We start from the raw sequence: 57,671 nt of genomic DNA on the forward strand, positions 1-57,671 counted from the left end.
GAGCAGGACGACGCCGATGCGCAATTCAACCTGGGCATCATGCTGGCCACGGGCCGGGGCGTGGACCAGGACGAGGCCCGGGCCTGCTCCTGGTATGAGCGGGCGGCCGACGCTGGCCATGCGCTGGCGCAGTACAACCTGGGCGGCATGTATGCCCATGGACGGGGCGTGGAGCGGGACCAGGCGCGGGCGCTGGCGTGGTACCAGCGCGCGGCCGAGCAGGGCACGGCCAATGCCCAGTTCAATGTGGGCGTGATCTACGCCAACGGACATGGCGTGCCCAAGGACGAGGAGAAGGCCGTGGTCTGGTATCGCACGGCGGCCGAACAAGGCGACGCCAGCGCCCAGAACAACCTGGGCGTCATGTATGCCAATGGCCACGGGGTGGCGCAGGATGACGTGCAAGCCGTGCTGTGGTATCGCAAGGCGGCCGACCAGGGCCATCCCCTGGCGCAGTACAACCTGGGCGGCATGTACAACGGTGGCAGGGGTGTGCCGCGCGACGTGGTGCGCGCCCACATGTGGGTGTCGCTGTCGGCCGAGCATGGCGACGAGACGGCGGACCAGCAGCGTCGGCAGATCGCGCGCGCCATGTCACCCGCCGAGTTGGTGTCGTCCCAGGAACTGCGGCGCCGCTGGCGGGCCGAACACCGCGCCTGACGCGCGCGCGGCGCGGGCCCGGGGGCGCCGGCGCCGGCGCCGCCCGCTGCTACCCCGTTAGCGGGGCGGCTGTTGCCGGCGGTCCAGGAACAGGCTGTTGCCGTGGATCTTCTTGGCCTGTTTTTTTGCCTCGGCCGCTGCCGTGGCGATCTGGTGATGCGAATAGAACTGGTGCGCTTCGATCTTGATGACACCCAGCGACAAGCTCATCAGCGAATAAAACACTTTCTTGCCCTGGCGGTCCTCGCTCAGGTAGCCGCCCCGGTCCCAGTCCTCCAGGCTGTAATAATCGCGCGCGCTGTGTTCGAACCCGGCCAGGATGGCCTGGCAGCGCGTTTCCCAGTCTTCGCTCTGGAACAGGATCATGAAATCGTCGCCGCCGATGTGGCCCACGAAATCGCGGTCGGGGTCGCAATGGTCGGTGAGGATCTTGGCCGTGCGCTGGATCACGTCGTCGCCACGCCGGTAGCCGTACACGTCGTTGAACGGCTTGAAGTGGTCCAGGTCGCAATAGCAGACCCAGAACCGGGTGCCGCTCTCCAGCAGCCGGTCGATGTGTTCGTTGATCGGCACGTTGCCGGGCAATTGGGTGAGCGGATTGGCGTAGCGCGCGGCCGTGATCTGCATTTGCGTGATTTCGCGCATCAGGTCGTGGCCCGTGCCCATGCCCAGGTAGTTGCCGTCCTCGGTGATGATGAAGCCGTTGAACAGGTGATGGGCATCGGCCTGCACCATCGTGAAACTCAAGTCTTGCAGGCTGGTATCCTTGTCGGCGATCAGCGGCTTGCTATCCATGAAGATGCGGCACGACTTCTTGCCATACAGCTCGCGCTGGTAGGGACGGGCGAAGTGGTCGATCATGTCGAAGCGGCTGATCAGGCCCAGCGGCTGGCCATCCTCGACCACGGGAATGATCAGCAGCTTGGGTTCGCGCATGAAGATTTCATACACATCGTTGTTGCTCATGGACGGTGGCACGGCCGCCACCTTGTGCAACAGCTTGAGGATGCTGGCGCTGTTCTTGTCGTTGCCGCGCTGGGGGTAGACGGCCACCCCGTTGCGGGCCAGGGCCTTGGCCACTTCGGCCGGCACGGCCTTGGCCGGCTGGCTGTGGGGGCGGCCCAGGTGGTAGCCCTGGCCGAACGCCACGCCCAGGTCGCGCAGCACCAGCAGTTCGGCCTGCGTCTCGATGCCTTCCGCGATCACCAGGGTGTCGGACTTGTCGGCGATCTCCTGGATGGAACGGACAAATTGCAGCTTGACGGGGTCGTTGTTGATGCCCTGGATGAAGTGCATGTCGATCTTGACGAACTCCGGGCGCAGTTCGGACCACAGGCGCAGGCTGGAAAAGCCTTCGCCCAGGTCGTCGATGGCGATCTGGAAGCCCATGTCGCGGTAATGCAGCACCGCCTCGCGCATCAGTTCATAGTCATAGGTGGGCTGGTTTTCCGTCAGTTCGATGATGACGCGGCCGGGATCGATGCCGGCCTGCTGGATGTATTCCAGCGTTTCGCCGTGCGGCGCGTCGCGCTGGAGCAGGCATTCGGGACTGACGTTGAGGAACAGCTTGCCGGGCAAATTGAGTTCCGCGAAGCGCTCCAGCACCACCTTGCGGCACAGGTGTTCCACTTGCACCGTCAAATTGTTGGCGCGCGCCACCTTGAACAGATTCATGGGGGCATGGAGCGGGCTGTCCGATGGCCCCCGGATCAAGCCTTCGTAGGCTATGATCTCGCCCGTTTGCATCTGGACGATGGGCTGGAACAGGGCACTCAGTTGGCGCTGGGCGATGATGTCATTCAAATGGACGCGCAACATTTCATCCTCCTCCACGGCAGCCGGCGGCGCGGCCGGCTTCAGGTAAGTGACGGTGGCGGAGGTTGGGGCGGGGCGGCTGCCGGGCAGCGCCAGGGGTAGGGGATTCACGATGCTTGCCATGGACGGTAGATTGCTGGCCATGCTAACGGGGAAATGTGACAACGGTATGAAATGAGCGAAACAATATGTGCAGCGTTTATTTCCCAGAAGAAGCGATTTTTTGCGGAAAACGTTGGCGGGAACATTTTGGCTGGCGCTACAATGGCAGTTTCGTGTACTCGTCAGGCTCCCCGATGTCCCTGAAATTCGCCGTCTGTTCGGCCGTACTGGCCATGTCCTGTTGTGGCGCCTGCCAGGCCGCCGCCTTGACGGTCCAGGTGTCCGACGCCGGTGGCGCCGCCTTGGCCGACACCGTCATCTACGCCGAGCCCGAAGGCGGCCAGGCGCCCAGGACGATGGCCCCGGGCGAAATCGCCCAGAAAGGCTTGAAATTCATCCCGCTGGTGACGGTGGTGCAAACGGGCAGCAAGATCTTTTTTCCGAACCGCGACAAGGTCAGGCACCACGTCTATTCGTTCTCGCCAGCCCACAAATTCGACCAGAAGCTGTATTCCGGCGAGCAAGCGCCACCGCAGTTGTTCGACAAGGCCGGCACGGTCGTGCTTGGGTGTAACATCCATGACAAGATGCTGGCTTTTGTGAAAGTGGTTGATACACCGTACTTCGCCAAGTCCGATGCCGGCGGCGCCGCCCATCTCGATCTGCCGGCCGGCAAATACACGGTCAAGGCCTGGCACTACAACGCTGCCGGTGGCCTGGTCCCGGAGCTGCCGGTGCAGCTCAAGGCCGGCGAGACGCCGGCGCCGCTGGCATTCCGGCTGACCCTGAAGCCGGGCGTGATCGATCCCGACGCCGCCAGCCGCCCTTATCCCTGACCGGAGGCCCGCGCCATGCACTTTCGCAGCCTGGAAAGCCGTATCGTCACCCTGTTCCTTGCGCTGATTGTGGCGGTGCAGGTGATCGGCCTGCTGGTGATCCAGCGCGGCATCGACAGCAACGCCCGCCAGTCCATCAGCAGTGAGCTCAACAACGGCACCAAGGTGTTCCGCCGCTTGCTAGACCAGAACGCCCAAAGCCTGCGTTTCGGCGCGCGGCTGCTGGCGCGCGACACGGCCTTCGTGGCCGCCATCGGCAACAACGACGAGAGTGACCGCGCCACCATCGAGTCGGCCCTGGTCAACAGCGGGCGCCGCATCAAGGCCACCATGACCATGCTGGTGAGCGCCGAGCGCCAGGTCAGCGTATCGACCAACAATGCCCAGGCGGCGGCACTGGCGCCGCTGGTGCTGAACATGCTCGACACGGCCGAGCAGGGCGACGGCGCCAACGGCATCGCCATCGTCGAGCGGCGCCCGTACCAGATCGTCGTCATGCCCGTCAAAGCGCCCATCACCATCGGCTGGATCGTGATGACTTTCCCCATCGACCGCCAGCTGGCCACTGACATGCGCGAGGTGTCGTCGCTGCACACGACCATCCTCACCCATGACCCCAAAGGCGGCTGGCTGGCCGTCGGCTCGACGTTCCTGGCGCCGTCCGTGAGCGCGGCCGTCGAGCAGTTGCAAGCCTTGCCCCGGATGCCGACCGGCCCGTTCGACCTCACGGTGGAGGCGAACCAGTACAGCGCCCGCCTGCTGTCGATAGGCCAGGATGGCCAGCAAAGCGCCAGCGTGATGCTGGCCCGGTCCATCGATGAGGCCACGGAAGACTATCAGCGGCTCGAGCGCTGGCTGATCGGCCTGACCCTGGCCGGCATCGCCGTCTCCGCCATCGCCAGCGTGTTGACGGCCAAGCGCATCGCCCAGCCCCTGAGCGCGCTGGCCGTCACGGCCAAGCGGCTGGAGCAGGGCGACTACCAGGGGCAGATCGACGTCACCCGGCAAGATGAAATCGGGGCGCTGGCCCATGCGTTCGACAGCATGCGCGACGGGATCGCGCGCCGCGAGCAGGAGATTTCCCGGCTGGCCTACCGCGACACGCTGACCAACCTGCCCAACCGGGCCCAGTTCCTGCGCCTGCTGAACGAAGCCCTGGGCGAGGCGCGCAAGCACGATGGCGGCGTGTTCGTGCTGATGATGGATCTGGACCGTTTCAAGCACGTCAACGACGTCATGGGCCAGAGCTTTGGCGACGCGCTGCTGCGCCAGGTGGCCGACCGCCTGCAAAAGCTGCTGGCCGGCCAGCCCCACATGTCGCCGCAGGTGGCGCGCCTGGGCGGCGACGAATTCGCCGTGCTGTTGCCGGAGGCGACGCTGGAACAGGCCCGCAGCCTGGCGGCCGACATCGCGCAAACGCTGGAGACGCCGCTGTCGCTGGAAGACCAGATGGTCGACATCGGTGCCGGCATCGGCATCGCCGGCTATCCGGCGCACGGCGCCGATGCGGAAGCGCTGCTCAGCATGGCCGAGGTGGCGATGTACGCGGCCAAGCTGCGCAACGATGGCGCCGTGGTCTACGACAGCTCGATCGACAAGGGCAGCGAGCAAAGCCTGTCGCTGCTGACCGAGCTGCGCACGGCCATCGAGCGCGATGAGTTCCGCTTGTTCGTGCAGCCCAAGATCCATTTCGACACCGGCAAGGTGGTGGGCGCGGAGGCGCTGGTGCGCTGGGTCCATCCCGAGCGCGGCAACGTGTTCCCCGACGAATTCATCCCGTTTGCGGAGCAGACCGGCTTTATCCGCAAGCTCACGCGCTGGGTGCTGGAGCAGTCCGCGGCCCTGTGCCAGAACCTGGAGGCGGCCGGCATCCATTTGAAAGTGTCGGTCAACCTGTCCACGCGTGACCTGATGGACCAGGACCTGCCGGCAAAATTCCGCGACATGCTGGAGCGGCGCCGCCTGTCGGCCGCCTCGTTCTGCCTGGAGATCACGGAAAGCGCCATCATGGACGACCCCGTGCGCGCCGAACAGACGCTGGCGCGATTGCATGCGATGGGCCTGGAACTGTCGATCGACGACTTCGGCACCGGCTACTCGTCGCTCGCTTATCTGAAGCGCCTGCCCGTCAACGAGCTGAAGATCGACAAGTCGTTCGTGCTCAACATGGAAAGCGACGCGGGCGACGTGATGATCGTGCGTTCCACCATCCAGTTGGGCCACAACCTCGGCCTGCGCGTGGTGGCCGAGGGCGTGGAGAGCGAGGCCGTGTGGCACCAGCTCAAGAGCATGAACTGCGACCAGGGGCAGGGCTATTACATGAGCCGTCCCATCCCGGCCGACCAGCTGCTGCTGTGGATGCAGCAGTGGCGCGCGCCGGAGCCGGTCAGCTTGCCCTCGCCGGGCGTCGCCAGCCTCACCCGCGCCAAATAAAAGACGACTTGCCAAGTTTTCTAACGTTTCAAATTTGCATCGAAGCACGCTATCATCGGCGGGCGCGCGGGCCATGGTGCCTGCGCCGCCACGTTCAACGATGACACGGAACCCTTCATGCAAATACGACGCGCATCCCTGATTTTCACCCTGATCGCCGGCCTCTGCGGCGGCGCGGCGGCGCAGGACTGCCCCGCCAGCGGCCACGGCCTGCAATACCCGCCCACCCGCACGGTGGACCAGCAGGACAACTACCACGGCACCACCATCGCCGATCCGTACCGCTGGCTGGAGGACGCCAACAGCGCCGACACCCACGCCTGGGTGGAAGCGCAGAACCGCCTGACGCAGGGTTACCTGGCGCAGATTCCCGCGCGCGACGCGATCCGTGCGCGCCTGACGAAACTGTGGAATTTCGAGCGTTTCAGCGTGCCGTTCAAGGAAGGTGGCCGTTACTTCTACAGCCGCAACGACGGCCTGCAGAACCAGTCCGTGCTCTACACGATGAAGACGCTGGCCGAGACGCCGCGCCTGCTGCTGGACCCGAACACGCTGGCCGCCGACGGCACCGTGGCGCTGGCCGGCCTGGCCGTGAGCCCGAACGGCAAATACCTGGCCTACAGCACGGCCGCATCGGGCTCGGACTGGAACGAGATCCGCGTGCGCGACATCGACACGGGCAAGGACACGGCCGACCACATCCAGTGGGTCAAGTTCTCGAACACGGCCTGGCTGCGCGACGGCTCCGGCTTCTTCTACAGCCGCTACGACGCGCCCAATGAGGCGACCAAGCTGGCCGACGTCAACTACTTCCAGAAGCTGTACTTCCACAAGCTCGGCACCCCGCAAAGCAGCGACACGCTGGTCTATGATCGTCCCGACCACAAGGATTGGGGCTTCAGCGGCGACGTCACCAACGATGGCCGCTACCTGATCATCACGGCCTCGCAAGGCACGGAGCGCAAGAACCGGCTGTACTACAAGGACTTGAGCGCGAAGGACGGCAAGGTGGTGCCGCTGCTGGAGGACTTCGACGCGGCCTACAACTTCATCGACAACGACGGCCCCGTGTTCTGGTTCCGCACCGACCTGAAGGCGCCACGCGCGCGCATCATCACGATCGACACGCGCAAACCTGAGCGCGCCAACTGGAAGGAAATCGTGCCCGAGAGCGCACGCACGCTGGTGTCGGCCAATATCGTCAACCAACAGCTGGTGGTCGATTACCTCAGTGACGCGCATAGCCAGGTCACCGTGTATGACCTGAACGGCAAGCGCCTGCATGACGTGGAATTGCCCGGCATCGGCTCCGTGGCCGGCTTTGGCGGCAAGCGCGCCGACACCGAGACCTTCTATTCCTACACCAGCTTCACCACGCCATCGACCATCTACCGCTATGACCTCAAGAGCGGCAAGAGCAGCGTGTACCGCCAGCCCAAGGTGGACTTCGACCCGTCGGCCTACGAGACGCGCCAGCAGTTCTACACCAGCCGCGATGGTACCCGCGTGCCCATGTTCATCGTCGCGAAGAAGGGCATGAAGCTCGATGGCAGCAACCCCACTTACCTGTACGGCTATGGCGGCTTCAACATCTCGCTGACGCCATCGTTCTCCGTTGCCAACCTGGCGTGGGTGGAAATGGGTGGCGTGTACGTGATGGCCAACCTGCGCGGTGGCGGCGAGTACGGCGAGGAATGGCATGCGGCCGGCACCAAGCTGCGCAAGCAGAATGTGTTCGATGACTTCATCGGCGCGGCCGAATGGCTGGTGCAGAACAAGGTCACGTCACCATCGCGGCTAGCCATCGGCGGCGGCAGCAACGGTGGCCTGCTGGTGGGCGCCACCATGACGCAGCGTCCCGACCTGTTCGCGGCCGCCATCCCGCAAGTGGGCGTGCTGGACATGCTGCGCTTCCACAAGTTCACTATCGGCTGGGCATGGACGTCGGACTACGGTTCGTCCGACAACGCGGACGAATTCAACGCCCTGGTCAAGTATTCGCCGCTGCACAACCTGAAGAAAGGCGTGTGCTACCCGGCCACGATGATCACCACGGCAGACCATGACGACCGCGTTGTTCCGGCCCATAGCTTCAAGTTCGCAGCCACGGCGCAGGCCGACCAGGGCGGCGCCGCGCCCATCCTGATCCGCATCGACACCAAGGCGGGCCACGGCGCGGGCAAGCCCACGGCCAAGCAGATCGACGAGGTGACGGACCGTTGGGGCTTCCTGACCCGCGCGCTGCACATGGATCAGCCGACACAAGTCGCCGGCAAATAAGGGCCGCGCGCTGCATCGCGCACCGTCAAGTCGCATGGCCACCAGGCGATGCCGCTTGACGCACCATTTTGATCCACTTGAAGCGACCCCCGGCGTGGCGCCGGAAGGCACCCGTTGCCGCCTTCGTGCGCCAATTCGATACGCCACGCACAATCGTAGTGCCGAACTTCCTGCCGTCTTGCCTGTGTACGCATCTTTTTGGTGCGTGTTGTTGTGTTCCAAACAAGCGAATTTACAAACACCCATGAAATCAATTACTTAGAAATTTGCACCAAAATGGTACGGTTATTGCTTAAGAGAATACATCGACATTTTTTGATGCATTCTTTTGGGGAGTAGTTTGATGGGTGGATTTAAAGAAGGCGCCGACGCACTGTTTATCTTGCTCGGTGCAATCATGATTCTGGCGATGCATGCAGGGTTCGCCTTCCTGGAGTTGGGCACGGTCAGAAAGAAGAGCCAGGTCAACGCCCTGGTCAAGATCCTGGTGGATTTCGCGATTTCGACCATCGCCTATTTCTTCGTTGGCTACAGCATTGCTTACGGCATCAACTTCTTCGCCGCCGCCGACGTGCTGGCCGCGAAGAACGGCTATGAGCTGGTCAAGTTCTTCTTCCTGCTGACCTTCGCTGCCGCCATTCCCGCCATTATCTCGGGCGGTATCGCGGAACGTGCGCGCTTCCATCCGCAACTGATCGCCACCGCCTTGCTGGTGGGGCTGGTCTATCCCTTCTTCGAGGGCATGGTCTGGAACCACCGCTTCGGCCTGCAGGAATGGCTGGCGCAGGCGTTCGGCGCCGAGTTCCATGACTTCGCCGGTTCGGTCGTCGTGCACGCCGTCGGTGGCTGGGTCGCGCTGCCGGCCGTGCTGCTGCTGGGTGCGCGCCGTGGCCGCTATCACAAGAATGGCGCCATCGCCTCGCACCCGCCTTCGTCCATCCCCTTCCTGGCGCTGGGCGCCTGGATCCTGACGGTGGGCTGGTTTGGCTTTAACGTGATGAGCGCACAGGCGCTGGACAAGATGAACGGCCTGGTCGCCGTCAACTCCTTGATGGCCATGGTGGGCGGCACGCTGGTGGCGCTCCTGATGGGCAAGAACGACCCCGGCTTCGTGTACAACGGCCCGCTGGCCGGCCTGGTGGCCGTGTGCGCCGGTTCGGACCTGATGCACCCGATGGGCGCGCTGGTGACGGGCGCCATCGCCGGCGCCATCTTCGTGACCATGTTCACGCTGGCCCAGAACAAGTGGAAGATCGACGACGTGCTGGGCGTGTGGCCGCTGCACGGCCTGTGCGGCGCCTTTGGTGGCGTGGCGGCAGGTATCTTTGGCCAGAAGGCGCTCGGCGGTGTGGGTGGCGTGTCGTTCCGCGCGCAATGCGTGGGCACCGCGGTTGGCGTGGCGATCGCGCTGGCCGGCGGCGCTGCCATCTACGGCATGTTGAAGGCCACGCTGGGCCTGCGCCTGGATCCCGAGGATGAATTCCAGGGCGCCGACCTGTCGATCCACCGGATTTCGTCCACGCCGGAGCGCGAGTCGAACTGGTAACGAACAGCTGATTCAGCGGCCGCCACGCATCGGGTCATGCAAATCCCGATTCGTCGCGGCCATTTTTAATGGTGGATCAGCGGTGGATCACCACCAGCAAGGCCTTCGCTTCCGTCTTGCCCGCGTTGCGGATCGCATGCGGCACGTCGGCCGCGTAGCGGGCCGTGCCACCCAGTTTTACCTTCTTCTTGTGGGCGCCAGCTTCCACTTCCACCGAACCGTGCAACAAGGTCAGGTGCTCGCTCGCGCCCGGATCATGCGGCTGCGATACCAGCTCGCCGCCCGGCGCCAGCGTCAGTTCATACCATTCATATTTCCCCGCCAGTTCCATCGGGCCCAGGATGCGCAGCACGTAGCCGGCATGCTGGCCGGGCAGGGTGGGCGTTTCATGCGCGTCCACCACGCGGATCGCATCCGTTTCCTTGCTGTCCACGCTGGCCAGCAGTTCGCCGATCTGCACGCCCAGCGCATTGGCCAGCCGCCAGGTGATGGCGATAGTGGGGTTGGCTTTCTCGCGCTCGATTTGCGACAGCATCGACTTCGACACGCCGGCGATGCGGGACAAATCTTCCAGGGTCAGGCCGCGGGCCAGGCGCAGGCGCTGCAATGCCGCGCCGACCTCGGGTGGTGCGTTCGTTGAGACAGGTGTTTTCATGTTTTTATTCGGCCGAAGGGGTAAAAGCTGCGTAAATCTATCGGAAAAGGACGGCAAGAACCGCACGTGTGCGTCTTGCGGAGTTCACTGGCCTTCGGTAAGATTCAATATATTGAATTTCAGTTCGAGATAGCGAATTTCGATGGCGATCTGGAAAACAGGAGTAGACTTTCTTCCAGCGACGCCCTGCGAAACACGGTACAACATAGCGCATGGACAGGTCAAGCGACCGCCCGCGCCACCCACACGAGGATCATCATGAGCGAGCAAGCAACAAGCGCCTTCTTCAACGGCCTGCGGCAGAACCTGGACCAGTTGCGCGAGCAGGGACTGTACAAGCCGGAGCGCGTGCTGTCCTCGCGCCAGGGGCCGGAAGTGATGAGCCAGGACGGCCGCAAGCTGATCAACATGTGCGCCAACAATTACCTGGGCCTGTCGGGTGAGGAATGGGTGGCCCAGGTGTCCATCGCCGCGACGGAAAAGTATGGCTACGGCCTGTCGTCGGTGCGCTTCATCTGCGGCACGCAGACGGTGCACAAGCAGCTGGAGCAGGCCATCTCGAAGTTCCTCGGCACCGAGGACACCATCCTGTACGCGGCCGCCTTCGACGCCAACGGCGGCGTGTTCGAGCCGCTGTTCGACGAGAACGACGCTATCATCTCGGACGCGCTGAACCACGCCTCCATCATCGACGGCATCCGCCTGTGCAAGGCGGCCCGTTTCCGCTATGCCCACAACGACATGGCCGACCTGGAAGCACAACTGCAGGCCGCCGCCGGCAAGCGCCACAAGCTGATCGTCACCGACGGTGTGTTTTCGATGGACGGCACCATCGCCCAGCTCGACAAGATCTGCGACCTGGCCGACAAGTACGGCGCGCTGGTCATGATCGACGAGTGCCATGCGTCCGGCTTCATGGGCGCCACCGGCCGCGGCACGCACGAGCACCACAACGTGATGGGCCGCATCGACATCATCACGGGCACGCTGGGCAAAGCCCTGGGCGGCGCCATGGGCGGCTTCACGTCCGCGCGCAAGGAAGTGATCGACATGCTGCGCCAGAAATCGCGCCCCTACCTGTTCTCGAACACGCTGGCGCCTTCCATCGCCGGCGCCTCGCTGGCCGTGCTGGAACGGCTGTCCGCCTCGACCGAGCTGCGCGACCGCCTGCACGAGAACACCGCCTACTTCCGCAAGGAGATCGAGCGCCTCGGATTCACCATCAAGCCGGGCACTCACCCGGTGGTGCCGGTGATGCTGTTCGATGCGCCGGTCGCGCAAAAGTTCGCGGCCCGCATGTATGAGCTGGGCGTGCTGCTGAGCGGCTTCTTCTACCCGGTGGTGCCGATGGGGCAGGCGCGCGTGCGCGTGCAGCTGTCCGCCGCGCATACCCGCGAGCAGCTCGACACCGTCCTCAAGGCGTTCGAACAGGCCGGCCGCGAACTGGGCCTGCTGCCGAACCAGGCACAATGAAACTCGTCAGGGACAACAACATGGAACGCATACTCGTCATCGGCGCCAATGGCCAGATCGGTAGTGAACTGGTGGAAGCGCTGGCCGCCCAGCACGGCGCCAACAACGTGATCGCCAGCGATGTCAGCCCCACCAACGTGCACAAGGCTGAGCGCTACATCCAGCTCAACGTGCTCGACAAGGACACGCTGGCCAGCCTGGTGGCTGAATACGGCATCACCCAGGTTTACCAGCTGGCGGCCATGCTGTCGGCCACGGGCGAAGCGGCGCCGCTCAAGGCGTGGACGCTGAACATGGATGGCTTGCTCAACATCCTCGAAGTGGCGCGCGCGCGCAACGCCGTCGGCAAGCCGCTGCGCATCTTCTGGCCCTCGTCGATCGCCGCCTTCGGCCCGAACACGCCGGCTGACCATACCCCGCAACTGACGGTGATGGACCCGACCACGATCTACGGCATCAGCAAGCTGGCCGGCGAGCGCCTGTGCGAATACTACTTCCTCAAGTATGGCGTGGACGTGCGCAGCATCCGCTATCCGGGCATTATCAGCTACAAGTCGCCTCCGGGTGGCGGCACCACCGATTACGCGATCTCGATCTTCCATTCGGCCCTGCGCGGCGAGTGCTACGAATGCTTCCTCGGCCCGCAGTCCACGCTGCCGATGATCTACATGCCCGACGCGATCCGCGCCACCATCGAATTGATGGACGCGCCGGCTGAACAGATCAAGGTGCGCTCGGCCTACAACGTGGCCGGCGTGTCGTTCAATCCAGAGCAACTGGCGGCCGCCATCACGCGCAAGGTGCCCAACTTCCGCATCGCCTATAAACCGGACAGCCGCCAGGCCATCGCCGACACCTGGCCCCAGAGCCTGGACGACAGCGCCGCCACGGCCGACTGGGGCTGGAGCGCCCGCATCGGCATCGAGCAGATGGTCGACGACATGCTGGCCAATGTGGACGTGAACCTGGGCAAGGCCGCTTGAGTAGAGAAAGCGGCCGATAACGATACAAATCATATAAAACAAAGCGAGACAAAACGATGGACATGAGCGTATTTGACCTGTTTAAGATCGGCATCGGGCCATCGAGTTCCCACACCGTGGGGCCGATGGTGGCTGCGCGCCGCTTCCTGGTCGACTGCGGCCCGCTCGATGACGTGGTGTCCGTCGAAGCCTCGCTGTATGGTTCGCTGGCCCTGACCGGCGTGGGCCACGCCACCGACAAGGCGGTGATCCTGGGCCTGATGGGCGAAACGCCGCAAGGGGTGGACCCGACTCGGGTGGATGCCATGCTGGCGGCCGCCGAGGAAGCGGGCGAACTGGCGCTGCTGGGTCGCCACAAGGTGCCGTTCAAGATGGCCACCGGCCTGCTTTTCCACAAAACTGAATCGCTGCCCGAGCACCCGAACGGCATGTGCTTCACTGTCAAGCGGGCCAACGGTGGCACCGTCAGCAAGGTGTATTACTCGGTCGGCGGTGGCTTCATCCGCGAGCAGGGGGAAGGGCAGGAGCCGGCTGCGGACCGTCCGGCCAGCGCCATTCCCTACCGTTTCGATACCATGGCCCAGTTGCTTGAGCATGGCAAGGCCAGTGGCTTGAGCATCCCGCAGATGTTGCGCGCCAACGAGTGCGTCAAGATCAGCAACGAGGAACTCGATGCGGGCGTGGACCGTATCTGGCAGGTGATGCAGGACTGTATCGCCCATGGCCTCGACACCTCCGGCCAGTTGCCCGGTGGCCTGCACGTGAAGCGCCGCGCCGCCAACCTGTGGCGCCAGGCCAATGATCCCAAGGCCTTGAACAACCACGCCAACGACTTGCCGCACGACGCGCTGCACCAGGTGTCGCTGTACGCCATGGCCGTGAACGAGGAAAACGCGGCTGGCGGACGGGTGGTGACGGCGCCCACCAACGGCGCGGCCGGCATTATTCCGGCCGTGCTGCGCTACTACGCGGAAGACTGCAAGCCCAGCGATCCGGTGACGGGTGTGCGCAATTTCCTGCTCACGGCGGCCGCCATCGGCATGCTGTGCAAGCGTAACGCGTCGATCTCGGGCGCCGAAATCGGCTGCCAGGGTGAGGTCGGCGTGGCGTGCGCGATGGCGGCGGCCGGTCTGGTGGCGGCGCTGGGCGGCAGCAACCAGCAGATTGAGAACGCGGCCGAAATCGGCATCGAACACCACCTGGGCATGACCTGCGACCCGATCGGCGGTTTGGTGCAAATTCCCTGCATCGAGCGCAATGGCATGGGCGCCGTGAAAGCCATCACGGCCGCCTCGCTGGCCTTGAAGGGCGATGGCACCCATTTTGTGAGCCTCGATGAAGTGATCGAGACCATGCGCCAGACGGGCGCCGACATGCAGGCCAAGTACAAGGAAACGTCGCTGGGCGGGCTGGCCATCCACGTCATCACGGTCAACCACGCCGCATGTTGATGGATTTTTAATACCCGTAAAACAACGCGGATTTCACGGGAAAGGTCCGGCCGCACTATAATATGAGCCCATCGCATCGTTTTGCCACACGCTGTTCGCTCAACTGGACCTTTCTACTCTATGCAATACGTGTCTACCCGCGCCGCCGCATCGGCCGCTGCCTCGTCTTCCCAACAATTTTCCGACATCCTGCTGGGCGGCCTCGCGCCTGACGGCGGCCTGTATCTGCCGACCGAATATCCGCAAGTGACGGGCGCCGAACTGGATAAATGGCGCCAGCTGTCCTATGCCGACCTGGCCTACGAAATCCTGCGGAAGTTCGCGACCGACATTCCCGAAGCAGACCTGCGTGCGCTGACGGCCAAGACCTATACCAAGGAAGTCTATTGCAACGCCCGCAAAGGCGAGAAGGCCAGCCAGATTACGCCGCTGCGCGTGCTGGAAGAACGCGAGGACGGCGCGCGCCTGGTGCTGCAAGCACTGTCGAACGGCCCCACGCTGGCGTTCAAGGACATGGCCATGCAATTGCTGGGCAACCTGTTCGAATACACGCTGGCCAAGCATGACGCCCAGCTCAACATCTTCGGCGCCACCTCCGGCGACACGGGCAGCGCGGCCGAATACGCCATGCGCGGCAAGAAGGGCATCCGTGTGTTCATGCTCTCGCCGCACAAGAAAATGAGCGCGTTCCAGACCGCGCAGATGTTCAGCCTGCAGGACCCCAACATCTTCAACATCGCCGTCGAAGGCGTGTTTGATGACTGCCAGGACATGGTCAAGGCCGTATCCAACGACCTGCCGTTCAAGGCCAAACAGAAGATCGGCACCGTCAACTCGATCAACTGGGCCCGCGTGGTGGCGCAGGTGGTGTACTACTTCCGTGGCTACCTGTCGGCCACCACCAGCAACGACCAGAAAGTGTCGTTCACGGTCCCATCGGGTAACTTCGGCAATATCTGCGCCGGCCACATCGCCCGCATGATGGGCCTGCCGATCGACAAGCTGGTGGCCGCCACCAACGAGAACGACGTGCTGGACGAATTCTTCCGCACCGGCGTGTACCGCGTGCGCAAGTCGGCCGAGACCTACCACACCAGCAGCCCGTCGATGGACATTTCGAAGGCGTCCAACTTCGAGCGCTTCGTGTACGACCTGGTGGGCCGCGACGGCGACCGCACCCGCGCCCTGTTCCAGAAAGTGGAAACCCACGGCGGCTTCGACCTGTCGGGCAAGCCGGGCAGCGATGGCGACGAATTCAAGCTGGTGGCCAAGTACGGCTTCAAGTCCGGCAAGTCCACCCACCAGGACCGCCTGAACACGATCCGCGACGTGTCCGACGACTACGGCATCACCATCGACACCCACACGGCCGACGGCATCAAGGTCGCGCGCGAGAACATGGAAGCGGGCGTGACGATGATCGTGCTGGAAACGGCGCTGGCGGCCAAGTTCAACGAGACCATCCTCGACGCGCTGGGCGTGGACGCCGAACGTCCGGCCGGCTTCGAGAACATCGAAGCACTGCCGCAGAAGTTCGTCGTCATGCCGGCCGATGTCGAGAAGATGAAAGCCTACATCGCCGCCAACACCGGCCTGTAAGCGAGCGCGAAGGAGTACGCCAACCATGAGCGAATACAAGCCCAAACCGCTGCTGGCGGTGAGCGAGGCGCTGGCCTTCATGCTGTCGGCCGCGCGGCCCGTGGCCGAGGTCGAGGTCATTCCCACGCTGGAAGCCAATGGCCGCGTGCTGGCCAAGGCCCAGGTGTCGGAGATGAACGTGCCGGGGCAGGACAATACGCAAATGGACGGCTACGCCGTGCGCGCGGCCGACTGCGCCGATGGTGCGGCCACGCTGACGGTGTCGCAGCGCATCCCGGCTGGTCATGTCGGCCAGCCGCTGCTGCCTGGCACGGCGGCCCGCATTTTCACCGGCGCGCTGATCCCGGAAGGGGCGGACGCCGTCGTCATGCAGGAGCAGTGCGAGGCGACCGGCAACCTGGTGACGGTGCGCCACGCGCCCAAGCCGGGCGAGTGGATACGCCGCGCCGGCGAGGACATCACCAATGGCAGCATCATCCTGCCAGCAGGTACCCGGCTGCGCAGCCAGGAACTGGGGCTGGCCGCCTCGGTCGGCCTGGCGCAGCTGCCGGTGCGGCGCAAGCTCAAGGTGGCCGTGTTCTTCACCGGCGACGAGCTGACCATGCCGGGCGAACCGCTGGCGCCGGGCGCCATCTACAACTCCAACCGTTTCACGCTGCGGGCGCTGCTGGAAAACCTGGGCTGCGAGATCAGCGACTATGGCATCGTGCCTGATTCGCTGGACGCCACCCGTGCCGTGCTGCGCGACTGCGCGCAGCAGAATGACCTGATTATCACCTCCGGCGGCGTGTCCGTCGGCGAGGAAGACCACATCAAGCCCGCCGTGGAGGCGGAAGGCAAGCTCAATATGTGGCAGATCGCCGTCAAGCCGGGCAAGCCGCTGGCCTTCGGTGAGGTGCAGAAGGCGTTCTTCGTCGGCCTGCCGGGCAACCCCGTGTCGAGCTACATCACCTTCCTGATGTTCGTGCGGCCCTTCATCCTGCGCCTGCAAGGCGTGGAGGATCCCCGTGCACTGACGCCGCGCGCCTATCCGCTGCGCGCCGATTTCGACTGGACCAAGCCGGACCGACGCAACGAATTCCTGCGCGCCCGCTTCAATGACAAGGGCGGCCTCGACCTGTTCACCAACCAGAGTTCCGGCGTGCTCACTTCCACGGTCTGGGGCGATGGCGTGATCGACAACCCGCCCGGCCGCAGCATCATGGCCGGTGACACGGTACGATTTATACCGTTTAGCGAATTGCTGAATTAGTTCAATATTGAACCATTTTTAAAGATAGAAATGACGATGAATATTACGCTGCGATTCTTTGCCAGCGTGCGCGAAACCCTCGGCACCTCGACCGAAACGCTGGCGCTGCCCGCTGGCGCCGCCACCGTGGGCGACGTGCGTGCGCACCTGGTTGCGCGTGGCGGTAAATGGGCCGCCGCGCTCGGCGAAGGCCGCGCCTTGCGCATGGCCTGCAACCAGGTGATGTGCGCGGCCGACACCGCCTTGAGCGAAGGCTGCGAAGTGGCCTTCTTCCCGCCGGTGACGGGCGGCTGACCACCAGACATACCACACCGCCACCCGAACTGGAACTGCCGCATTCACTATCCGCCTTGGACTGACAGCCGCCACGCCAGTTTCGGGTCCGGCGTTCAACGACAGTTTTCGGATCGGCGCCATGCAGTCCAGCACCCCACAATTTCGCGTCGCCGTGATCGGCGGCGGCCCCGCCGGCCTGATGGCGGCCCAGACCCTGGCACAGGGCGGGGCGCAGGTCGACCTGTACGACGCCATGCCCTCCGTCGGACGCAAGTTCCTGCTGGCCGGGCGCGGCGGCATGAACATCACCCACGCCGAACCTTATTCCGACTTCGTCACCCGCTACGGCAAGGCCGCCGAAGCGCTGCGCCCCATGCTCGACGCGTTCGGGCCGCAGCACGTGCGCGACTGGGTCCATGGCCTGGGCGTGGACACCTTCGTCGGCACCTCCGGCCGCGTGTTCCCGACTGATATGAAAGCGGCGCCGCTGTTGCGCGCATGGCTGCACCGGCTGCGCGAGCAGGGCGTGCAGTTCCATATGCGCCATCGCTGGCTGGGCTGGCGCGACGGCGCGCTGCTGCTGGCCAGTCCGGAAGGCGAGCTGGCGGTGCGGGCCGATGCCGTCATTCTTGCGCTTGGCGGCGCCAGTTGGGCGCGGCTGGGATCGGATGGGGCGTGGTTGCCATTGCTGGCCGGGCGCGGCGTGGCACTGGCGCCACTGGTGCCGGCCAACTGCGGTTTCGACGTGGACTGGAGCGGGCATTTCAGCAGCCGCTATGCCGGCCATCCATTGACCACGGTCGCCATTCTGTCAACCGACGCGCACGGCCAACCGCTGCGCAAGCAGGGGCAATTCGTGGTGACGGCGGGCGGTGTCGAAGGCAGCCTGATTTACGCCTTGTCGGCCGCGCTGCGCGACCAGATCGCTGCCGAGGGCAGTACCACCATCTATCTGGACCTGCTGCCCGATCTGAGCCAGCAACGGGTGCTCGACGAGGTGAGCCGCCCGCGTGGCGCCCGCTCCATGTCCAGCCACCTGCAAAGCCGCCTGGGCATCAAGGGCGTGAAGGCGGGCTTGCTGCGCGAATGTGTCGGCGCCGAGGACTATGCCGATCCCGAACGGTTGGCGCGCGCCATCAAGGCGCTGCCGGTGCGCTTGCTGCGGCCGCGTCCCATCGACGAAGCAATCAGCAGTGCCGGCGGCGTGCGTTTCGATGCGCTGGATGGCACCATGTTGAAGGCGGTGCCGGGCGTGTTCGTGGCCGGCGAAATGGTGGACTGGGAAGCGCCAACGGGCGGCTATCTGCTGACGGCCTGCCTGGCTGGCGGACTGGCGGCGGGGCGGGAAGCGCTGGCCTGGCTGCGCAAGGCGCGCTGAAAGCAGCGCTGGCGCCGCTGCCTGTGCGAGTTCAGGCCGTCACTGATCCCACGTCACTTCGCCTGATCCCGTGCGGCTGACGTTGCGGTTGTCTGGATTGCCGTGCACGCGGATATCGCCGCTGCCGCGCAGGGTCAGGTCGGCCTTCTGCTTGGCGAACACCGCCGTCGTGCCCGAGCCGTTCAGGTTCACGCTGACCTGGTCCGAGGCCAGGTGCTGGGCGTCAAGATCGCCCGATCCCGTCAGCTCCGCGTTGAGCGTCTTGCAGCTGCCGCTGGACGTGATCTGCCCCGAGCCGACCATTTCCAGCGCCACGTTCTCGCTGTTGCCCGCGTTCAGGTTCAAGTCGCCCGTGCCATGCACGCCGGCGGCCAGGTTCTTGTAGCGGCCATTGAAGGTCACGTTGCCCGATCCGTGCAGGGCCAGCTTGAATTTCTCGCCACTGAAACCATTGACAGTGGCGTCGCCGCTGCCGTGCACGTTCAGCTCGCGCAGGTCAGGCAGCACCATCACCACCTGCAACGGCAAACGGTGGTGCAGCAGCATGCCCTTGGGGCCGATGTGGACCGTGTTGCCGTCCAGTGCGGTCTCCACGTTACCCAGCAGGCGCTGTTCACCGCGCACTTTCATGTAGGGCGTGTCGCCTTGGGTCAGCGTCAGGTCGATCGGGCCATTGAGTTCGACGATATTGATTTCCTTGCCGATCTTGCGCACTTCGCTGCCCGGCGCGCGGCCGGCGGCACTGGACGGGTTGCTGCGTCCGTACGAGCGCAGCATGCTGTAGGACACGCCGATCAGCAGGAATGCCAGCAGCAGCAGGCTGGCGGCGACTTTGAGTAATCCTCGCGTCATGGCGTCAACCTCCCCGCAGCAGCGACATATTCATATGCGCGTAGCGTTTCAGCCCCGCCACGGTAAACCGCGTGACGACCAGGCTGACCAGGCACAAGGCGATGCCAGCCAACACCATGCCCAGGCCCACCAGCGCCTGCGTGGTGCGCGCGCCCTTGTCGAAATCGGTCGTCACGCGCAGGTCGCCATTGGCCATCGCTTCGGCACGATCCAGCAAACGCGGGCCCGGGCGCGGTTCATCGTTGCCCTCGGCCGGTGGGGTGTCGACAAACATGTGGATACCCATCTTGCTGATGGCCATGCGCGCTTCCAGGGTCGGATCGTCCGGCCCGTCATGGTCGATGATGGCCAGTTGCCGCAGTGGGCCTTCCAGTGCCAGCTCGTTCTGGCCCGACAGGCCGCTGGCCGTGACGGCGATGCCGCAAATGTAGAAGCCGAACGCGCTGGCGTAGACGGCCATCAGCAGCGCCGCGTAGACCATGGCCGGAATGACCATGAACAGGTTGAACAGGGCCAGCCCGGCGAACGACATCAGCATGCGCAGCAGCGTCGCCGGATTCCTGCTTTGCTCGTAGGCGTGCAGATGGCGGTTGGCCCGCAGCGTCATGGCGATCTTGCGCGGTTCATCCAGTGCGCGCGCGATCTCCGCCTCGCTGCGGCCGGCCACCAGGCCGTCGATAAAACGCTGCTCGTAATAAGCCAGGGTCTTGGCCACCGTGTCCGGCGGCAAACCCGTCATGGCCCGCTTGAGGGCATCCAGATAGTCCTGTTTGTTCATCTTGTTGCTGCTTCACTTATCGCTTATGCAATTGCGCGCTGTTTTGCGCCGCCGCCAGCTGTTCCATTTGCACGATGGCCGCCGTGCTGGCCACCACGAGCGTCAGCACGGCGATGATTTTGATGCCGAGCGCGATGTTCATTCCTGCCTCCGACCCAGTGTGACTGCCGATGATGCGACTGTACGCATGTGCCCCAGCATGGGCCAGCGCCGTGCGACAGGATGCGCATTTGGCGGGGCAGGCGACCGAAACCGGGGATCAGGCCGGCGCGTTCCACAGGCTGGCCGCGGCGCCCACGCCACTGCGCACGGCCGATTCCAGCGTGGCCGGATAGTCGCTGGCCGTGTAATCGCCGGCGATGGCCAGCCGCGCCAGCCCGGTGGCGTTGCCGGGACGGTCCAGCCCCGGCGCGCAGGCGAACGTGGCGCGCTTTTCCGTAATCACCTTGAACCACAGGGGCTGGCCCAGCTCGGGACGCTGGAACACGTCCGCCAGTTGCACGGCGATGGCTTCAGCCAGCAAGGCCTGCCCCTGTTCGGCGGCCGGGCCCGAGGCGCTGACAACGACGGCCAGCAGGCCGGCGTTATGCGCATCGAGCTGGCCCCGGTCGAATACGAACTGGCCCCATTGATAGCGCTCCGGCGCATCGAGCAGGGCGAAGAAGGGCAGGTCGAGCCGCACCTCCTTGGCGTATTGCAGGTAGCAGGTGGTGATGGCTTCCGGTTCGAACGCCGTCAGGCGCGCGCACAGGGCGTTCAGGTCGGCGTCCGGTATGCCGTGCAGCAGCACGGCCGCCTGGCTGGCCGAGGTCGCCAATACCACGCCATCGAACGGTGCGTCCCACTGGCCGCCCACGGCTTCGCCACTGGCGCTTACTTGCCAGCGGCCGTCGTGCAGCCGCGCCAGGCCATGGACCTTGGCCCCGGTACGCACGGCGCCGGCGTGCGATCGCAGCCAGCTTTCGGCCGCCGCCGGGAACAGGGTGGTGAGGTCGGCGCGTGGCAGCAGCATGTCCGAGGCGCTGCGGCGCGCACCCAGGCTGTCGCGCAGTACGTTCAGGAACACCTGGGCCGAAGCCCGCTCCGGCGGCGTGTTGAGGGCGGCCAGGCACAGCGGGCGCCACATCAGCTGGATCAGGCGCGCGCTCTGGTCGAACCGTTCCAGCAGTTCCGATACGCTGCAATCCTGGTGCAACTGCCAGCCCATCCAGCGCGCCGTGGTGGAAAAGCGTGCCAGGCTCAGCTTGTCTTCGCGCTGCAAGCCCTTGGCGCGCAGCAGCGCGCCCAGCAGGTGCAGCGGGGCAGGCAAGGGGAGGCTCGGCGCGACAAAATCCATGCCGCCGCTGCCTGGCGGGTAGCGCATCTGCAGCGGCAGCTTGAGCAGCGCCTGCTGGTCGCGTACGCCCACCGTCTTCAGCAGGCGCAGCGTTTCGCGGTAGGCGCCCAGCATGATGTGCTGGCCGTTGTCGAGCAGGGCGCGGTCGGTAACGACGCGCCGCGCGCGCCCACCAAGCACGCGGGCCGCTTCGAACAGGGTGACCGTGCAGCCCTGGCGGGCCAGTTCCACGGCCGCCGCACAGCCCGCCCAGCCGCCGCCAACGACGGCCACGCTGCGCACGGCCAGCCCCGGTTCCTGCTTAACCACGGATATAGGTCTTCCACGCCAGCCACAGCTTGCGGATCGGCGTGAGCGAGATGCGTTGCTTGAGCACCTGGTAACCGTCCGCTTCCACCTCCGTCAGCAGCGTGCGGTAGATGGCCGCCATCATCAGGCCGGGGCGCTGGGCGCGCCGGTCTTCCTTGGGCAGCAGGGCGAACGCTTCGTCATAGGCGGCTTGCGCGCGGGCGACCTGGAACTTCATCAGTTGCTCGAAGTTCTCGCTGTGCTTGGCGTTGAGCAGGTCGGCCGCCGTCACGTTAAATTGCTGCAGTTCGTTGATGGGCAGGTAGATGCGGCCCTTGCGCGCATCCTCGCCCACGTCGCGGATGATGTTGGTGAGCTGGAAGGCATGGCCCAGCTTTTCCGCGTATTGCAGCGTTTCCGGACGGGTGGCGCCGAAGATGCTGGCCGACAGGATGCCCACCACGCTGGCCACGTGCCAGCAATAGCGCGTCAGCGCCTTGTAATCGAGGTAGCGGCTCTGGTTCAAGTCCATCTCCATGCCATCGATGATGGCTTGCAGGTGTTTTTCCTCGAGCCGGTAGGGCGCCAGGTGGGGTTGCAGCGCCTGGGTGACGGGGTGCGATTGCTTGCCCTCGTACATGCCGGAGATTTCCTTGCGCCACCAGGCCAGCTTGATGCGCGCCACGGATTCGTCCGTGCATTCATCGACCGTGTCATCCACTTCGCGGCAGAACGCGTACAAGGCCGTGATGGCGCGGCGCCGTTCCGGTGGCAAGAACAGGAAACTGTAGTAGAAACTGGAGCCGCTCTGGGCGGTCTTTTGTTGGCAGTATTCGTCGGGGGACATGGTCGTTGTTGCTAGGTGTGACTATCGAAGGCGCTATTCTATAGGACGGCGCCCGTTGCAAAGGCGGTTGGCGCGGATTCTTATGTCAGCCCCAGGGTTTTCATGGTCTTTTTCATGCGCGCGGCGCGCCAGAAGATGGCCAGCCAGTCGCGCTTGACCAGTTGCGGGCGGCGGCGGAACACGTCGTACTCGACTGCCTCGATGGCGTCCAGGATCCGCAGGCCGCCTTGGACCACCATGCGCAGTTCGAAGCCGATGCGGCCCTGCAGGCGCAGCGCCAGCGGGGCGCCGCTGAGCATCAGGGCGCGGGCCCGTTCCACTTCCATCTTCATCATGGCGCGCCAGCGCGGGCGGGCGTCCGGATGGTCGAGCGCGGCCGGCGAGATGGCGAAGCGGCTCAGATCCTCGAGCGGGATGTAAATGCGTTCCTTGTGGGTGTCGATCGCCACGTCCTGCAGGAAGTTGATCAGTTGCAAAGCTGTGCAGATGGCGTCGGAATCACGCACATTATCCTCGTCGGCCTGGCCGTACAAGCTCAGCATCAGCAGTCCGACCGGGTTGGCCGAGCGGGCGCAGTAGTCGAGCAGGGCGTCGTAATTGGCGTAGCGGGTCACCAGCACGTCCTGTTTGAATGCCGACAACAAATCGTAGAACGGGCGCATCGGCAACGCATGCTGGCGGATGGCGGCGGCCAGCCGGGCGAACAACGGTTCGTGCGTCTCGGCGCCCTGTTCTATGCGCGCCAGCGCCGCCTCGTAGGCGGACAACGCGGCCAGGCGCTGCTCTGGCGTGGCCTCACCCTCGTCGGCCAGGTCGTCGGCGCTGCGGGCGAAAGCGTAAATGGCTTCCACCGCCGGACGCAGCCGGCGCGGCAGTAATACCGATGCAACGGGGAAATTTTCGTAATGTTCGACGGGCATAGAGGGACTATTCAAATAAATGACGCAAAAGTCATTTGCAAACAAATGCAGGCGGTTTATAATTACTTAACGGAAAGTCATTAATTTCCAACGTGTAATAGTAGTGGCATCTTGAATCCACAGCAAGTTTTTGGCTGGCCGGTCATGCACCGATGAGACAGGATGAGCAACGTGTTGCCGTGAGATAAATTCGAACCGCCCGCATAGTAAAGGAAAATACCGTGTCCGCCATGAAATACCTGCGCTTGCAGCCATCCATACCGATCGCGACGCTGATGGTCTTGTCCATCGCGCTGAGCGCCTGTTCCAAGCCGGCGCAGAAGACGGAGGATATCCGTCCCGTGCGCGCCATTGTGCTGGCCAGCAGTGACGTCGATGTGAACGCCGAGTTTTCCGGCGAAGTCCGGGCCCGGGTCGAATCGCGCCTGGGCTTTCGCGTGGGCGGCAAGATTGTCAGCCGCAAGGTTGACGTGGGCACGCTGGTCAAGCGTGGCCAGGCCCTGATGGAACTCGATCCGCAAGACTTGCAACTGGCCCAGGCGCAGGCGCTGGCCGGCTTGCGCGCGGCCGAGACCAGCCGCGACCTGGCCAGTGCCGAACTGAAGCGCTACCAGGAGTTGCGCGCCAAGAACTTCGTCAGCCAGGCCGTGCTCGATGCCAAGGATTCCGCCTTCAAGGCGGCCCAGGCCAGCGTGGATTCGGCCAACGCGGCCTATCGGGGCCAGACCAACCAGGCCGGCTACGCCAACCTCGTGTCCGACATCGACGGCGTGGTGACGGCCGTGGACGCGGAAGTGGGGCAGGTGGTGGCGCCCGGCACGCCCGTGGTGCGCGTGGCCAAGGCCGGCGAGAAGGAAATCGTCATCGGTCTGCCGGAAGATAAAGTTGAAACGCTGCGCCACGTGCCCGACGTGCAGGTGCGCCTGTGGGCCGACCCCGGCAAGTCCGTGGCTGGCAAGATCCGTGAGATTTCGCCCGTGGCCGATCCGTCCACGCGCACCTACACGGTCAAGGTGTCCATTCCCGACAGCCTGACCGAAGCCAAGCTGGGCATGACGGCCGTGGTGCAGTTCGCCTCCAAGACGCCGGTGCCCCAGATCAAGGTGCCGTTGACGGCCCTGTTCTATGAAAAAGCGGCCACCTCCGTGTGGGTGGTGGAAAACGGCGCGGTCAAGCTGGTGCCGGTCGCCATCGGCGGCGTGGCTGGCAATGAGCTGGTGCTGACCAAGGGCGTGGCGCCCGGCCAGACGGTCGTCACGGCTGGCGTCAATCTGCTCAAGCCAGGCCAGAAAGTGAAAATCCTGGGCAACGACCTGCCTGCCAAGCCGGCCCGTCCGGTCGGCGCCAGCGCCGCGCTGGGCAACGGTGAGGCGGCCATATGATGAAGGGCGGCTTCAACCTGTCGCGCTGGGCGCTGGAACACATCCCGCTCACGCGCTACCTGATCGCCGTGCTGCTGATCGGCGGCATGCTCAGCTACACCAACCTCGGCCAGGACGAGGACCCGCCGTTCACCTTCCGTGCCATGGTGGTGAAAGCCATGTGGCCGGGCGCCACTTCGCTGCAGATGGCCGAGCAGGTGACGGACAAGCTGGAGAAGAAACTCCAGGAAACTCCCGACATCGACGAGATTTCCAGCTACTCCAAGCCGGGCGAGACGGTCATCATCCTCAAGCTGCGCGAGTCGGCGTCGCCCAAGGATACCAACGCGTCCTGGTACCAGGTGCGCAAGAAGATCGGCGACATCCGCGGCACCTTGCCGCCTGGCGTGATCGGCCCCTTCTTCAACGATGAATTCGGCGACACCTTCGGCTCCATCTTCGCCTTGTCCGGCGACGGCTTCACTTACGCCGAAATGAAGGATTACGCCGACTTCGTGCGCCAGCAACTGCTGGGCGTGCCGCTGGTGTCCAAGGTGGAACTGTTCGGCGTGCAGGACGAGAAGATCAACATCGAGTTCTCGCACAAGAAATTCGCCCAGCTCGGCATCCCGTTTGAGGCCATCGTCAACCAGATCGCGACCCAGAACTCGGTGGAATCGACCGGCGTGCTGGTCACGCCCACCGACAACCTGCAAGTGCGGGTGACGGGCGCCCTGAAGACGGTCAAGGACCTGGAGGAGCTGGAATTGCGCGCCAACGGTACCACGTTCCGGCTCGGTGACTTTGCCACCGTCAAGCGCGAATACCAGGACCCGCCACAGGACAAGATGCGCTACAACGGCAAGGAAGTGATCGGCCTGGGCGTGTCGATGGAGAAGGGCGGCAATATCATCCGCATGGGCGAGGGCCTGCAAAAGACCGTGGACCAGTTGCGCGCCAAGCTGCCCGTGGGTATCGAGCTGGAGCGCGTGTCGAACCAGCCGGCGGCTGTGACGGCTTCCGTGGGCGAATTCGTTCACACGCTGATCGAAGCCGTGCTGATCGTGCTGGCCGTCAGCTTCCTGTCGCTGGGTCTGCACAGCAAGCCGTTCCGCCTGGATGCGCGTCCCGGCCTGGTGGTGGCGCTGACAATACCGCTGGTGCTGTCGGTCACCTTCCTGTTCATGCGCATGCTCGATATCGACCTGCACAAGATTTCGCTGGGCGCCTTGATTATTGCGCTGGGCCTCCTGGTCGATGATGCGATTATTGCCGTGGAGATGATGGTGCGCAAAATGGAGGAGGGCATGTCCCGCTTCGAGGCGGCCACATTCGCCTACACCTCCACTGCTTTGCCCATGCTGACGGGCACGCTGATCACGGTAGCCGGTTTCCTGCCCATCGGGCTGGCCAAGTCGGCGGCCGGTGAGTACACGTTCTCCTTGTTCTCGGTCAACGCGCTGGCCCTGGTCATCTCGTGGGTGGTCGCCGTCGTGTTCACGCCCTACCTGGGCTACGTGCTGCTCAAGGTCAAGCCGCATGCCAACGGCCACCATGAACTGTTCGACACGCCCGGTTTCCGCAAGTTCCGCGCCGTCGTCAACTGGTGCGTGGAATACCGCAAGACCACCATCGCTGCCACCTTGCTGGTGTTCGCGCTGGGCGTGTATGGTTTCAATTTCATCGAGAAGCAGTTCTTCCCCGATTCCAGCCGGCCGGAACTGATGGTGGAAATGTGGACGCCGGAAGGCACGACCTTCGCCGCCAACGAGGCGCAGGTGAAGAAATTCGAAGCGTTCGTTTCCAAGCTGGATGGCGTGGTCAGCGTGACCAGCTACGTGGGCACGGGCAGCCCCCGTTTCTATCTGCCGCTCGACCAGATCTTCCCGCAGACCAACGTGTCGCAAATCGTCGTGCTGCCCAGGGACTTGCATGCGCGTGAAGCCGTGCGCAACAAGATTATCGACATTTTCAAGACCGACTTCCCGGAAGTGCGCGGCCGCGTCAAGCTGCTGCCCAACGGTCCGCCCGTGCCTTATCCTGTCCAGTTCCGCGTGACGGGCGAGCAGGTGGAGAAGGTGCGCGCCATCGCTGACGAGGTCAAGGACATCATGCGTGCCAACCCCAACACGGTGGGCGTGAACGATAACTGGAACGAGTCGATCAAGGTGTTGCGCCTGGACCTGGACCAGGACAAGATGCGTGCGCTGGGCGTGACGTCGCAGACGGTGATGCGCGCCGCCAACACCATCCTGTCGGGAACGACGGTGGGCCAGTTCCGCGAGAACAACAAGCTGATCGACATCCAGGTGCGTCAGCCGTTGGAGGAGCGCAACACGATCTCCGTGCTCAACGATACGAACATTCCTACGGCCAATGGCAAGTCCGTCACCATCAGCCAGCTGGCGCGCGCCCATTTCGTGTGGGAGCCGGGCGTCGTGTGGCGTGAGGGCAGGGAATGGGCCATCACCGTGCAAACGGACGTGGTGGACGGCATCCAGGGGCCGACTGTGTCCGGCCAGATCAATCCCAAGCTCGACGCCTTGCGCGCCCGCTTGCCGGCCGGCTACGCCATCACCGTCAAAGGTGCGGCGGCCGACAGCGGCGCAGCGGAAGCGTCGATCGCGGCCAATCTGCCGCTGGCCATCTTCATCATCTTCACGCTGTTGATGCTGCAATTGCACAGCTTTTCGCGCGCCCTGTTGGTGTTCCTGACCGGGCCGCTCGGCGTGGCGGGCGCGGCCATGGCCTTGTTGCTGCTGCACCGGCCGCTGGGCTTCGTGGCCAACCTGGGCATCATCGCCTTGTTCGGCATGATCATCCGTAACTCCGTGATCCTGGTGGACCAGATCGAGCAGGACATCGCCGCCGGCCACGAACCGTGGGATGCCGTGGTGGAATCGGCCGTACGCCGTTGCCGCCCCATCATCCTGACGGCGGCGGCCGCCGCGCTGGCCATGATCCCCCTGTCGCGCTCCGTGTTCTGGGGGCCGATGGCGGTGGCCATCATGGGCGGCCTGGTGTTGGCCACGGCGTTGACCTTGCTGTTCCTGCCGGCACTGTACGCGGCCTGGTTCCGCGTCAAAAAACCGGTGCGCGGCGCGGACAAATTAGCGGTAAATAAAGCGTAAATAAACGAAAGTAGGCGAGGTGTTGGCGATAAGTTAAAAAACGCCACATTTCGCCGAAAAACCCGTTAGAATACCGCGTTGAAGTTGAAAGCTCCCACTGCGAGGCGGGATAGGGCGACCGTTTTCACTTACGGGTCGCCCTTTGCTTTTGTGCAAACATGCCGCGAGGATGGCGAAATTGGTAGACGCACCAGGTTTAGGTCCTGACGCCAGCAATGGTGTGGGGGTTCGAGTCCCCCTCCTCGCACCAACTGTATAGATTAATTTTTTGGACGATTTTTAAACATGGCAACTGCAGTCGAAACCTTGGGCAAACTCGAACGTCGTATCACGATCTCCTTCCCGCTGACTGATGTCCGCACGGAAGTGGAGAAACGCCTGAAAGTGCAAGCCAAGTCGGCTCGTGCACCTGGCTTCCGTCCGGGCAAAGTTCCTATGAAAATGGTCGCAGCACAATATGGTTATCAGATCGAAACCGAAGTGCTCAACGATAAAGTGGGCCGCGCGTTCAACGACGCCGCCAATGAAAACAACCTGCGCGTTGCTGGCTACCCACGCATCGAACCCAAGAACGACGCGCCTGAAGGCCAGCTGACCTTCGACGCGACGTTCGAAGTGTACCCAGAGGTCGTGATCGGCGACCTGACCGCCGTGGAAATCGAAACCGTGAAGTCGGAAGTGACCGACGCCGAAATCGACAAGACCATCGAAATCCTGCGCAAGCAGCGCGTGCACTACCACACCAAGGGCGAAGCCGGTGAGCACGGCGACGGTGGCGCGCCGATCGCCGCCAACGGCGACCGCGTGACCGTGGACTTCGTCGGCTCGATCGACGGCGTGGAATTCCCAGGCGGCAAGGCTGACGACTACGCCTTCGTGCTGGGTGAAGGCCGCATGCTGCCTGAGTTCGAAGCGGCTACCGTGGGCCTGAAAGTGGGCGAGTCCAAGACCTTCCCGCTGGCTTTCCCCGAGGACTACCATGGCAAGGACGTGGCCGGCAAGACCGCCTCGTTCACCATCACCCTGAAGAAGCTGGAATGGGCGCACCTGCCGGAAGTGGACGCCGAGTTCGCCAAGTCGCTGGGCGTGGCCGATGGCGACGTCGCCAAGATGCGCGAAGACATCAAGGTCAACCTGGAACGCGAAGTGGCCGGCCGCATCAAGGCCCGCAACAAGGAAGCCGTGATGGAAACCCTGGTCAAGACCGCCACCCTGGACGTGCCACAGGCACTGATCGCCCAGGACACCGAGCGTCTGGCCGAAATGACCCGCCAGGACATGGCGCAGCGCGGCATGAACGTCAAGGATGTGCCTTTCCCACCAGAACTGTTCAAGGACAAGGCTGAGCGTCGCGTGCGCCTGGGCCTGATCCTGTCGCAACTGGTTGGCGAGCAGAAGCTGCAAGCGACCCCTGAGCAAGTCAAGGCCCAGGTGGAAGATTTCGCCCAGAGCTACGAAGATCCACGTGAAGTGCTGAAGTACTACTACAGCGACCGTCGCCGCCTGGCTGAAGTGGAAGCTCTTGTATTGGAAGAAAACGTCGTCAACTACGTCCTGGGCCTGTCGAAAAACTCGTCCAAGGCGATCGCTTTTGACGAACTGATGGGAAGCAACGCTCAAGCGTAATCCAGCTCGGGCTGGCCCCTGTGGCCAGCCCGTCTGCTTCACAAGGAAAGGGAATGACTGGAATGAACCGAAATCCGGCGTTGGACACTGAAATGCTCGGCCTGGTGCCGATGGTGGTGGAACAGAGCGGCCGCGGCGAGCGCTCCTACGACATCTACTCGCGCCTGCTCAAGGAACGCGTGGTGTTCATGGTGGGCCCCGTCAATGACCAGATGGCCAACCTGATCGTTGCCCAGTTGCTGTTCCTGGAAAGCGAAAATCCTGACAAGGATATCTCGCTGTACATCAACTCGCCTGGCGGTTCCGTCTCGGCCGGCCTGGCGATTTTCGATACGATGCAGTTCATCAAGCCTGATGTGTCGACGTTGTGCACCGGCATGGCCGCCTCCATGGGCGCCTTCCTGCTGGCCGCCGGCGCCAAGGGCAAGCGTTTTTCGCTGCCCAACTCGCGCATCATGATCCACCAGCCGTCCGGTGGTTCCCAGGGCCAGGCGTCCGATATCGAAATCCAGGCCAAGGAAATCCTCTACCTGCGTCACCGCCTGAACAGCATCCTGGCGGAGCGTACGGGCCAGACGATCGAGCAGATCGCCAAGGACACCGACCGCGACCGCTTCCTGTCGGCGGAAGAGGCCACCGAGTACGGGTTGATCGACAAAGTGTTGACTTCCCGCGCTTGATGCGTCCCAAGCGCCATTGCTGAAAAAACGCCCGGACGCGCAAACGTTCGGGCGTTTCGTTTTTATTTCGGGTAGCATGTAGTGGTGGGCGGATTTTTTCCGGGCCGCACACACTCGCACCGGACACAACCTGGAAAACCTAAGAAAACTGCCCCATGTCAGACAAAAAATCCTCCAGCGGCGAAAAATTACTGTACTGCTCGTTTTGCGGCAAGAGCCAGCACGAGGTAAAGAAACTCATCGCCGGCCCGTCGGTCTTCATCTGCGATGAGTGCATCGACTTGTGCAATGACATCATCCGCGACGAGACGTCGGCCATCGAGTCCGTCACGGGTGCCAAGTCGGACTTGCCGACGCCCCAGGAAATCAAGGACTTGCTGGACCAGTATGTGATCGGCCAGCAGACGGCCAAGCGCATCCTGTCGGTGGCGGTGTACAACCACTACAAGCGCCTCAAGCACCTGGGCAAGAAGGACGACGTGGAACTGGCCAAGAGCAACATCTTGCTGGTCGGCCCCACCGGCTCGGGCAAGACCCTGCTGGCCCAGACCCTGGCCCGCATGCTCAACGTGCCCTTCGTGATCGCCGACGCCACCACGCTGACGGAAGCGGGCTATGTGGGCGAGGACGTCGAGAATATCATCCAGAAGCTGTTGCAAAGCTGCAACTATGACGTGGACAAGGCGCAGCGCGGCATTGTCTACATCGACGAAATCGACAAGATTTCGCGCAAGTCCGACAACCCGTCCATCACGCGCGACGTGTCGGGCGAAGGCGTGCAGCAGGCGCTGCTCAAGCTGATCGAAGGCACCATGGCCTCCGTGCCGCCCCAGGGTGGCCGCAAGCACCCGAACCAGGACTTCGTGCAGATCGACACCACCAACATCATGTTCATCTGCGGCGGCGCCTTCGACGGCCTGGCCAAGGTGATCGCCAACCGTTCCGAGAAGAGCGGCATCGGCTTCTCGGCCAGCGTCAAGAGCAAGTCCGAGCGTTCGGCCAGCGATGTGTTGCAGGAAGCGGAACCGGAAGACCTGATCAAGTTCGGCCTGATTCCCGAACTGGTGGGCCGTCTGCCCGTGGTCGCCACGCTGTCTGAGTTGACGGAAGAGGCGCTGATCCAGATCCTGATCGAGCCGAAGAACGCGCTCGTCAAGCAGTACGCCAAGCTGTTGGACATGGAAGGGGCCGAGCTGGAGATCCGTCCGGCCGCGCTGCACGCCATCGCCCGCAAGGCGCTGGCCCGCAAGACCGGCGCGCGCGGCCTGCGCTCCATCCTGGAACACGCACTGCTCGACGTGATGTATGAATTGCCTAACCAGCAAAACGTGACCAAGGTGGTGATTGATGAAAATACCATCACCAGCGGCGCCAAGCCATTATTGATTTATCAGGAGCCGGCAAAAGTTTCTGGCGAAAATTAATCAAACTCACCCCCGGAGATACAAATCCGAAAAAAGGGTTTCGTTTCTCGGGGGGGAGGCGGTACAATTTAAACCAATAAGAGATGCAGGCTTCATTCGAAAAGCCACTCGCGACATCGACGCCGCGCGTGGCTTTTTTATTTGAAATGCATGCTTTTAGAGCACGGCCTCCAGTTTCCCGGCCAAAAAGTGAACGCCTGGAATTTTTTCTGGACGCTGGTCTTGTGATACGGCCACACTGCGCCCACATCATAAACACGCTTTCACATAAGGTACGCCATGACAACCTCCAAATTAACTGAGCAAACTCAACTGCCGTTATTGCCGTTACGGGACGTCGTCGTCTTCCCGCATATGGTGATACCGCTGTTCGTAGGACGCCCAAAATCGATCAAGGCACTGGAAGCGGCGATGGAGCAAGGCAAGAGCATCATGCTTGCCGCGCAAAAAGCCGCCGCCAAGGACGAACCTTCTGCTTCCGATATCTATGAGATCGGCTGCGTGGCCAATATTTTGCAAATGCTGAAACTGCCCGACGGCACCGTCAAGGTGCTGGTGGAAGGTGCTCAGCGTGCGCGCATCAACCGCATCACCGATACGCCGTCGCACTTCGTGGCCGACCTGACGCCGCTCGAATCCGAGCTGGGCGACGAGTCGGAGCTGGAAGCCATGCGCCGCGCCATCGTTCAGCAGTTCGACCAGTACGTCAAGCTGAACAAGAAAATTCCGCCCGAGATCCTCGCTTCGCTGTCGGGCATCGACGATGCCGGCCGCCTGGCCGACACGGTGGCCGCCCACTTGCCGCTCAAGCTTGAGCAAAAGCAAGTGATCCTGGAAATCTTCAGCGTGTCCAAGCGCCTCGAGCACCTGCTGGGCCAGCTCGAAGGCGAGCTCGACATCCTGCAGGTGGAAAAGCGCATCCGTGGCCGCGTCAAGCGCCAGATGGAGAAGTCGCAGCGCGAGTACTACCTGAACGAGCAGGTCAAGGCCATCCAGAAGGAACTGGGCGAGGGCGAAGAGGGCGCCGACCTGGACGAGCTGGAGAAGAAAGTCGCGTCCGCCAAGATGCCCAAGGAAGCGCTGGACAAGGCCACGGCCGAGCTGAAGAAGCTCAAGCTGATGTCGCCCATGTCGGCCGAGGCGACCGTCGTGCGCAACTACATCGACACCCTGGTCAGCCTGCCATGGAAGAAGAAATCCAAGGTCAATAACGACCTGAGCAATGCTGAGAAAGTGCTGGAAGGCGACCACTATGGCCTGGAGAAGGTCAAGGAACGCATCCTGGAATATCTTGCCGTGCAACAGCGCGTCGACAAACTGAAGGCGCCCATCCTGTGCTTCGTGGGTCCTCCAGGCGTCGGCAAGACCTCGCTGGGCCAGTCGATCGCCCGTGCGACGAACCGCAAGTTCGTGCGCATGGCGCTGGGCGGCGTGCGTGACGAGGCCGAGATCCGTGGCCACCGCCGCACCTACATCGGCTCCATGCCGGGCAAGATCTTGCAATCGCTGGCCAAGGTTGGCGTGCGCAACCCCTTGTTCCTGCTGGACGAGGTCGACAAGATGGGCGCGGACTTCCGTGGCGATCCGTCGTCGGCCCTGCTCGAGGTGCTCGATCCGGAACAGAACCATACGTTCTCCGACCACTACATCGAAGTCGATTTCGACCTGTCCGATGTGATGTTCGTGGCCACGTCGAACTCGTACAACATCCCGCCGGCACTGCTGGACCGGATGGAAGTGATCCGCCTGTCGGGCTACACGGAAGACGAGAAGACCAGCATTGCGCAGCGCTACCTGCTGCCCAAGCAGATCAAGAACAATGGCCTGAAGGAAGAGGAAATCTCGGTGGCCGAGTCGGCCCTGCGCGACATCATCCGCTACTACACCCGTGAAGCGGGCGTGCGTTCGCTCGAGCGCGAAGTGTCGAAGATCTGCCGCAAGGTGGTCAAGATGCTGCTGCTGAAGAAGTCGGACAAGAAAGTGGCTGTCACCAGCAAGAACCTGGACAAGTTCCTGGGCGTGCGGCGCTACGACTTTGGCGTGGCCGAGAAAGAAAACCAGATCGGCCAGGTGGTGGGTCTGGCATGGACCGAAGTGGGCGGCGACCTGCTGACCATCGAAGCCGTGCAGATGCCGGGCAAGGGCAATGTGATCCGCACCGGGACGCTGGGCGACGTGATGAAGGAATCGATCGAAGCGGCCCGCACCGTGGTGCGCAGCCGGGCGGCCCGGCTGGGTATCAAGGCCGAGCAGTTCGAGAAGTGCGACATCCACATCCACGTACCGGAAGGTGCCACGCCCAAGGACGGTCCGTCCGCCGGCGCGGCCATGACGGTGGCCATGGTGTCGGTGTTCACGGGCATCCCCGTGCGTGCCGATGTGGCGATGACGGGCGAGATCACGCTGCGCGGCGAAGTGTTGCCGATCGGCGGCTTGAAGGAGAAACTGCTGGCGGCCCAGCGCGGTGGCATCAAGACCGTGTTGATCCCTGAGCAGAACGTCAAGGATCTGGCCGACATTCCGGACAATGTGAAGAACAAGCTGGAAATCGTGCCCGTGCGCTGGATCGACAAAGTGCTGGAAGTTGCCCTCGAGCGCATGCCCGAGCCGCTGGCGGAAACGGCTGCCGTGGAAGCGGTCGCGGCGGCAGCGACCAAGGTGGATGGCCAGGCGGAAGTGGTAAAACATTAACTTTCTGTCGCCCGCAATGAACAAACAAGCGCCCGCGAGGCGCTTGTTTGTTATTTAAATCCTTATTCCCGGCTTAAAGTCTTGACATAAAGTGAGTGTGGCTTGTTTAATACGGCCTGAGATTTTTCTCTGCCGCAATTAGCGCGCCATTTGATTGGCGATTAATTGGCGGTGCAACGATATAACCTTTGTGACGGGGAAGCTAGTGAATAAGACTGAATTGATCGACCATATTGCCCAATCCGCTGATATTTCGAAAGCGGCTGCGGCGCGCGCACTCGATGCGGTGATCGACGGTGTAACGACAACCTTGCAAAAGAACGACAGCGTCACCCTGGTCGGCTTTGGCACCTTCTCCGTGAGCGAACGCGCCGCCCGTACCGGCCGCAATCCGCGCACCAAGGAAGAGATCACCATCGACGCAGCAAAAGTTCCTAAATTTAAAGCTGGCAAAGCTTTGAAAGATGCTGTAAACTAACGGACTTCGGTGAGCAGGCGCTCACCGATTTGTTTGTGTCGTTGTTTGATCTGGGGCGCTTAGCTCAGTTGGTAGAGCGGAGCCCTTACAAGGCTTAGGTCGGGAGTTCGAGCCTCTCAGCGCCCACCACAGTCAGGCAGTACCAGCATTTGCAGGAGCGGTAGTTCAGTTGGTTAGAATACCGGCCTGTCACGCCGGGGGTCGCGGGTTCGAGTCCCGTCCGCTCCGCCAGCAAATGCGCAATGAAACGTCTAACCCAGGAGCGGTAGTTCAGTTGGTTAGAATACCGGCCTGTCACGCCGGGGGTCGCGGGTTCGAGTCCCGTCCGCTCCGCCAGAACAAGATACCCCGCAGCTGTTATTGGCTGCGGGGTTTTTCGTTTGGGCGCCCGATATGGTTTGGCCTGGGTTGGCCTTGTGTATGGCTTATGTTGCAATTGATTTACTCTTGCTATCGACAGGGCGAAACTGTAGAATCGCGTGATACCGATTTATTCGGCAGGTTTTTCGTTCACTGTGCCGTATAACTCGTTGAATTTAAAGGCGAAGTGGGCCGGAGCAAGACGCTCCCATCACTGCGCCTGAATTAGAAGAGGCGAACGGGAGTTCGCCTTTTTTTGTATGTGCACGATCCACTCAATCCGAATTGGCTGACCATGTTTGAATTTATACGCACCCATCAACGCTTGATGCAGTTCTTCCTGATGCTGCTCATCATTCCGTCTTTCGCGCTGGTCGGTATCAGCGGCTACAAGAGCTTTGGTGACGACGCCAACACGATCGCCAAGATCGACGGCCGCGCGCTGACCCAGCAAGAGTTCGATTCGGCCCTGCGCAACCAGCTGGAGAGCTATCGCCAGCGCCTGGGTGCCCAGTTCGACCAGAAGATGTTCGACACGCCCGAATTCAAGCAAAACATCCTGGACCAGATGATCGCCGAGCGCGCCCTGAGCGCCGAAGTGGCCCGTGGCCACCTGACCGTGACGGATGCGGCCCTGCAGAAAACCATCCTCGAAGTGTTCGGTGGCGAAGGCAAATTCGACATGGAACGCTACAAGGCCATCCTGGCTGCGCAAGGCATGACGCCGGCCATGAACGACGCGCGCATGCGCCGTGAGATGGCGTTCCAGCAGCTGAGCGGCGCCATCCAGAACACCGGCTTCGCCCCGCGCACGGTGGCCAAGACCGTGTCCGACATCGGCGCGCAAGAGCGTGAAGTGCAGGAACTGGTGCTGCCGATCAGTGAATTCGCGGCCCAGGTCAAGGTCACGGACGACATGGTCAAAGCCTTCTATGACAAGAACGCCAAGATGTTCGAAGTGCCGGAGCAGGCCAAGATCGAATACGTGGTCTTCAACAGCGATGCCGTGATGTCGCAAGTGAGCGTCAGCGATGCCGACATCTCGGCCTACTACGGGCAGAACCAGCAGCGCTACACGACGCCGGAAACCCGCCGCGCCAGCCACATCCTGGTGGCCGTGAAGAAGGACGCCAGCGCCGCCGACAAGGCCGCCGCCAAGGCCAAGGCCGAAGCCATCCTGGCTGAAGTGCGCAAGGCGCCAGGCGATTTCGCCAAGATCGCCAAGGCCAAGTCGGAAGATCCCGGTTCGGCCGCGCAAGGCGGTGACCTGGACGTGATCGAAAAAGGCACCATGACCAAGCCGGTCGAAGATGCCATCTACAAGCTCAAGCAGGGCGAGATCAGCGACCTGGTGCAATCGGAATTCGGCTACCACATCCTGACCGTGACGGCCCTCAAGCCCGCCACCGTCAAGCCGCTCGATGAAGTGAAGAACGACATCGCCGCCGAACTGAAGAAGCAGAAGGCCGCCAAGAAGTATTCGGAAATGGCGGAAACCTTCACCAACACCGTCTACGAGCAGGCCGAAAGCCTGAAGCCGGTGGCTGACAAGCTGGGCCTGAAGATCGAGACGGCGGCCAATGTCTCGCGCCAGCCATCGCCGGCCGCCGGTACGGCACCGTACAACAGCGCCAAGTTCCTGGCTGCCCTGTTCACCAACGACTCGCTGCAAAACAAGCGCAACACGGAGGCGGTGGAAGTGGCGCCGAGCACCCTGATCGCTGGCCGCATCGTCGAGTTCAAGCCCGCCACCAGGCGCCCGCTGGCCGAAGTGGATGCCGCCATCCGCCAGCGCGTGACGATGGAAGAAGCGCTGAAGCTGGCCAAGAAGACGGGCGGCGAGAAGTTGGCCGCGTTCCAGAAGTCGGGTGACGCCACCGGCTTTGGCGCTGCCAAGCTGGTCTCGCGCTCCAAGGCCGACGGCATCAATGGCCTGGCCATGGCCCAGATCATGCGCGCCGACACCAGCAAGCTGCCAGCCTATGTGGGCGTGGAATTGCCAGGCATGGGCTATGGCATCTACCGTATCGGCAAGGTGCAGCAGCCGGCCGAGCAGGATGAAGCGCGCCGCAAGACGGAAGCCGACCAGATCGCCAACATCGTTGCGCAGCAGGAGATGTTCGACTACGTGGAAGCGCTCAAGCAGAAGGCCAAAGTGAAGATCGTCAAGCCGCTGGCCGTTGCCGCCAGCGCCGCGAAGACGGACGCCGACGCCAAGTAAGCGCGGCGTCCCCCATAAAACAAAAGCCGCTTTGAGCGGCTTTTGTTTTTTCTGATGAGGCTACGTCCTCAATTGCTTACGCGGTCGCTTGCAGGTGGCGGGCGGCGGCCAGGAAGGCGGGGGGGGTGATGTCGTCCAGTGCCAGCACCTGCGCCTTGTCGAACTGGACGAAGTTGCGGTCGATGGAGCGCAGGTAGGCCGGGTCGTAGTGCTCGGCCAGCAGTTCCTCCACCAGCACTTCCATCTGGCCGGTATTGGCCAGCTCGTGCCAGCGCTTGATCTTCTCGTGGCCGTGCAGGCTCACCAGGCAATCGAGTTGGGCGTTCAGCGTGGCCGGGTCTTGCGTGAAGTGCGCATAGTCCTCCATCAGCAGCTTGACCCGGTTGGCGCGTGACAGCGTCAGCGAGATGCAGGGCGCGGCGCGCATGGTGTCCATCAGCGCGGCCGGCACGCGCAGCTGGCCGACCTTCTTGCTCTCCGATTCCACGAACACGGGGCGGGCCGGATCGAACTTGCGCAGCCGGTCCCACACCATCGTTTCGAACGCCTTTTGCGTCGGCTGCGGCTGGCTGGGCAGGTTGCCCAGCACGGAGCCGCGGTGCGCGGCCAACTGTTCAAGATCCAGCACTTGCGCGCCATCGGCATGCAGTACTTCCAGCAATCGGCTTTTGCCGCTGCCCGTGGTGCCGCAGATCACGCGGAACGACAGCGCCGGCGCCTGTTCCAGCGCGCCGTTCACGTAGTTGCGATAGGCCTTGTAGCCGCCGTCCAGTTGCACGACCGGCCAGCCGATCTTGGCCAGGATGTGGGCCATGGAACCGCTGCGGTTGCCGCCGCGCCAGCAGTACACCAGCGGCTTCCACTCGCGCGGCTTGTCGAGGAACCGGGCTTCGATGTGCTGGGCGATATTGCGCGCCACCAGTGCCGCGCCCACTTTCTTGGCCTCGAAGGAGTTGACCTGCTTGTACAGGGTGCCGACCTTGATGCGTTCTTCATCGTTGAGCACCGGGCAGTTGATGGCGCCGGGCAGGTGGTCGAGCGCGTATTCGGACGGGCTGCGCACATCGATGATGGTGTCAAACTGGTCCAGCCGGGGGAGTGCATCTTCAAAGCGCAGTAGTTCTGGGTACTTCATCGTGTCCTGAGTATTTTCTGTAGGGAGGGCCAGATATTGGCCAGGATGGTGGGATGGGCTTCGGCCGTCGGATGCAGGCGGTCGGCCTGGAATAACTGGGGCTTGTCGGCCACGCCTTCGAGCATGAAGGGCACCAGCGGCGCCTTGATCTCCTTGCTCAGCGTGCCGTACATGGCGTAGAACTGGTCGGCGTACTGGCGTCCGTAGTTGGGCGGCATGCGCATCCCCACCAGCAGCACGCGGGCGTTCGCTTCGCGCGCGGCGGTGGCCATGGCGCGCAGGTTGGCTTCGGCGGCGGCCACGGGCAGGCCGCGTAGGCCATCGTTGGCGCCCAGTTCGATGACGATCACTTCGGGATGGTATTTTTCCAGCAGCGCCGGCAGGCGGGTGCGCCCGCCGCTCGTCGTTTCGCCGCTCACGCTGGCGTTGATGATGTCGGCGGCGATCTTCTGGTCCTTGAGCTTCTGCTCGGCCAGCGCCACCCAGCCACTGCCCCGGCTCAGGCCATATTCGGCCGACAGGCTGTCGCCGAGCACGAGGATGGTTTTTGGTGCAGAATAAGCGCTCGCAGTGGCGCACAGCAGGAGTAGCGCGGCCCACACCAGGCGGCATGTCCTTCCCGTTTCACGACATTTTCTTAACAAGTTCAGCATGCCCGATCTTCCAACGACGCCTTCCATTCCATTGACTCCCGCCCCGGCCCGCGTCGCCGCAGCGGCGCCCGCCATCGAAGTGACGGGCCTGACCAAGCGGGTGGCGGACGCCGGCGGTGAGCTGACGATATTGCACCACGTGGATTTTACAGTGCAAAAGGCGGAAACGCTCGCTATTGTAGGGGCTTCGGGTTCCGGCAAGTCCACTTTGCTGGGCTTGTTGGCTGGCCTCGATACGCCCAGCGGCGGGCGCGTGCTGCTTGATGGCGTCGATATCTACGGGCTCGATGAAGACGGACGCGCCGCGCTGCGCATGGCCAAGCTGGGGTTTGTGTTCCAGTCGTTCCAGTTGCTGCCCCATTTGACGGCACTGGAGAACGTGATGCTGCCGCTGGAATTGCGCGGCGAATCGGGCGCGCGCGACAAGGCCGAGGCCATGCTGCGCCGCGTGGGGCTGGGCCAGCGCTTGCGCCACTATCCCAAATATTTATCGGGCGGCGAGCAGCAGCGGGTGGCGCTGGCGCGGGCCTTTGTGACGGAACCGCCGCTGCTGCTGGCCGACGAGCCCACTGGCAGCCTTGACGCGGCCACGGGGGAAGCCGTGATCCAGCTGATGTTCGAGCTCAATCGCGAACATGGTTCCACGCTGGTGCTGGTCACGCACGATGCCACCATCGCGGCCCGTTGCGGCCGCGTGATCACGATCGCGGCGGGGCGGCTGGTCTAGCGCTTGCGCCCCCCTAGCGCGCGTGCTGCTGCACCAGGCGATTGATGGCCGCGCGGATCGCCGGCACCAGTTCGCCGGCCGTCAAGCCGATCGGGCCCACACCATCGGTGACCAGCACGTCGGCTGCCATGCCGTGCAGCCAGACAGCTGCCAGCGCCGCTTCCCATTGCGGCCAGCCTTGTGCCAGCAGGCTGCCGCACAGGCCGGCCAGCACGTCGCCCGTGCCGGCCGTGGCCAGCGCGGGATTGCCGGTCGTGTTGATGACGGCGTCGCCGTCGGGAGCGGCGATGACGGTGCCCGAGCCTTTCAGCACCACCGTCGCCTGCAGCCGGCCCGCCAGCGTGCGCGCCGCCGTCACCCGGTCGGCTTGCACGGCCGCGATAGTCGTGCCCAACAGGCGCGCCGCCTCCAGTGGGTGGGGCGTGACGATGCAGCCGGCGGCGCGCTGTGCCACGGCCGCCTGCAGCGCGGCATCGGCCGCCAGCAGGTTGAGGGCGTCGGCGTCGGCCACCAGCGCGCTGGCACTGGCCACGGCGCGCTTGAGCAGTTCCACCGACTGCGGCGCGGTGCCCAGTCCGGGGCCCAGCACCAGCACCGCGCTATCGAGATCGAAACCGGCCGCGGCCCGGCACATCAATTCAGGCTGGCCGCTGTCGTAGGATGGTGCGTCATCCCCGAACACGGCGAACACGCGGCCCGCGCCCGCGTGCAGCGCGCTGCGCGCGGCCAGGATGGGCGCGCCGGCCATGCCGCGTGCACCGCCCACCACGGCCACGTTGCCGTAGCTGCCTTTATGGCTGTTCTGGCGACGCGCCTTGAGCTTGCGTGCGAAGAAGCGAACATCGTTCAAATGCAGCCGGGCAGCGGGGAGCTGGCGCGGTTCCAGGTCCAGCGCGGCGACAGTGACCTGGCCGGCATGGTCGCGGCCATCGCAGGTATGCAAGCCAGGCTTGTCGCCGAGGAAGGTGATGGTGTGCGCCGCGCACACGGCCACGCCGTCCGGGCCGACGATCGCGCCAGTGTCGGCATCGAGGCCGCTGGGCACGTCGAGCGCCAGCACCGGACAGGTGAGGGTGTTGATCGTGTCAACCAGCTTGCGCAAGGCGCCGCTCACCGGCCTGGCCAGGCCGATGCCGAACAGGCCGTCGATCACCAGGTTCCAGTCCGTGTCAGCCAGCGCGCTGCTGCCGAAGTCGTGGAAGCTGGCGTCACTGCTCTCGGCGCGCCGCTGGGCCGCGGCCCGTTCCGGCGACTGCGCGCCGGCAGGCGGGAAGTGCAGCACGTCCACCTGGGCGCCCGAATAGGTCAGGTGCGCGGCCGCTTCCAGCGCGTCGCCGCCGTTATTGCCAGGTCCGGCCAGCACCAGCACCCTGGCGTGGTTGGTGGAAAAGGGCAGCATGTCGAGCGCCGCGTTGGCGGTGGCCTGGCCGGCCCGTTGCATGAGGGTGCCCGCCGGCAGGGCCGCAGCCGCGCGCTGTTCGATGGCGCGGATCTCGGCGACGGAATAGAGTGGATTCATGGACGCGTCCGATCAAGAGGATGGCACGGCAGTTTCAGCCCGCGCGCCGCGCGCGCTGATGATTGATGTTCGTTCAATTTTAGCATCGAATTAATCTGTTCAAGTGTGTCGCCCTGATCGCCGGGCACGCACTACAATATGCGCTTCTTGAAAAGCATTGAGGTTGGCATGGATTGGCAGTTCTGGGTAGATCGCGGCGGCACGTTTACGGACATTGTGGCGCGCCAGCCGGATGGACGGCTGCGCACGCACAAGCTGCTGTCGGAAAATCCGGAACAATACCGCGACGCGGCCATCGCCGGCATCCGTCACCTGATGGGGCTGGGCCCCCGTGCGGCCATCCCCGTGGCGCGGATCGAGGCCGTCAAGATGGGCACGACGGTGGCCACCAACGCGCTGTTGGAGCGCAAGGGTGAGCCGACGGCGCTGGCCATCACGCGCGGCTTTGGCGATGCGCTGCGCATCGCCTACCAGAACCGTCCGCGCCTGTTCGCGCGCCACATCGTGTTGCCCGAGCTGCTCTACAGCCATGTGATCGAAATCGACGAACGCATGGGCGCGCACGGCGATGTGGTGCTGCCGCTGGACGAGCAGGGCGCGCGCGCCCGCCTGCAAGCGGCCTACGACCAGGGCTTGCGCGCCCTGGCCATCGTCTTCATGCACGGCTACCGCTACCATGACCATGAACAGCGCGTGGCGCGGATGGCGCGCGAGATCGGCTTTACCCAGGTCTCCGTGTCGCACCAGGTCAGTCCCATGATGAAACTGGTGGCGCGCGGCGACACCACGGTGGTCGATGCCTACCTGTCGCCTATCCTGCGCCGCTACGTGGACCAGGTTGCCGGCGAACTGCCTGGGGTCAACCTGCAGTTCATGCAGTCGAGCGGTGGCTTGACGGACGCACGCGCGTTCCAGGGCAAGGACAGCATCCTGAGCGGGCCGGCCGGCGGCATCGTCGGCATGGTGCGCGCCAGCCGGCTGGCCGGTTTCGAGCGCGTGATCGGTTTCGACATGGGAGGCACATCGACCGACGTCTCCCACTACTCGGGTGAGTTCGAGCGTGTGTTCGAAACCCAGGTGGCAGGTGTGCGGATGCGCGCACCCATGATGAGCATCCACACGGTGGCAGCCGGCGGCGGCTCCATCCTGCATTTCGACGGCAGCCGCCTGCGCGTGGGGCCGGACAGCGCCGGGGCCAATCCCGGGCCGGCCAGCTACCGGCGCGGCGGCCCGCTGGCTGTCACGGACTGCAACGTCATGCTCGGTAAAATCCAGCCCGCCCATTTCCCGCAACTGTTCGGCGCCGACGGCAGGCAGGCGCTCGACGCACAGACCGTACGCGCGCAGTTCGCCGACATGGCCGCGCGCATTGAAGCGGCCACGGGCAAACCGACCACGCCGGAGCAGGTGGCCGAAGGATTTATCGACATCGCGGTCGGTAACATGGCCAACGCCATCAAGCAGATCTCCGTCCAGCGCGGCCACGACGTGACCGAGTACACGCTGACCAGTTTCGGCGGCGCCGGCGGCCAGCACGCCTGCCTGGTGGCCGACGCGCTGGGCATGAAGACGGTGTTCATCCATTCGCTGGCCGGCGTGATGTCGGCCTACGGCATGGGGCTGGCCGACCAGAGCGTGATGCGCGAGGAGGCGGTGGAGGAACGCCTGCTGCCCGAGAGCGTCAACGGCCTCGAGGCGCGCCTGCGGACGCTGGGCGAGCGGGCGCGCGGGGAGCTGATCCGCCAGGGCGTGGCCGGCCAGCGTATCACCTTGCTGCGCCGCGTGCACCTGCGTTATGAAGGCACTGACTCTGCGTTGATCGTCCTGTTCGACAGCGCCAGCGCCATGCAGGCACAGTTCGAAGCGGCCTACAAGAAACGCTTCTCCTTCCTCATGCCGGCCAAGGCGCTGATCGTGGAAGCGGTGTCGGTGGAGGCATTGGGCCGCTCGGACGCCCCGGCCGAAACGGTCACGCCCGCGCCGCGCCGCGTGTCCGGCCTCACGCCGCAGGCGGTGGTGCGCATGTACAGCGGCGGCCAATGGCGCAACACCAAGCTTTATCAGCGCACGGCCACGCGTATCGGTGACATCATCAAAGGTCCGGCCATCATCGCCGAGGCCAACGCCACCACGGTGGTGGAGCCGGGCTGGCAGGCCGAAGTCACGCCGCAGGATCACCTGGTGCTGACCCGCGTGGAAGCTTTGCCGGCGCGGCGCGCCATCGGCACCACGGCCGACCCGGTCATGCTGGAGATCTTTAACAACCTGTTCATGTCGATCGCCGAGCAAATGGGCCTGCGGCTGCAGAACACGGCCTATTCCGTCAACATCAAGGAGCGGCTGGACTTCAGCTGCGCCATCTTCGACGCCGACGGCAACCTGATCGCCAACGCGCCCCACATGCCGGTGCACCTGGGCTCCATGGGCGAGAGCATCAAGACCGTCATGCAGGCCAACGCGGGCCGCATGCACGCGGGCGACGTCTACATGCTCAACGATCCCTACCACGGCGGCACCCATTTGCCCGACGTGACAGTGATTTCGCCCGTGTTCGACGAAGCGGGAGAGCAGATCCTGTTCTACGTCGGTTCGCGCGGACACCATGCCGACATTGGCGGCACCACACCCGGTTCGATGCCGCCCGATTCGCGCAGCATCGCCGAGGAGGGCGTCCTGATCGACAACTTCAAGCTGGTGGACGGGGCGGCCGGCGGTCGGTTGCGTGACGCCGAGGCGCGCGCCTTGCTGGCCGGCGCCGCCTGGCCGGCCCGCAATCCGGACCAGAACATGGCCGACCTGCGGGCCCAGGTGGCGGCCAACCAGAAAGGCGTGGAGGAACTGCGCAAGATGGTGGCCCATTTCGGCCTCGACGTGGTGCAAGCCTACATGGGCCACGTGCAGGACAACGCCGAGGAAGCCGTGCGACGCGTGATCAGCGCGCTGCGCGACGGCAGCTACACGGTCGATCTGGACAACGGCGCCCGCATCCAGGTGGCGGTGCGGGTCGATCCGGCCAAGCGCAGCGCTGAGATCGATTTCACGGGCACCTCGGACCAGCTGGAGAACAATTTCAATGCGCCGTCCGCTGTTTGCATGGCGGCCGTGCTGTACGTGTTCCGCACGCTGGTCGATGACGACATCCCGCTCAACGCCGGCTGCCTCAAGCCGCTCAAGGTGCTGATCCCGCCGGGTTCCATGCTCAACCCGCGCTATCCCGCCTCCGTCGTGTCGGGCAACGTGGAAACGTCCACCTGCATCACGAACGCGCTGTACGGCGCGCTGGGCGTGATGGCGGCCGCGCAGGGCACGATGAACAATTTCACGTTCGGTAACGCGCAATACCAGTACTACGAAACCATCAGCGGCGGCTCGGGCGCGGGGCCGGGCTTCGATGGCACCAGCGTGGTCCAGACCAACATGACCAACTCGCGCCTGACGGACCCGGAGATCCTGGAGTTCCGTTTCCCCGTGCGGCTGGAGAGCTACGCCATCCGCCACGGTTCGGGCGGCGCGGGACGCTGGCGCGGCGGCGATGGCGGCGTGCGTAAGATGCGCTTCCTGGAACCGATGACGGCCGCCATCCTGTCCAACAACCGCATCCACGCACCGTTCGGCATGGCCGGCGGCGCGCCAGGCGCCGTGGGCCGCAACAGCGTGCTGCGCGCTGATGGCAGCGTTGAGCAGCTGGGCCATATCGGCAAGACGGACATGGCGTCAGGTGACGTGTTTGTGGTGGAAACGCCGGGCGGCGGCGGCTACGGCCAGCCGGAATAAACCCGGCGGCCGCGCGCCGCGGCTTCAGGCCGTGGTGGAAATGCCGTACTTGCGCTGCGTGGCCGTGTACTGGTTGAGGAGGATGGGCAGGGCGGGGTGGTTCGGGTCCAGTCGGCGGATGCGTTCCAGCAGGTGGTTGCACTGTTCGGCCAGGGGCGCTTCCCAGCCCAGGTCGTCGAGCTGCTTGAGCATGGCCGACGCGGCGGCCGGCAGCAGCGCCATATTGGATGGCGCCTTGCGCAACGCGCCATTGAGTGTGTCGATGGCGGCCCGCAGGTCGCCGTGGGCCCGCTTTTCGGCCGCGTCCAGCAGCAGGTCGTCGAGCTGGCGCGAGATGGTTTCGCCCACGCCGGTGGCCAGGTCATGGCGGCCGGCCTTCTCGAACACGTCGACCGCGTCGTCCATCGAGATGCCGCTTTCCGTGTCATTGGTCAGGCCCACCATCAGCGAGGTGGCCTCGTTATCGAGCTTGTTTTTCAGGCAGCTGTGCACCAGGCCTATCTTCAGGCCGGTGGACAGGCCGCGCGTCATGCTCATGGTGCGCACGGCGTTGCGCAATTCAGCGGCGGCGGCGATGGGGTTGTCCATCAGTTCGGCCAGCAGGCTGGCGGCCACCGAGCGGCACACTTCCGTGTTGGCGTTGCTGCGCAGCGAGCGTTCCAGGTCCCGTATCACGCCGCCGGCCTGGCTGGCGTCGCCTTTCTTGACAAGGGCCTTGACCAGCTTGACGTGGTCCTCAGGATCGCGAAATTCCGAGTACTTCGCTTTCTGCACCACCTGCTTGAACGCCTTCTCCGCCACCAGGACGTCACCGGCCTCGTAGGCCACTTCGCCCAGGTGGCGCAGGCGGCGCACCATGTTGGGCGAAATGGCCACCGCGTCCTCCAGGATGCGCTTGGCCATCACGTTCTGGCCCATGGCCTCGTGGGTCTGGGCCAGCAGGTCATAGGCCGCCATGAAGCGCGGGTTGTGTGCGATCAGGTTGTCCAGGGTTTGCTGGGCTTCTTCGTACTTCTGCAAGCCGAACTGGCAACGCGCCAGGCCCAGGTGCGCCCAGCCGATGGGGCGCGTGAGCAGGATGGTCTGGTAAATCAGCTCCGCCTCCTCCAGCTCGTTCAGGCGCAGGTGCAGCTCGGCGCGCAGGCGGGCGAACTCGATGGCATGGCGCGCGTGGGTGGCCTCGCACTCCAGGCAAGTGGTGATGGCCTTGCGGATATTGCCCATGCCGATCAACTGATACACGGGCAGGAAATACGAGCGGCGCTCGACGGCGCGCGCGATACGCTGTTGCAGCACCTCGACCGTAAACGGCTTGAGCACGTAATCGTTGGGCGTCAGCTCGGCCGCGCTGATCACCTTGCTGTACACGCCCTCGGAAGTGAGCATGATAAAGATGGTCCACTGCGCGATCAGCTTGTGTTGGCGCAGGTCTTCCAGCAACTGCTGGCCATCCTGGCCGTTGTCGCCGGCGCCGTTGCCCAGGTCATATTCGCACAGGATGATGTCGTAACTTTTCTTGTTCAACTGGCCGATGGCCGTGCCCGAGCTCACCGCTTCGTCGATGCGGGTGATGCCGGACTGGTTCAGCATATTGCGCAAGGTGGCGCGCATGCCGGGATTGGGGTCTACCAGCAGGACAGAAAGGTCAGCGTAATCTTGCATTGAGGTGCTTCCAGGCGTGGCCTAGGTGGCCGAGGGGGTAGGTGAGGGGGGCGTTGCCGCTGGCTGCGCGGCCGGTTGTGCCGCCGCGATCTGGGCGCCGTGCTGCTTGCGGATTGCCACGTACTGGGCCAGCAAGCCAGGCAGCAGCGGATGTTCGGCATTGTATTCGCGGATGCGCCGCAGCAGGGCCGTGCACTGGCCGAACAATGCCGCGTCCCAGCCCACATCGGCCAGCTGGCGCAATATGGCCGTGGTGGCCGCCGTCCACAACCCGGTATGGTCGGGATTGCGCTGCAAGGCCAGGCGCAGCACGTCGACGGCGCCGCGCAGGTCGCCCTGGCGGCTTTTTTCCGCCGCCTGGCGCACCATCGCGTCCACGGCCGAATCGAGGCGGGCGTGGTGTTGCTTGATCAGTTCCGGGCGGTCCGCCTGTTCGTAGATGGCCAGTACCTGCGATTCGCTCACGCCGCTGTTCGGATCGGCCGTCAGTTCCGCGAACAGGGCGTTGGCCTGTTCGTCCAGCCGGTTGACGAGGCAGCTGTGGGCCAGCCCCAGCTTGACGTTGCTGGACATGCCGGTCGCCTCCGACAGCTTGTTCATGGCCTTGGCCAGTTCGGTGGCCGCGCCGCTGGCGTCGCCCTTCAGTTCCAGCACCATGGCCGACGCGTAGGCGCGGCACACTTCCGTGCTGGGACTGCTGCGCAGCGAGCGCTCCAGGTCGCGCACGACGGCGCTGGCGGCCGTGGCATCGCCTTTCCTGACCAGTGTGCGTACCAGGTTGACATGGTCGGCCGGATCGCGGAATTCCGAGTGGCGGGCCTTGGCCACCACCTGCTTGTAGGCTTGCTCGGCGCCGGCCACGTCGCCCACGGCCAGCGACACGTCCCCCAGGTTGCGCAGCCGGCGCACCATGTGCGGCGAGATGGCGACCGCGTCCTGCAGCACTTTTTTTGCCGCCTCGTCGTTGCCTTGCACCCGCAGGCATAGTGCCAGCAGGTCGTAGGCGGCCATGAACTTGGGGTTGGCCGCCACCAGCGCTTCCAGCAGGGCCTGGGCCTCGGCGTGCCGGCCCAGATGTGACAGGCAGCGCGCCTGGCCCAGCTGGGCCCATCCCAGCGGTTTGGACTGGACGATGGCGGCATAGACCTGTTCCGCTTCCGCATGCCGGTCCAGGCTGACCAGCAGTTCGGCCCGCAGGCGCGCGTAATCGGTGGCGTAGCGCGGCTGACTGGTTTCCGCCGCCAGGCAGGCGGCCAGCGCCTCGCGGGCCTTGCCCTGGCCTATCATCTGGTACACGGGCAGGAAGTTGGCGCGCCGTTCCAGGGCGCGGCCGATGCGCTGCGACAGCACGTCCACCGTAAACGGCTTGAGGATGTAATCGGTAGGCAGCAGTTCGGCCGCGCTCACCACCTTGCTGTACACGCCTTCGGCCGTGAGCATGATGAAGATGGCCCATTGGCTGATCATGCGGTGGTGGCGCAAGTCTTCCAGCAGCTGCTGGCCGTCCTGGCCCGCGTTCTCGGCGCTGCCGCCCAGGTCGTACTCGCACAGGATCACGTCGTAGGACTTGATGCCCAGCTGGCGGATGGCGGTGGCGGAGCTGACGGCGTGATCGACCTTGGTGATGTTCACCTGGGTGAGCATATTGTGCAGACTGGCGCGCATGCCCTGGTTGGGATCGACGATCAGGACCGACAGGTTGCTATAGTCTGGCATAGTGGACTTTCGTGGGCCGCGCCGCGCAGGCGGTGAGTCCTTATCGGCAGGCGTCAGCAAAATTTGAAACAAGCATACCCCAAGCACTGGCAAAATTGCAGGGGAAGCCCGTGTTTCCCGCCCGGCAAGCCCGATTTTGGTCCCGAAACGGCAAAAAATGTTGCTTTGGCACCAGCTTTTTCCCCGAATAAGGGCTGTAGGGAGGAGGGAGAAAACGGTATAATGCGCGCAACGGAAATCTTGCAAAACCGCATCCGACCAGTTTCGTACCGTTTCACCCTTTAAATCCGCAGCCTCGCTGCATCAACCATCTCCCAGCCATGTTGATTCTGCCGGGCTCCAACGCCCTGTCCGCATTCCGTAGCCAACGCCTGTTAACCCAACTGCAAACGGTGCTGCCCGCCGTGGCCGCAGTGCAGGCCCGATATGTCCACTTCATCGACGCCGCCGCGCCCCTGTCGGCCGACGACAGCAGCCGCCTGGGAGCCCTGCTGACCTACGGCGAGCCGGCCCATGCCGGGCACGCCGAAGGCGCCGTCGAGGAATTCTTCGTCATCCCCCGTTTTGGCACGATTTCGCCGTGGGCTTCCAAGGCCACCGACATCGTCCACAACTGCGGCATGGCCCATATCAAGCGCGTGGAGCGGGGCGTGGCCTATCGCATCATCCTCAAGGCCGGCTTCCTGGGCACCGGCATCGGCGCCGTCAAGAAGCTGTCGGAGACGGAGACGCAGGCCGTGGCCGCGCTGCTGCATGACCGCATGACCGAATCCGTGCTGCGCCACCCGGACGAGGCGGCGGCACTGTTCCGCACCCTGGACGCCCGTCCGCTGGAGACGGTGGACGTGCTCGGCGCCGGCAAGCAGGCGCTGGAAAAGGCCAACACGGACCTGGGCCTGGCCATGTCGGACGACGAGATCGAGTACCTGGACGCCGCCTTCACCAAGGCCGGCCGCAACCCGACGGACGTGGAACTGATGATGTTCGCGCAAGCCAACAGCGAACACTGCCGCCACAAGATCTTCAACGCCGACTGGACCATCGACGGCGTGGCGCAGGACAAGTCGCTGTTCCAGATGATCAAGAACACCCACTTGTTGCAGCCCAAGGGCACTATCGTGGCCTACAGCGACAACTCGTCCATCATGGAAGGCGCGGAAGTGGCGCGCTTCTTCCCGCGCGGCGACAAGCATGAATACGCCGCCTCGACCGAGCTGACCCACACCCTGATGAAGGTGGAAACCCACAACCACCCGACCGCCATTTCGCCATTCCCTGGCGCCTCCACGGGCGCCGGCGGCGAGATCCGCGACGAGGGCGCGACCGGCCGCGGCGCCAAGCCCAAGGCCGGCCTGACCGGCTTCACCGTGTCCAACCTGATGCTGCCGGGCGCCGTGCAGGCGTGGGAAAACGCGGCCAGCGTGACGGCTGGCGCGGCCCACCGCGACACCACCAAGGTCTACGGCAAGCCAGACCGCATCGCCTCGCCGCTGCAGATCATGATCGAAGGCCCGCTGGGCGGCGCCGCGTTCAGCAATGAATTCGGCCGTCCCGTGCTGGGCGGTTACTTCCGCACCTACGAACAGAACATCGGCCGCCAGTTCGCCGGCGCCAGCGACACCGTGCTCGGCTACCACAAACCCATCATGATCGCCGGCGGCATTGGCAACATCTCGGCCCAGCACACGCACAAGAACGACATCCCCGTCGGCAGCCTGCTGATCCAGCTGGGTGGTCCCGGCATGCGCATCGGCATGGGCGGCTCGGCCGCTTCCTCGATGGCGACCGGCACCAACACGGCCGACCTGGACTTCGACTCCGTCCAGCGCGGCAACCCGGAAATGGAACGCCGCGCCCAGGAAGTGATCAACGGTTGCTGGCAAATGGGCCCGGCCAACCCCATCATCTCGATCCACGACGTGGGTGCGGGCGGCCTGTCGAACGCCTTCCCGGAAATCACCAACGACGCCAAGCGCGGCGCCATCTTCGACCTGCGCAAGATCCCGCTGGAAGAAAGCGGCATGGCGCCCAAGGAGATCTGGTCCAACGAATCGCAGGAACGCTATGTGCTGGCCATCGCGCCGAGCGACCTGCCCGTGTTCCAGGCCCTGTGCGAGCGCGAGCGCTGCCTGTTCGCCGTGGTCGGCGTGGCCACCGAGGAGCGCCAGCTGAAACTGGTCGACCCTGAATTGGGCAACAACCCGGTCGACATGCCGATGGACGTCCTGCTGGGCAAGCCGCCCAAGATGCAGCGCGACGTGCACCACGTGCAGAACGATTTCCCCGCCATCGACCTGACCGGCATGGACCTGGAAGAAGCGGCCAAGCGCGTGCTGCTGCTGCCGACCGTGGGCGACAAGTCCTTCCTGATCACCATCGGCGACCGTACCGTGGGCGGCATGAGTGTGCGCGACCAGATGGTCGGCCCTTGGCAGGTGCCGGTGGCCGATTGCGCCGTCACCGCCATGAGCTTCGAAGGCTACCTTGGCGAAGCGATGTCGATGGGCGAGCGCACCCCGCTGGCCGTGATCGACGCGCCGGCGTCGGGCCGCATGGCCGTGGGCGAAGCGATCACCAACCTGGCCGCCGCCGCGATTCGCGACATTTCCGACATCAAGCTGTCGGCCAACTGGATGGCCGCCTGCGGCCAGCCTGGCCAGGACGCGGCCCTGTACGACACCGTCAAGGCGGTCGGCATGGAACTGTGCCCGGCGCTGGGCATCAGCATCCCGGTCGGCAAGGATTCGCTGTCCATGCGCACCACCTGGCGCGACGAAAAAGAGGAAGCGAAAGCCGTCACCAGTCCCGTGTCGCTGATCGTGTCGGCGTTCGCGCCCGTGCACGACGTGCGCAAGTCGCTCACGCCGCAGATCAAGACCGATGCGGGCGACACGTCCATCATCCTGATCGACCTGGGCCGCGGCAAGAACCGCCTGGGCGCGTCGGCGCTGTCGCTGGTCATGGGCCAGCTGGGCAACGAGACGCCGGACGTGGACAGCGCGGAAGACCTGAAAGGCTTCTTCGCCGCCATCCAGCAACTGAACAATGACGGCAAGCTGCTGGCCTACCACGACCGCTCCGACGGCGGCCTGTACGCCACGCTGGCCGAGATGGCCTTCGCCGGCCGCGCCGGCCTGTCGATCAACCTCGACATCCTGACGCTGGACCAGGGCCACGGCGCCGACCAGGGCGACGCCAAGAACTGGGCCGGCCAGATCGCCGAGCGCCGCAACGAGCAAACCATCCGTGCGCTGTTCGCCGAGGAGCTGGGCGCCGTGATCCAGGTGCGCGCCGACGAGCGCTCGCTGGTGATGGATGTGCTGCGCTCGTTCAACCTGGGCGCTTGCAGCCACATCATCGGCAAGCCGAACGACCGTGGCGTGATCGAATTCACGCGCGACGCCAAGACCATCTACAGCCAGCCGCGCGCCGCGCTGCATCGCCTGTGGAGCGAAACGAGCTGGCGCATCGCCCGCCTGCGCGACAATCCGGCCTGCGCTGATGCCGAATACGACCGCCTGCTGGACGAAACCGATCCTGGCATGACGCCCAAGATCACCTTCGATCTGGCCGAGAACGTGGCCGCGCCATTCCTCGCTACCGGCGTGCGTCCGCGCGTGGCCATCCTGCGCGAGCAGGGCGTGAACTCGCACATCGAGACGGCGTACGTGATGCACCAGGCCGGCTTCACGGCCGTGGACGTGCACATGAGCGACCTGATCGCCGGCCGCGTCAAGCTGGACGACTTCCAGGGCATCATCGCCGTCGGCGGCTTCTCGTACGGCGACGTGCTGGGCGCCGGTGAAGGCTGGGCCAAGACCATCCTGTTCAACGCCGCCCTGTCGGAGCAGTTCGCGCGCTTCTTCGCCCGCACCGACAGCTTCGGCCTCGGTGTGTGCAACGGCTGCCAGATGATGAGCAACCTGAAGTCCATCATTCCGGGCGCCCATGCATGGCCGAAGTTCACCACCAACAAATCGGAGAAGTTCGAGGCACGCTTCTCGATGGTGGAAGTGCTCGATTCGCCGTCGATCTTCTTCAATGGCATGGCCGGCACCCAGACCGCCATCGCCATCGCCCACGGCGAAGGCTATGCGGACTTCAGCCAGACCGGCAACATTAACGAAGCCGTGGCCGCCATGCGCTTCATCGACAACCGCGGCGCCGCCACGGAAGCGTATCCGTACAACCCGAACGGTTCGCCGCAGGGCTTGACGTCGGTGACGACGCCGGACGGCCGCTTCACGGTGATGATGCCGCACGCCGAGCGCGTGTTCCGTACCGTGCAGCAGTCGTGGCACCCGGAAGCATGGGGTGAGGATTCGCCTTGGATGCGCATGTTCCGTAACGCCCGCAAGTTCGTCGGCTAAGCAAGCACGCAGCAAAGCAAACGGCCCCGTTTCGGCGACGAAACGGGGCCGTTTTTACGTTTTGGGGTTCAGATCCAGTGCAGTACACCAGCGAACAGTCCCAGGCCGCTGGCCACGGTGGCGCCCAGTCCCGAGACGACGGCCACCTGGCGCTTGAGCGAACGCATGTCGTGCACCAGGTAGGCGACGACGAAGAAGGGCATGTAGCCGACCAGCCAGATCAGCCACGGCGCACCCGCGTTCCAGCCGGACCACTCCCACGTCAGCGCGCCGATGTGGTTGAGCCACAATTCCACGCACACGCACAGCACGGAATTGACGGCCGCGAACAGCCAGCGGTTGTTGATGCCGAGGATTTTTGCCTCGGCGTCGGCCGGCAGCATGCGCACCGCGTACAGGCCCATGATGGCGAACATGAACGTGATCTCCACGTTCAGGCCGATCAGGATCACGTAGGCTGAACTGCCCGGCGTGCCCCAGGCGGGCGCGAAGCCGGAGAAGTGGAACAGCAGGCCGTTCCAGATTTCGTTCATCCAGTCCATCAGCCAGAAGGCGAGGCCGGCCAGCACCACATTCCAGCGGCGCGCGGCGGCCTGTTCGCCGTAGGCCTGCACCACCAGCACCAGCAGGGGAATCACATACCACTGGAAATGGGCGGCATTACGCACCAGCGCTTGTGCCTGGGCGGCGGAATCTGCGATCATTTGTGTTGTCTCCTTTTTATGAAAACTGCGATTGTAGAGACCGCGATAGGCGCTGGCTTGACAGCGTAGGTCGCATATTTTGACAAATTAGGCCATGTCCAATCCTCTCCGCGTTTTACCTGCCACCGTCATGGGGCTGACCGGCAGCGTGCCCGGTGCCTACGTGCGCCTGCTGTTCGACTACCTGGCGCAACAGGGGGCGGACGCCGGCGCCATCCTCGGCGAGGCGCCGCCATCACCGGAGGCGACGCCGCCGTCGTATCCCGTGCTGCGCTGGGCCGGCATGCTGGCTGCCGCCGCGCGCGAGTTGCGCGATCCGGCCCTGGGCTTGCATGTGGGCGCCACCATCACACCGGCCCACCTGGGGCCGCTGGGCTACGTGCTGCTGGCGTCGCAATCGGTGCTGGCAGCGTTGCAGCGCTACCTGCGCTACCAGCGGCTGGTGCATGACGTCAGTCCCGTGCGCACCTATCCGGCCGACGACAGGCTGGTCCTCGAGTGGAGCGATGAGTCACGCCATATCGGCTTGCTGGCCAACCAGTGCGGACTGGCGGCGCTGGTGCAGTTCGCGCGCGACATCACGGGCAGCGATATCGACCCAGTCGTGATCCATTTCGTCGAACCGGCGCCGGCGGACGTGGCGCCATATGCGGTGCTGTTCCGTTGTCCGGTGTTGTTCGGGCAGGAGGCGACCCGTGTCTGTTTCCCCCGGCAGTTGCTGGACTTGCCATTGCGCCGCGCCGACCCGGCCCTGGTGGCCATGCTGGAACGGCAGGTGCAGGCCAGCCTGGAGGCCTTGCCCGGCCCGGACCACATGCTGCAAGCGGTACGACGGTGTATTTCCAGCCACCTGCTGGACGGCGAAGCCATGCTGGATCAGGTGGCGCAGGAACTGCACGTGTCGGGACGCACGCTGCGGCGCTGGTTGCAGGCGCGCGGCTGGAGTTTCCGCAATTTACTGGAAGACACGCGCCGCCGCCTGGCCGAGCATTATCTGCGCGACACGCCATTGTCGCTGCCCGAGGTGGCCTTGCTGCTGGGCTATTCGGAACAAAGCGCGTTCAACCGTGCCTTCATGAACTGGTGCGGCATGACGCCGCGCCGCTGGCGCCTGGCCGCCCGCAAGTCGGCGCAGGGCTAACGGCGAAGTCAGTGATGTTGGAGGTGCTTGTTCGCTTCGCGGTAGCTGAGTGGCGCCAGATGATTTTTTTCGGCACGCAGGAAGGCCGCCACGGCATCGGGGTCATGGCGTGCGTAGTCGCGCAAGGCCCAGCCGATTGCCTTCTGGATGAAGAACTCGCGTTCCGGCGCCAGCGTGCGCGCGTAGTTGAACAGCCGGTCGCTGTCGGTGCGCGCACGCCAACCCAGTTGATGCAGCATCGCGATCCGGCGCAGCCACATGTTGGGACTGGTTAATGCCGCGTCCATACCGTCGTGTTGGCCGGCCAAAATTTCGCCAATGAGGGAGGCGAGTCCGTCCACCGTGTCCCACCACGATTTTTCCTGCGCCAGTAACAGCAAGGCGGGGATATTCCCAATGCTTAATTCTTCATGCCTGAGGGCCAGCAGGTCCAGCGCCGCATACTGGTATTCGCGTTCCGGCAGCGCCCATAATTGTTTTGCCAGTGCCAGCAAATGCGCAGCGCCGCGACCTTTCAATTCCGCGAGAATCGGTTTCAAGCAATTGCGCCGCAATGGCGTGGGCACGCCCAGGAACAGGAACTGGTTGCGCATATAGGCACGCATCGCTTCGGCGCGGGCTGCCTGTGCGTGCGCCGTGAGTGCGTCGCGGACAGCCTCCAATGCGGACGCGCTCATGGCTGTCCTAGCTCCCGTTCAGTGTACCGTTAACGCCCGCCTGGTAGGCGGCCGGAGAGATGGCTTGCCACCGGATGAAGGCGCGGCGGAAATTGGCCGTGTCCGTGTAGCCCAGCTGGTAGGCGATTTCCTGGATGGTCAGCTTGCCAGCCTGCAAGTGTTCCAGCGCCAGCTTGTGGCGCACTTCATCGAGCACGTCGCGGTAGGACGTGCCTTCTTCCAGCAAGCGCCGGTGCAGGGTGCGCGGCGTCAGGTTGAACAGCTGGGCGGCCACTTCCAATGATGGAAACGCGTCTTGCCGCTCCAGCAGCACGCGCGTGAGCTTGGCCGCCCATGCGGGCTCGGCGCTCATGCCGTGCATTTCGCGCTGACACGCCTGAATCGCCTGCCGCAGCGTGGTCGGATCGCCCATCGTCAGTGGCTGATCGAGCGCGCTCGATGGAAATACGAAGCCGCACCACGACTGCCGGTAACGCACTTCGCAGCCGTACAGCCGCTCCACCTGGGCCGCATGCGGCGGCGCATCGAAATTCCAGCACACGTACGGTATGGGCGCGGTGCCGGCCGTGATGAAGTCATACAGATTCTTGATGGTCAACACGATCGCTTCCAGCACCGGCTGCCGCACGCGGCCCAGTGGCAGCGCGTCTTCGAACACGAAGCGCAGCTCCGTTCCCACTGTTTGCTGGCGTACGTTCACCAGCCGCGTGCGGGTAAGGAAATACTGCTCGATCAATCCGATCGCATCGGCCAGCGTGGCGCAGTTCATGGCGGCGTAGCCCAGCATGCCGTGGCTGTTGACGCGCATGCGCTCGCCGACGAGCAGGCCGAACGCGGGATCGCCCGTGGCATCGATGGCGTCCTGCACCGCCTGCTGGAAGGCGTCCACGCCGAGGATCTGGAATTCACCCGCCGGCAAGGCATCCCAGCGATTGCGCAGGAATGACGCGGGCAGGGCCACGTTCATCCGCCTCACCTGGTCGACGATCTGGCGTATGTACTGGACCGGCAATGCGAATTGGGGAGCGGGCATGGCGGATGGCGTGGTGGAGCGTGTCGCCATTGTCAGAAAATGACTGCTCGATGTCAACAGCTAACCTCGTCCGAAAGGCAAGGCGGGCCTACGATGATGCTGTCAGAACACAACACATTGAGGCCATGTTTTCCATATTTAAGAGAAGAGCGCCGGTCACGGCCCACGTGAACGGGACGCCGGTGCCGGTCGGGTCCGGGGAGACACTGTTGCAGGCGGCATTGCGCAGCGGCATAGACTTTCCGCACAGTTGCCGGGTTGGGGGATGTGCGAGCTGCAAGTGCCGCTTGACGAGCGGGCGGGTCAGGGAACTGACCCCGTCGGGCTACGTGCTGTCGGAAGATGAACTGGACCAGGGATACATCCTGGCCTGCCAATCCGTACCGAGCTCCGATATTGCCGTGGAAGTGGACCTAAGCGCAGCGCCGGCGCGGCGCCGCGTCCCCGGCCGCGTGATAGGCCAGCAGCGCCTCACGCACGACATCACGGCGCTGCGGATACAACTGAGCGAGAGTCTGCACTACAAGGCGGGACAGTTCGCCAACCTGAGGCTGGCGCCGCTGGGCGACCATGCGCGCAGCTATTCCTTCGCCACGGACGTGCAGCCGGACGGGCAAGTCCAGTTCTTCGTGCGCAAAGTGCCAGGTGGCGCCTTGTCCATGCTGGTCAACGAAGCCAGCCTGGTCGGAACGGAGGCCACGGTGGAGGGGCCGCTGGGCGAATTCTGGCTGCGTCCGGCTGATGCGCCGCTGCTGTTCATCGCCGGCGGCAGCGGACTGGCGCCCATCCTCGCGATGCTCGGGCAGGCGGCGCGTAGCGGTTGCGGAC

41 protein-coding genes and 4 tRNA genes (2 of these 45 only partly in view) are annotated in these 57,671 nt (G+C 64.2%); 29 read left to right on the plus strand and 16 right to left on the minus strand.

Annotated elements, in window-relative coordinates:
- Nucleotides 1-660, plus strand: partial view of a tetratricopeptide repeat protein gene (locus tag H3H36_RS27420; RefSeq protein WP_182213190.1) — the 3' end only. 711 nt of this gene lie to the left of the window's left edge; the window shows 660 of its 1,371 coding nt (coding positions 712-1,371); its start codon lies off the left edge, out of view; it ends in the stop codon at nucleotides 658-660.
- A 57-nt stretch (nucleotides 661-717) separates the two neighbouring features.
- On the opposite strand, the gene H3H36_RS01435 is transcribed toward H3H36_RS27420, so the two are convergent.
- Nucleotides 718-2,478 (minus strand): GGDEF domain-containing protein, encoded by a 1,761-nt coding sequence (locus H3H36_RS01435; protein WP_229219691.1) that lies wholly within the window; start codon nucleotides 2,476-2,478, stop codon nucleotides 718-720.
- Between the two features lie 293 nt (nucleotides 2,479-2,771).
- Here H3H36_RS01435 and H3H36_RS01440 point away from each other — a divergent pair, with 293 nt between their 5' ends.
- The 4 genes from H3H36_RS01440 (at nucleotide 2,772) to H3H36_RS01455 (ending at nucleotide 9,672) form a co-directional block, all read left to right on the plus strand.
- Nucleotides 2,772-3,413 carry a methylamine utilization protein gene (locus tag H3H36_RS01440; protein ID WP_375539561.1) on the plus strand — a complete coding sequence of 214 codons (642 nt, stop codon included), beginning with the start codon at nucleotides 2,772-2,774 and terminating at the stop codon, nucleotides 3,411-3,413.
- A 15-nt stretch (nucleotides 3,414-3,428) separates the two neighbouring features.
- Complete coding sequence (locus H3H36_RS01445) at nucleotides 3,429-5,846, plus strand: putative bifunctional diguanylate cyclase/phosphodiesterase (protein ID WP_182213192.1); 2,418 nt, start codon at nucleotides 3,429-3,431, stop codon at nucleotides 5,844-5,846.
- Nucleotides 5,847-5,963: 117 nt separating this feature from the next.
- On the plus strand, nucleotides 5,964-8,126 hold the full coding sequence (locus tag H3H36_RS01450) for a prolyl oligopeptidase family serine peptidase (RefSeq protein WP_182213193.1): 2,163 nt from the start codon (nucleotides 5,964-5,966) through the stop codon (nucleotides 8,124-8,126).
- Nucleotides 8,127-8,469: 343 nt separating this feature from the next.
- Nucleotides 8,470-9,672 carry an ammonium transporter gene (locus tag H3H36_RS01455; protein ID WP_182213194.1) on the plus strand — a complete coding sequence of 401 codons (1,203 nt, stop codon included), beginning with the start codon at nucleotides 8,470-8,472 and terminating at the stop codon, nucleotides 9,670-9,672.
- A 76-nt stretch (nucleotides 9,673-9,748) separates the two neighbouring features.
- Here the strand turns inward: H3H36_RS01455 and H3H36_RS01460 are convergent, their stop codons facing one another.
- Complete coding sequence (locus tag H3H36_RS01460) at nucleotides 9,749-10,327, minus strand: helix-turn-helix domain-containing protein (protein WP_182213195.1); 579 nt, start codon at nucleotides 10,325-10,327, stop codon at nucleotides 9,749-9,751.
- A 258-nt stretch (nucleotides 10,328-10,585) separates the two neighbouring features.
- Here H3H36_RS01460 and kbl point away from each other — a divergent pair, with 258 nt between their 5' ends.
- The 7 genes from kbl to H3H36_RS01495 all read left to right on the plus strand — a co-directional run bounded on the left by kbl (nucleotide 10,586) and on the right by H3H36_RS01495 (nucleotide 18,739).
- Entirely contained in the window at nucleotides 10,586-11,800 is a 1,215-nt protein-coding gene (gene kbl / locus H3H36_RS01465) for a glycine C-acetyltransferase (protein ID WP_182213196.1), read from the plus strand.
- Between the two features lie 20 nt (nucleotides 11,801-11,820).
- The gene (locus H3H36_RS01470) at nucleotides 11,821-12,783 is read left to right on the plus strand and encodes an NAD-dependent epimerase/dehydratase family protein (protein ID WP_182213197.1); all 963 of its coding nucleotides are present in this window, start codon (nucleotides 11,821-11,823) and stop codon (nucleotides 12,781-12,783) included.
- Nucleotides 12,784-12,839: 56 nt separating this feature from the next.
- Nucleotides 12,840-14,234 carry an L-serine ammonia-lyase gene (locus H3H36_RS01475; protein ID WP_182213198.1) on the plus strand — a complete coding sequence of 465 codons (1,395 nt, stop codon included), beginning with the start codon at nucleotides 12,840-12,842 and terminating at the stop codon, nucleotides 14,232-14,234.
- 120 nt (nucleotides 14,235-14,354) lie between these two features.
- A complete protein-coding gene (gene thrC / locus H3H36_RS01480; RefSeq protein ID WP_182213199.1) occupies nucleotides 14,355-15,833 on the plus strand; it encodes a threonine synthase in 1,479 nt (492 codons plus the stop codon).
- Nucleotides 15,834-15,858: 25 nt separating this feature from the next.
- The gene (locus H3H36_RS01485) at nucleotides 15,859-17,085 is read left to right on the plus strand and encodes a molybdopterin molybdotransferase MoeA (RefSeq protein ID WP_182213200.1); all 1,227 of its coding nucleotides are present in this window, start codon (nucleotides 15,859-15,861) and stop codon (nucleotides 17,083-17,085) included.
- A gap of 36 nt (nucleotides 17,086-17,121) precedes the next feature.
- Entirely contained in the window at nucleotides 17,122-17,379 is a 258-nt protein-coding gene (gene moaD, locus H3H36_RS01490) for a molybdopterin converting factor subunit 1 (protein ID WP_182213950.1), read from the plus strand.
- Between the two features lie 121 nt (nucleotides 17,380-17,500).
- Entirely contained in the window at nucleotides 17,501-18,739 is a 1,239-nt protein-coding gene (locus H3H36_RS01495; RefSeq protein WP_182213201.1) for a TIGR03862 family flavoprotein, read from the plus strand.
- A gap of 39 nt (nucleotides 18,740-18,778) precedes the next feature.
- Here the strand turns inward: H3H36_RS01495 and H3H36_RS01500 are convergent, their stop codons facing one another.
- The 6 genes from H3H36_RS01500 to hpnC all read right to left on the minus strand — a co-directional run bounded on the left by H3H36_RS01500 (nucleotide 18,779) and on the right by hpnC (nucleotide 23,760).
- Nucleotides 18,779-19,591 (minus strand): head GIN domain-containing protein, encoded by an 813-nt coding sequence (locus H3H36_RS01500; RefSeq protein ID WP_182213202.1) that lies wholly within the window; start codon nucleotides 19,589-19,591, stop codon nucleotides 18,779-18,781.
- A gap of 4 nt (nucleotides 19,592-19,595) precedes the next feature.
- Nucleotides 19,596-20,369, minus strand: coding sequence for a DUF1700 domain-containing protein (locus tag H3H36_RS01505; protein ID WP_182213203.1), 774 nt, complete (start codon nucleotides 20,367-20,369; stop codon nucleotides 19,596-19,598).
- Between the two features lie 16 nt (nucleotides 20,370-20,385).
- Nucleotides 20,386-20,511: a hypothetical protein gene (locus H3H36_RS27300; protein ID WP_255461760.1), complete on the minus strand. Its 126-nt coding sequence runs from the start codon at nucleotides 20,509-20,511 to the stop codon at nucleotides 20,386-20,388.
- 117 nt (nucleotides 20,512-20,628) lie between these two features.
- Entirely contained in the window at nucleotides 20,629-22,014 is a 1,386-nt protein-coding gene (gene hpnE, locus H3H36_RS01510) for a hydroxysqualene dehydroxylase HpnE (RefSeq protein ID WP_311196556.1), read from the minus strand.
- Entirely contained in the window at nucleotides 22,007-22,840 is an 834-nt protein-coding gene (gene hpnD / locus H3H36_RS01515) for a presqualene diphosphate synthase HpnD (protein WP_182213204.1), read from the minus strand. Before hpnD ends, hpnE begins: the two co-directional genes overlap by 8 nt.
- Nucleotides 22,841-22,920: 80 nt before the next feature.
- Nucleotides 22,921-23,760 carry a squalene synthase HpnC gene (gene hpnC / locus H3H36_RS01520; RefSeq protein WP_182213205.1) on the minus strand — a complete coding sequence of 280 codons (840 nt, stop codon included), beginning with the start codon at nucleotides 23,758-23,760 and terminating at the stop codon, nucleotides 22,921-22,923.
- Between the two features lie 230 nt (nucleotides 23,761-23,990).
- Between hpnC and H3H36_RS01525 the strand changes: the two genes are divergently transcribed.
- From H3H36_RS01525 to H3H36_RS01580, 12 genes are all read left to right on the plus strand, one after another.
- Complete coding sequence (locus tag H3H36_RS01525; protein WP_182213954.1) at nucleotides 23,991-25,142, plus strand: efflux RND transporter periplasmic adaptor subunit; 1,152 nt, start codon at nucleotides 23,991-23,993, stop codon at nucleotides 25,140-25,142.
- Entirely contained in the window at nucleotides 25,142-28,252 is a 3,111-nt protein-coding gene (locus H3H36_RS01530; RefSeq protein ID WP_182213956.1) for an efflux RND transporter permease subunit, read from the plus strand. The genes H3H36_RS01525 and H3H36_RS01530 overlap by 1 nt, the downstream gene beginning before the upstream one ends.
- Before the next feature lie 163 nt (nucleotides 28,253-28,415).
- Nucleotides 28,416-28,502, plus strand: a tRNA-Leu gene (locus H3H36_RS01535).
- A 35-nt stretch (nucleotides 28,503-28,537) separates the two neighbouring features.
- The gene (tig, locus tag H3H36_RS01540; protein WP_182213206.1) at nucleotides 28,538-29,878 is read left to right on the plus strand and encodes a trigger factor; all 1,341 of its coding nucleotides are present in this window, start codon (nucleotides 28,538-28,540) and stop codon (nucleotides 29,876-29,878) included.
- A 62-nt stretch (nucleotides 29,879-29,940) separates the two neighbouring features.
- Nucleotides 29,941-30,558, plus strand: a complete 618-nt coding sequence (gene clpP, locus H3H36_RS01545) for an ATP-dependent Clp endopeptidase proteolytic subunit ClpP (protein ID WP_182153523.1) — start codon at nucleotides 29,941-29,943, stop codon at nucleotides 30,556-30,558.
- A gap of 155 nt (nucleotides 30,559-30,713) precedes the next feature.
- Nucleotides 30,714-31,982 (plus strand): ATP-dependent Clp protease ATP-binding subunit ClpX, encoded by a 1,269-nt coding sequence (gene clpX / locus H3H36_RS01550; protein ID WP_182213207.1) that lies wholly within the window; start codon nucleotides 30,714-30,716, stop codon nucleotides 31,980-31,982.
- Between the two features lie 279 nt (nucleotides 31,983-32,261).
- On the plus strand, nucleotides 32,262-34,673 hold the full coding sequence (gene lon, locus H3H36_RS01555) for an endopeptidase La (RefSeq protein WP_182213208.1): 2,412 nt from the start codon (nucleotides 32,262-32,264) through the stop codon (nucleotides 34,671-34,673).
- 190 nt (nucleotides 34,674-34,863) lie between these two features.
- Nucleotides 34,864-35,151, plus strand: coding sequence for an HU family DNA-binding protein (locus H3H36_RS01560; protein ID WP_311196558.1), 288 nt, complete (start codon nucleotides 34,864-34,866; stop codon nucleotides 35,149-35,151).
- 53 nt (nucleotides 35,152-35,204) lie between these two features.
- A tRNA-Val gene (locus H3H36_RS01565) sits at nucleotides 35,205-35,280 on the plus strand.
- 25 nt (nucleotides 35,281-35,305) lie between these two features.
- Nucleotides 35,306-35,382 (plus strand) — tRNA-Asp (locus tag H3H36_RS01570).
- A 28-nt stretch (nucleotides 35,383-35,410) separates the two neighbouring features.
- Nucleotides 35,411-35,487: transfer RNA gene (locus H3H36_RS01575), tRNA-Asp, on the plus strand.
- A gap of 319 nt (nucleotides 35,488-35,806) precedes the next feature.
- Complete coding sequence (locus H3H36_RS01580; RefSeq protein ID WP_182213209.1) at nucleotides 35,807-37,732, plus strand: SurA N-terminal domain-containing protein; 1,926 nt, start codon at nucleotides 35,807-35,809, stop codon at nucleotides 37,730-37,732.
- 76 nt (nucleotides 37,733-37,808) lie between these two features.
- Here the strand turns inward: H3H36_RS01580 and mnmH are convergent, their stop codons facing one another.
- Entirely contained in the window at nucleotides 37,809-38,867 is a 1,059-nt protein-coding gene (mnmH, locus tag H3H36_RS01585; RefSeq protein ID WP_182213212.1) for a tRNA 2-selenouridine(34) synthase MnmH, read from the minus strand.
- The gene (locus tag H3H36_RS01590) at nucleotides 38,864-39,520 is read right to left on the minus strand and encodes an arylesterase (RefSeq protein ID WP_182213215.1); all 657 of its coding nucleotides are present in this window, start codon (nucleotides 39,518-39,520) and stop codon (nucleotides 38,864-38,866) included. Before H3H36_RS01590 ends, mnmH begins: the two co-directional genes overlap by 4 nt.
- Between H3H36_RS01590 and H3H36_RS01595 the strand changes: the two genes are divergently transcribed.
- Nucleotides 39,519-40,247 (plus strand): ABC transporter ATP-binding protein, encoded by a 729-nt coding sequence (locus H3H36_RS01595; protein ID WP_182213217.1) that lies wholly within the window; start codon nucleotides 39,519-39,521, stop codon nucleotides 40,245-40,247. The two genes, H3H36_RS01590 and H3H36_RS01595, sit on opposite strands and share 2 nt — an antisense overlap.
- Before the next feature lie 13 nt (nucleotides 40,248-40,260).
- Here H3H36_RS01595 and H3H36_RS01600 read toward each other — a convergent pair whose 3' ends face one another.
- Entirely contained in the window at nucleotides 40,261-41,766 is a 1,506-nt protein-coding gene (locus tag H3H36_RS01600) for an NAD(P)H-hydrate dehydratase (RefSeq protein ID WP_182213219.1), read from the minus strand.
- A gap of 168 nt (nucleotides 41,767-41,934) precedes the next feature.
- Between H3H36_RS01600 and H3H36_RS01605 the strand changes: the two genes are divergently transcribed.
- Nucleotides 41,935-45,540 carry a hydantoinase B/oxoprolinase family protein gene (locus H3H36_RS01605; protein ID WP_182213222.1) on the plus strand — a complete coding sequence of 1,202 codons (3,606 nt, stop codon included), beginning with the start codon at nucleotides 41,935-41,937 and terminating at the stop codon, nucleotides 45,538-45,540.
- A 24-nt stretch (nucleotides 45,541-45,564) separates the two neighbouring features.
- Here H3H36_RS01605 and H3H36_RS01610 read toward each other — a convergent pair whose 3' ends face one another.
- Both H3H36_RS01610 and H3H36_RS01615 read right to left on the minus strand, forming a co-directional pair.
- Nucleotides 45,565-47,202: a tetratricopeptide repeat-containing response regulator gene (locus H3H36_RS01610; protein ID WP_182213224.1), complete on the minus strand. Its 1,638-nt coding sequence runs from the start codon at nucleotides 47,200-47,202 to the stop codon at nucleotides 45,565-45,567.
- A 21-nt stretch (nucleotides 47,203-47,223) separates the two neighbouring features.
- A complete protein-coding gene (locus tag H3H36_RS01615) occupies nucleotides 47,224-48,918 on the minus strand; it encodes a tetratricopeptide repeat-containing response regulator (protein WP_182213226.1) in 1,695 nt (564 codons plus the stop codon).
- Nucleotides 48,919-49,238: 320 nt separating this feature from the next.
- On the opposite strand from H3H36_RS01615, the gene purL reads away from it, so the two are divergent.
- Nucleotides 49,239-53,288: a phosphoribosylformylglycinamidine synthase gene (purL, locus tag H3H36_RS01620; RefSeq protein WP_182213228.1), complete on the plus strand. Its 4,050-nt coding sequence runs from the start codon at nucleotides 49,239-49,241 to the stop codon at nucleotides 53,286-53,288.
- A 68-nt stretch (nucleotides 53,289-53,356) separates the two neighbouring features.
- Here purL and H3H36_RS01625 read toward each other — a convergent pair whose 3' ends face one another.
- Nucleotides 53,357-53,992, minus strand: coding sequence for an AF_1327 family membrane protein (locus H3H36_RS01625; protein ID WP_182213230.1), 636 nt, complete (start codon nucleotides 53,990-53,992; stop codon nucleotides 53,357-53,359).
- Nucleotides 53,993-54,086: 94 nt separating this feature from the next.
- Here H3H36_RS01625 and H3H36_RS01630 point away from each other — a divergent pair, with 94 nt between their 5' ends.
- Nucleotides 54,087-55,133 (plus strand): AraC family transcriptional regulator, encoded by a 1,047-nt coding sequence (locus H3H36_RS01630; protein ID WP_182213232.1) that lies wholly within the window; start codon nucleotides 54,087-54,089, stop codon nucleotides 55,131-55,133.
- An 8-nt stretch (nucleotides 55,134-55,141) separates the two neighbouring features.
- Here the strand turns inward: H3H36_RS01630 and H3H36_RS01635 are convergent, their stop codons facing one another.
- Nucleotides 55,142-55,810: a DNA alkylation repair protein gene (locus H3H36_RS01635; protein WP_182213235.1), complete on the minus strand. Its 669-nt coding sequence runs from the start codon at nucleotides 55,808-55,810 to the stop codon at nucleotides 55,142-55,144.
- Nucleotides 55,811-55,817: 7 nt separating this feature from the next.
- Nucleotides 55,818-56,843: an AraC family transcriptional regulator gene (locus H3H36_RS01640; RefSeq protein WP_182213238.1), complete on the minus strand. Its 1,026-nt coding sequence runs from the start codon at nucleotides 56,841-56,843 to the stop codon at nucleotides 55,818-55,820.
- Nucleotides 56,844-56,968: 125 nt separating this feature from the next.
- Between H3H36_RS01640 and H3H36_RS01645 the strand changes: the two genes are divergently transcribed.
- Nucleotides 56,969-57,671 carry the 5' portion of a 2Fe-2S iron-sulfur cluster-binding protein gene (locus tag H3H36_RS01645; RefSeq protein WP_182213241.1) on the plus strand. It continues 320 nt past the right edge of the window, so the window shows 703 of its 1,023 coding nt (coding positions 1-703); the start codon lies at nucleotides 56,969-56,971; its stop codon lies beyond the right edge, outside the window.

Origin of the sequence: Rugamonas fusca, from assembly GCF_014042365.1 — a bacterium.
Classification (GTDB): domain Bacteria; phylum Pseudomonadota; class Gammaproteobacteria; order Burkholderiales; family Burkholderiaceae_D; genus Rugamonas; species Rugamonas fusca.

What these genes read in the sequence shown, in the direction of transcription:
- purL (WP_182213228.1), top strand. Translation starts at nt 49,239, where the DNA reads ATGTTGATTCTGCCGGGCTCCAACGCCCTGTCCGCATTCCGTAGCCAA.
- H3H36_RS01440 (WP_375539561.1), top strand. Translation starts at nt 2,772, where the DNA reads ATGTCCCTGAAATTCGCCGTCTGTTCGGCCGTACTGGCCATGTCCTGT.
- H3H36_RS01455 (WP_182213194.1), top strand. Translation starts at nt 8,470, where the DNA reads ATGGGTGGATTTAAAGAAGGCGCCGACGCACTGTTTATCTTGCTCGGT.
- H3H36_RS01495 (WP_182213201.1), top strand. Translation starts at nt 17,501, where the DNA reads ATGCAGTCCAGCACCCCACAATTTCGCGTCGCCGTGATCGGCGGCGGC.
- H3H36_RS01530 (WP_182213956.1), top strand. Translation starts at nt 25,142, where the DNA reads ATGAAGGGCGGCTTCAACCTGTCGCGCTGGGCGCTGGAACACATCCCG.
- kbl (WP_182213196.1), top strand. Translation starts at nt 10,586, where the DNA reads ATGAGCGAGCAAGCAACAAGCGCCTTCTTCAACGGCCTGCGGCAGAAC.
- moaD (WP_182213950.1), top strand. Translation starts at nt 17,122, where the DNA reads ATGAATATTACGCTGCGATTCTTTGCCAGCGTGCGCGAAACCCTCGGC.
- H3H36_RS01630 (WP_182213232.1), top strand. Translation starts at nt 54,087, where the DNA reads ATGTCCAATCCTCTCCGCGTTTTACCTGCCACCGTCATGGGGCTGACC.
- hpnD (WP_182213204.1), bottom strand. Translation starts at nt 22,840, where the DNA reads ATGTCCCCCGACGAATACTGCCAACAAAAGACCGCCCAGAGCGGCTCC.
- tig (WP_182213206.1), top strand. Translation starts at nt 28,538, where the DNA reads ATGGCAACTGCAGTCGAAACCTTGGGCAAACTCGAACGTCGTATCACG.
- thrC (WP_182213199.1), top strand. Translation starts at nt 14,355, where the DNA reads ATGCAATACGTGTCTACCCGCGCCGCCGCATCGGCCGCTGCCTCGTCT.
- H3H36_RS01470 (WP_182213197.1), top strand. Translation starts at nt 11,821, where the DNA reads ATGGAACGCATACTCGTCATCGGCGCCAATGGCCAGATCGGTAGTGAA.
- lon (WP_182213208.1), top strand. Translation starts at nt 32,262, where the DNA reads ATGACAACCTCCAAATTAACTGAGCAAACTCAACTGCCGTTATTGCCG.
- H3H36_RS01605 (WP_182213222.1), top strand. Translation starts at nt 41,935, where the DNA reads ATGGATTGGCAGTTCTGGGTAGATCGCGGCGGCACGTTTACGGACATT.
- clpX (WP_182213207.1), top strand. Translation starts at nt 30,714, where the DNA reads ATGTCAGACAAAAAATCCTCCAGCGGCGAAAAATTACTGTACTGCTCG.
- H3H36_RS01595 (WP_182213217.1), top strand. Translation starts at nt 39,519, where the DNA reads ATGCCCGATCTTCCAACGACGCCTTCCATTCCATTGACTCCCGCCCCG.
- H3H36_RS01500 (WP_182213202.1), bottom strand. Translation starts at nt 19,591, where the DNA reads ATGACGCGAGGATTACTCAAAGTCGCCGCCAGCCTGCTGCTGCTGGCA.
- clpP (WP_182153523.1), top strand. Translation starts at nt 29,941, where the DNA reads ATGAACCGAAATCCGGCGTTGGACACTGAAATGCTCGGCCTGGTGCCG.
- H3H36_RS01475 (WP_182213198.1), top strand. Translation starts at nt 12,840, where the DNA reads ATGGACATGAGCGTATTTGACCTGTTTAAGATCGGCATCGGGCCATCG.
- H3H36_RS01580 (WP_182213209.1), top strand. Translation starts at nt 35,807, where the DNA reads ATGTTTGAATTTATACGCACCCATCAACGCTTGATGCAGTTCTTCCTG.
- H3H36_RS27300 (WP_255461760.1), bottom strand. Translation starts at nt 20,511, where the DNA reads ATGAACATCGCGCTCGGCATCAAAATCATCGCCGTGCTGACGCTCGTG.
- H3H36_RS01600 (WP_182213219.1), bottom strand. Translation starts at nt 41,766, where the DNA reads ATGAATCCACTCTATTCCGTCGCCGAGATCCGCGCCATCGAACAGCGC.
- H3H36_RS01485 (WP_182213200.1), top strand. Translation starts at nt 15,859, where the DNA reads ATGAGCGAATACAAGCCCAAACCGCTGCTGGCGGTGAGCGAGGCGCTG.
- hpnC (WP_182213205.1), bottom strand. Translation starts at nt 23,760, where the DNA reads ATGCCCGTCGAACATTACGAAAATTTCCCCGTTGCATCGGTATTACTG.
- H3H36_RS01615 (WP_182213226.1), bottom strand. Translation starts at nt 48,918, where the DNA reads ATGCCAGACTATAGCAACCTGTCGGTCCTGATCGTCGATCCCAACCAG.
- H3H36_RS01625 (WP_182213230.1), bottom strand. Translation starts at nt 53,992, where the DNA reads ATGATCGCAGATTCCGCCGCCCAGGCACAAGCGCTGGTGCGTAATGCC.
- H3H36_RS01460 (WP_182213195.1), bottom strand. Translation starts at nt 10,327, where the DNA reads ATGAAAACACCTGTCTCAACGAACGCACCACCCGAGGTCGGCGCGGCA.
- H3H36_RS01525 (WP_182213954.1), top strand. Translation starts at nt 23,991, where the DNA reads ATGAAATACCTGCGCTTGCAGCCATCCATACCGATCGCGACGCTGATG.
- H3H36_RS01640 (WP_182213238.1), bottom strand. Translation starts at nt 56,843, where the DNA reads ATGCCCGCTCCCCAATTCGCATTGCCGGTCCAGTACATACGCCAGATC.
- H3H36_RS01445 (WP_182213192.1), top strand. Translation starts at nt 3,429, where the DNA reads ATGCACTTTCGCAGCCTGGAAAGCCGTATCGTCACCCTGTTCCTTGCG.
- H3H36_RS01590 (WP_182213215.1), bottom strand. Translation starts at nt 39,520, where the DNA reads ATGCTGAACTTGTTAAGAAAATGTCGTGAAACGGGAAGGACATGCCGC.
- H3H36_RS01635 (WP_182213235.1), bottom strand. Translation starts at nt 55,810, where the DNA reads ATGAGCGCGTCCGCATTGGAGGCTGTCCGCGACGCACTCACGGCGCAC.
- H3H36_RS01505 (WP_182213203.1), bottom strand. Translation starts at nt 20,369, where the DNA reads ATGAACAAACAGGACTATCTGGATGCCCTCAAGCGGGCCATGACGGGT.
- mnmH (WP_182213212.1), bottom strand. Translation starts at nt 38,867, where the DNA reads ATGAAGTACCCAGAACTACTGCGCTTTGAAGATGCACTCCCCCGGCTG.
- H3H36_RS01435 (WP_229219691.1), bottom strand. Translation starts at nt 2,478, where the DNA reads ATGTTGCGCGTCCATTTGAATGACATCATCGCCCAGCGCCAACTGAGT.
- H3H36_RS01450 (WP_182213193.1), top strand. Translation starts at nt 5,964, where the DNA reads ATGCAAATACGACGCGCATCCCTGATTTTCACCCTGATCGCCGGCCTC.
- H3H36_RS01610 (WP_182213224.1), bottom strand. Translation starts at nt 47,202, where the DNA reads ATGCAAGATTACGCTGACCTTTCTGTCCTGCTGGTAGACCCCAATCCC.